Source organism: Janthinobacterium sp. SUN073 (genome assembly GCF_030397665.1).
In the GTDB taxonomy this organism is placed as follows: Bacteria; Pseudomonadota; Gammaproteobacteria; order Burkholderiales; family Burkholderiaceae_D; genus Janthinobacterium.
In genome coordinates, this window is the sequence record NZ_JAPUBT010000001.1 from 1 (window position 1) to 55,638 (window position 55,638).

Genomic DNA, 55,638 nt, shown 5'->3' on the forward strand with positions numbered 1-55,638 from the left:
CGCCATGCCCGGCGCCACCGAGTTGATGTCCACGGCGCCGGCCATGGCCGCCACGACGAACACCAGCATGATGCCGATCACGGTGCCGAACAGGCCGACATACGGCGCGCCTTCGATGGTGGTGGAGAGCCAGATCATGCGTTTCGACATGCGCTCGCTTTCGCGCACCATCACGCCATCCATGGCGGCGCGGATGGCGCCGATGGTGGCGTTGGAGACGGCGTTCAGGTCGTAGCCACGGTCGTGGCGGCGGCGCATTTCGTCGATGGCCACGTCATACAAACGCCACAGCGAGGAATCGGTCTTCACGGAAGCGCTCAGCTTGCCGTTGCGCGCCAGGTGGTCGAGCGGCGCGCCCGCCGCTTCGTGGAAGGATTGCATGAATTGCGCATTCGCGCGCGCGATGGCGCCATAGCTGCGGCCCTTGCCGATCATGATGATCCACGACAAGACCATCATCAGGCCCAACAGACCCACGACGATCCAGGCGTCGAGCGGCATGGCGGCGATGATGAAGCCGAAATGGCTTTTGCCGGCCTGCTGTTCATCTGGGCCAAACACGGCCAGGCGCGATTCGGAACCTTGCGAAACGGCATCGGCCAGCAGCAGCGCATCGGGACGGGCCGTGCGCGACAGGCGCAGCTCGTCGATGGCGCCCGTGAAGTTGGCCAGGGTGGCGGCGCCGGTGGCGACCGGCGGCGCATCGGCGCCCACCGAGGCGGCAGTCGTCAACGCCGGCAAGGTGGTGGCCAGCGAGACGGCAGGACGGCCGCCCACATACAGGGCCACGTTGTTCTTGTCGGCCTTGACCGCCAGGTGCGACCATTGCGCCGCCTGGATCGGCTGGCCGGGCTTGCTGCGCTGGCCATTCACCTGCACGAAGGGCACGCCCTGATCGATACCGATCAGCAATTCATTGGCGCCGTCGCGGCGTGCATACAGCACTTGCTGCGCGCCCAGGCTGTCCGGGCGGACCCAGGCCGAGAAGGTAAATGGCGCAGCGGCGGCCAGCGCCAGCGAAGGCGAGGCGGGCAGCATCAGGGGCGCCGTGCCCAGGCGGGCGCCGGCACCGATGACGGAACCGTCCAGCGCCGGCACGGCCGTCTGGGCATGGTTGCCGTAGGCGGTGCTGTCGCGCGAGGGCACGCCCGGCTCGGCGAAGTGGTACACCAGGCTGTAGTCGGGATCGAAGATGCGCTGGCCGTTGCCGGACGCGGGCGCCTTCGGATTGCCGTAGTACATCCACAATTTTTGCGGCGTACCGGCCGTCAGGGCCGGCACGTCGACCCAGATCAGGGCGATGCCCAAGAGCGGGTTGAATTGCTCGATCTGGTGGTTCAGTACCGTCTTGTCGTCGCCCGCCAAGAAGCGCAGGTCGGCGCCGCTGTCGCTGACGCCTTCAAAGTTGAAATTACCCGAATGCAAGCGCAGCAGCACGGGAATGCGGCCGGGATCGCCGCCCACGGCGCCAGCCTTCGGGCCGGCGTCGACGGTGACGGGTTTGCGGTAAGCCCAGTCGGGCTGCCACCAGGCGTGCGCCAGGCCGGGAACGAGCGTGCCCAGGATCGTGAGCAGAAAAAGAAAACGTTGCATGACAGTGATTCTCCGAAGAAAAGTCTAAAAAAGTGCAGTGCTGGTGAGCTGGGCCGTCAGTAGCTGGCCGACAGGTTGAAATTGATGCGGCGCACGTGTTTGTGCGTGCGCGGGCCATCGCGCAGCGGGTAAGCAAAGTCGATGCGGCCATTCAGGTAGCGCAGCAACTGGAAGCTGCTGCCCACGCCCACGGACGCCAGGCCGAACAGGTCTTTCTGCTCGATCATCGGATCGCGCAGGCGCAGGCGCGCGCCATCGGCAAACGCGTACAGGCGCCAGTTTTCCAGGCGGCTGAAATACGTCAGCTGGGGCGTGCGCCATTCGACGCTGCCGGACACGCCGTAGTCGCCCGTCGCTTCGGCCGACAGATAGCCGCGCACGGAATTGGCACCGCCAGCGGCCATCTGCTCGCCCGACACCAGCGCCGCATCGGCCAGCTGGCCCGCCAGCTTGCCGTACAGCTGCGCGCCGCTGCCCAGGGTGTACGTGGCGTTGGCGTCGCCCTTCAGGACGAGGAAGCTGGGCGAGGCCTTGTAACGCTTGTTGTCGTAGGCCGCGCTGTCGCTGCCATAGCCGAACGAGGCGCGCGTGCCGGCCACCAGCGACAGGCCCAGGCCATAGGTCGCCGTCTCCGTCTGCGCAAAGCCGTTATACGACACGCTCAGGGGCACATACTTGAGCGGAATGCTGCTGCCCGCGCCATTGAGCTTGAGCGCTTCCTGGTTATCCTTGAAATCGATACCGGCAGAAAAACTGTGCCACCAGATGCCGCTGTTGGGCACTGTGTAGTTGACTTTCATGCCCAGCGCATGGCCCTTGCCCAGCACGCTGGTACCGCCCGTGCTGGCCACGTTGCTGTTCGACTGGTAGCCGGTCGCTTCCACGCTCCAGCCCTGCGTGCCGATCGGTGCCACATACGAGGCGGACCAGACCTTGGTCTGGTTCAGGTCGCCCGGCGTGCCGAAAAAGCTGAGGGTGGCGCTATGGCCCAGCTGCCACAGGTTGTCGTGGCCCAGCGACATGCTGGTACGCAGCTTCTTCGTATCGGCGCTGTAATCGTTGTTCAGGCCGACGCTGGCGCGCCACGGGCTGCTGTCGTCCACTTTCAAGTCCACGTCCATGGTGCCGGGCAGGCTGCCCTGCTTGACCAGCGGCATCACCTGGCGCTTGGGTCCGCGGTTCAGGGCCGTCAGTTCCACTTGCGCCTGGGTAAAGTCGGGCACCTTGCCTTCCGTCAGGGCCGGCACTTGCTGGCGCACGTCGAGCGGCGAGTTGTATTGCGCACCGACCACGCGCAAACGCCCCACCTTGGTTTCGCTGACCTGCAGCACCACCACGCCCTGCTCCACCTGCTGCTCGGGCAAGTCGACGTAGACGGACTGGTAGCCGCGCGCCTGATAGGCGGCGACCAAGGCGTCGCGCGCCCCTTCCACGTCCTTCAGAGTGCGGCCCGGCCCCAGGAACGGCGTGACCGCCTCTTCGATGGCGCGCGCATCGAGCACGGTATTGCCGCGCACCAGGTATTCCTCGATCGTCACCTGCCGTTCCGGCGCGGCCACAGGAGCGGCCGACGGGACGGCGTCCTGGGCGCGCGCCATGCCCGGCAACGCCAGCATGGCCAGGCACAGCAGGCTCAAGGCGGTCGCGGGCGCCTGCGGCGCGCCGTTACCTCGTTTCTTCATCTCACGCATCTTCCATTCACCTCAAAATCAAACGGTTGCCCCGTATTGCGGCGCTGGGCCGGCGTATCTCGCAACGGCTATCTGTTACCGTACTGCCCTACCTAGACGAGCAAGGTGTGTTCCGCCTGTCATATGTCATCAAATGTTCATAAATCTCCGGGCCAGGGCTGCCCGATACTGAGTTGACCGGGTTTTGCTTCAGGATGGATGGGATGGGATGGGATGGGATACTGGCGCCGCAGGACGCACGGCAGTTGATGAGCGCGCACAGTCGCCAGCGAGAATGGAGGAATGTTGCTCGCGCAGGCGAGCCTTGGCGCAGCTGGGTAGACTTGCCGGTGCAGCACATCGACGGCGACCGGCAAGCCGTATTGATGTCTGCGGCATGAAGAATGACGTAGCGTACAGGCAAAAAAATAGCCCACTCGAAAGTGGGCTATTTTTTTTCATCTGGAGGCGAGGACGGGAATCGAACCCGTCTAAACGGCTTTGCAGGCCGCTGCATAACCTCTTTGCTACCTCGCCAGAGGAACTGCTTGGATGCGCCTTGCGGCCCACCTTGAAAACTGGAGCGGGAGAAGAGTCTCGAACTCTCGACCTCAACCTTGGCAAGGTTGCGCTCTACCAACTGAGCTACTCCCGCATTGGAGCTTGTTTACCGCTTAATCACGCCGCATGACTGCTTTGAGGCGGATAAAAAAAGGAAGCCAGCTTAGCTTCCCTTTAGAATTCTGGAGCGGGAGAAGAGTCTCGAACTCTCGACCTCAACCTTGGCAAGGTTGCGCTCTACCAACTGAGCTACTCCCGCATTGGAGCTTCTATTTTCTGCTACAACCATCTTACTGTACTGCCTCCAGCTTTCGCTGGAGCGGGAGAAGAGTCTCGAACTCTCGACCTCAACCTTGGCAAGGTTGCGCTCTACCAACTGAGCTACTCCCGCATACGAACCGCTATTTTACTGCTTTTTGCTACCGTTTACCAGAGCTGCTTTACTGCTGATCCAGTATTCACTGGAGCGGGAGAAGAGTCTCGAACTCTCGACCTCAACCTTGGCAAGGTTGCGCTCTACCAACTGAGCTACTCCCGCAGTGGACAACATTGTATCAGAAGCTCTACTACATCGCCAGTACTACTTTTTACTGCATCTGCTGTTTTTACCTATGACACGATCCAGAAAACTGGAGCGGGAGAAGAGGCTCGAACTCTCGACCTCAACCTTGGCAAGGTTGCGCTCTACCAACTGAGCTACTCCCGCGTCATCAACAACAGGCCAGCATTATAGATGGATTACAGGGGCTGTCAACGGGCAATATCTGGTGTTTTGCAAAATATTTGGGGTCAGACCCGTCGGGTCTGACCCCAGCTCCTGCGTTTGGGCTGAATACTTCAATGCAAGTTGCCGGCCTTTTCCTTGATCAAGGGCCATGCCAAGCGCAAATAATAGAACATCGACCACACCGTCAGCACGCAGGCGATCCACAGCAGGCGTTCGCCCCACACGTGCGTATCGATCGCGCCAAAGATCACTTCGTGGTACAGCAACAAGGGAATGGCCGTCATTTGCGCGGCCGTCTTGATCTTGCCGATCGAACTGACGGCCACCGATTTCGATGCGCCGATCTGCGCCATCCATTCGCGCAAGGCGGAAATGGTGATTTCGCGGCCGATGATGATGAAGGCCAGCACGGCATTGACACGGTCCAGCTGTACCAGCACCAGCAAGGCGCCCGCCACCATCAGCTTGTCAGCGACCGGGTCGAGGAAGGCGCCGAAGGCCGAGGTCTGGTTCCAGCGCCGCGCGAGGAAACCATCGAACCAGTCGGTGACGGCGGCAACAATGAAGACCAGAGTGGCAACCAGGTTCTGGTCGCCATGCAACAGCATCGACGGCGGCAGGTAAAACACGCCGACGACAAGCGGGATCAGGGCCACGCGCAGCCAGGTCAAAAGAATGGGAATATTAAAAGGCATAAGGAAGCAATCGGCCGACGGGTAAATTGAACATGAAGAAAGCGTGAAGAAGCGCCACCTAAGTAACCCCCAATAAATTATTGTGATTTCTGACTTCCATAACCGGCGCTCTGCAAGGTGGCCGACGAGGCTTACCCGCTGCTAGCAGTGCTCGCACTGCGTCGCAGTGGGCGCCTTGCATAGCATCCGGTTCTGTTCGTCATAAATTCACAATAATTTCCTGAGGATTACTTAGTCTACATGGCCCCAGGGTATTAGCCTAGTCCGGTTGCCGCGGCACCGGACCAGGCCATCCAGTCATTAGTGCAACTGCTTGTAAATCTCTTCTGCCAGTTGAGTGGAAATCCCCTCCACCGACATCAGATCTTCGACACTGGCATCGACCACGCCGCGCAAACCGCCAAAGCGCGACAGCAGTTTCTGGCGGCGCTTGGCGCCGATGCCTTCTATCTCTTCCAGGCGCGAGGTCTGGCGCGTCTTGGCGCGCTTGGCGCGCATGCCGGTGATGGCGAAGCGGTGCGCCTCGTCGCGGATCTGCGCGATCAGCATCAGCGCCGCCGATTCCTTGCCCAGTTCCTGCGCCGCGCGGCCGTCGACGAACAGCAGGGTTTCCAGGCCCACCTTGCGCCCTTCTCCCTTGGCCACGCCGACAATCAAGCTGATATCGAGTCCCAGCTCGGCAAACACCTGGCGCGCCATCTCAATCTGCCCCTTGCCGCCGTCGATCAGCACCACGTCAGGCATCACGCCATCGCCATTCGCCACCTTTTCATAGCGGCGCATCAGGACCTGGCGCATGGCCGCGTAATCGTCGCCGGGCGTGATGTCGTTGATGTTGTAGCGCCGGTATTCGCCGTTCTGCATGGCGTGGTGGTGAAATACCACGCACGAGGCCTGCGTCGCTTCGCCCTGCGTGTGGCTGATGTCGAAACACTCCACGCGCAGGCTGTCGAGGTCTTCCGCCTCCAGGCGCAGCGCTTCGGCCAGCGCGCGCGTGCGCGACTGCTGCGAACCCTGCTCGGACAACAATCTGGCCAGCGAAATCTCGGCGCCCTTCTGCGCCATCTCCAGCCACTGGCGGCGCTGCCCCTGCGGCTGAAAGATCAGGTTGATGCGGTGGCCGCACTGCTCCATCAGCGCCACCATCAGGGCCGGCTGGTCGAATTCGATATTCAGGATCAGGGTGCCGGGGATGAATTTTTCCGTGTAGTGCTGCGCCAGGAAGGCGGCCAGCACCTCCACCTCGATGGGCTCTTCGGCAATCGCCGCCGCATCGCTGAGCTGGCTGGGGAAGTAGGCACGGTCGCCCAGGTGGCGCCCGCCGCGCACCATGGCCAGGTTGACGCAGGCGCGCCCGCCCTGCACCAGCACGGCGAGGATGTCGACATCGGCGTCGCCCGTCGTTTCCATGCTTTGCTGGTGCAGCACGCGCGACAGCGAGGCGATCTGGTTGCGCACCACCACCGCCTGCTCGAATTTCAGTTCGGCGGCAAAGGCGTGCATCTTCTTTTCCAGGTCCGCCATCACTTCGCTCTGGCGCCCGCGCAGGAAACGCGCCGCGTTTTCCACGTCGTTTTTATAGTCTTCCTTGCTGATCAGGTCCACGCACGGCGCGCTGCAGCGGCCGATCTGGTGCAGCAGGCAGGGCCGCGTGCGGTTGGCGTAGACGCTGTCCTCGCAGGTGCGGATGAGGAACACCTTTTGCAGGATCTGCATCGATTCCTTGACGGCCCAGGAACTGGGGAACGGCCCGAAATACTGGCTTTTCTTGTCCACCGCACCCCGGTAATACACCATGCGCGGCGCGTCGCCGTTCGTGATTTTCAGGTAGGGGTAGGACTTGTCGTCGCGGAACAGGATGTTGTAGCGCGGTTGCAGCGCCTTGATCAGGTTGTTTTCCAGGATCAAGGCTTCCGCTTCGCTGTGCGTGACGGTGGTTTCCAGGCGCGCGATGCGCTCGACCATCATGGCGATGCGAGGGCTGGCCAGGTTTTTCTGGAAATAGCTGGAAACGCGCTTTTTCAGGTCGCGCGCCTTGCCAACGTACAACACCTTGTCGGCGGCGTCGAAATAGCGGTACACGCCGGGCAAATTCGGCAGCTTGGCGACGGTGGCCAGCACTTGCGCGCGGGGGTCGGGTGGCGTTTCCGCCAAGGATGGCTCTGGGCTTGCTTCGGTCATTGCTGGCTCATTCTTGCGCTGCTTGCTCGACGATCACGAACGCGACCGCGTATTCTTCTTCATCGCTGATGGTCACTTGCGCGCTCAGCCGGTTTGCTGCCATGAAGTCCGCCAGCACGCCGCTGCAGACGATCATCGGTTTGCCGCTGGGATGATTCAGCATCTGCGCGGCAGGCCACGTCATCGGCATGCGCAAGCCCAGGCCGATAGCCTTGGAGAACGCCTCCTTGGCCGCGAAGCGGGTGGCGAGAAAGCGCACGCCGCGCACGGCGTTTTTCGCACTGCGGGCGCGGAATTTCTCCATCTCCTGCGGCCCCAGTATTTTCTGCGCGAAACGCTCGCCATGGCGCGCCAGCGCCGCCTCGATGCGGGGGATCTTGCAAATGTCGGTGCCGATGCCGTAGATCATGGGCTAGTCCTATCCCTTATGCTTTGCTGCCCAGGCGCGCAGCCACCATGATGGCCTTCATTTCGCGCACGGCGTTTTCCCAGCCGACGAACACGGCATGCGCGACGATGGCATGGCCGATGTTCAGTTCTGTAATGTCGGAAATGGCGGCGATCGCCTGCACATTGGTGTAATGCAAACCGTGGCCCGCATTGACCTTCAAGCCCCGGCCCACGCCGAACAGCACGCCCGCCTTGATGCGCTCCAGCTCGGCCAGTTGCTCGGCGCCTTGCGTATCGGCGTAGCGGCCCGTGTGCAGCTCGATCACGGGTGCGCCGAGTTCGGCGGCGGCGGCGATCTGTTGCTCGTCGGCGTCGATGAACAGGCTGACGCGGATGCCCTCGCCTTGCAGCTGCTGGACGGCCGCCTGCACTTCCTTGAAATAGCGCACCACGTCCAGGCCACCTTCGGTGGTCACTTCCGTGCGTTTTTCCGGCACCAGGCAGACGTCCGCCGGCTTGATGCGGCAGGCGAAGTCGATCATCTCGGCCGTCACGGCCGCTTCCAGGTTCATGCGCGTGAGCAATTGCGGCGCGATGGCGATCACGTCCGCATCCTTGATGTGGCGGCGGTCTTCGCGTAAATGCAGGGTGATGGCGTCGGCGCCCGCCTGTTCGGCCAGCAGGGCCGCGCGGATCGGGTCCGGATAAGCGGTGCCGCGCGCATTGCGCAAGGTGGCCACGTGGTCGATATTGACGCCCAGGTCGATGACGGGGCCGGAAGGCTGCAAAAAGCTCATAAAGTGGTATCCATAGTGTGCCGCAGTCACCCAATAACTACAGCTGCATTAAATCGATCAGTATCTGGCGCGTGTTCAAGGTGGCGCCCCCCAGTTGATGGGCCAGCAAAAAGCGCATCAGCAGCTTGCTTTGCGCCTGCGTGGCCACATCGAGATAATCTTCGCGCTCCATGTCGAGCAGGGTCTTGCCCGTGATCTTCGGCCAGGCATCGCTGGCGCGCGCCGGGCGCGGTCCCCGTTCCGGGTCGACCACGTACACCTGCCCCGCCTCGACGGCCTGGCGCGTGCCGGTGCAGCGCGTCAGGTCGGCCGCCACGCCCGTTTCCTTGAGCAGCGCGCGCTCGAACTTGCGCAGCACGATGGGCGGCGGTTCATTGTGCGCCAGCTGATTCAAGGTGGCAACGTAGTGGTCGAACAGGACAGGATGCGGGTCGTCGCGCGCCAGCAGTTTGACCAACAATTCGTTCAGATAGAAGCCGCACAGCAGGGCCGTCTTTTCCAGCGGCAACATGCCGCCCACCCATTCGGCGCCCGTCAAGATGCGCAGTTCGGATTTGCCCGTCCAGCCCGCTTGCAGTGGTTGAAACGTCTGCAGCACGCCGCGCAACTGCGAATGGGGCCGCTTGGCGCCCTTGGCGACGAGCGCGATGCGGCCGTACTCGCGCGTAAACACGTCGACGATGAGGCTGGTTTCTTTATGCGGGTAGCTGTGCAACACGAAGGCGGGCTGGCCCGTGATGCGGCCGTCGCGCGCGGGCGGACGGCTGCGCCTTGGAGGCGGTGCGGAAGGTGCGGCCGGCGGCGCAATGGCCACCGGCGCGGGAACAGATGCGGAGACAGCAGATGAAGCTGGCGCGATGTCAGGCTGCGCTGGCGTGGTGGTGCTCATGCGTGTAGCGTCGCCCCCGGGTTGCGGATTACTCGTAGCCGTAGGCGCGCAAGCCCGCCTCGTTGTCGGCCCAGCCCGACTTGACCTTGACCCAGATTTCCAGGTACACGGGACCGCCGAACAGCTTTTCCATATCCAGGCGGGCCTGGGTGGAGACTTCCTTCAGGCGCGCGCCCTTGTTGCCGATGATCATGGATTTATGTGTATCGCGCTCGACCAGGATGGCGGCGAACACGCGGCGCAGATCGCCTTCCTGCTCGAATTTCTCGATCAGCACGGTGCTCGTGTACGGCAGTTCGTCGCCCACGAAGCGGAAGAGTTTTTCGCGCACGATTTCCGAGGCGAGGAATTTTTCGCTGCGGTCCGTGATGTCGTCCGGGCCAAAGATGGGCTGGTTTTCCGGCAGGAAACGCTTGATTTCGTTCTGCAAGCCTTCCAGCTGGAAATGCAGCTTGGCGGAGACGGGCACGATGGCGGCAAAGTCGCGCATGGCGGCGATCTTTTGCGCAAACGGCAGCAAGACAGCCTTGTCCTTGACGCGGTCGGATTTGTTGATGACGAGGATGCATGGCACTTCCTTCGGCAGCAAATCCATCACTTGCTGGTCGGCCGGGCCGAAGGTGCCCGCCTCGATCACGTACAGGATGACGTCCGAGGAAATCAGGGTGTTGGTGACGGTCTTGTTCAGCGTCTTGTTCAGCGCGTTCGAGTGGCGCGTCTGGAAGCCAGGCGTGTCGACGTAGATGAACTGCGCATCCGGCACCGTCTGGATACCCGTGATGCGGTGGCGCGTGGTTTGCGCCTTGCGCGAAGTGATGCTGACCTTCGCGCCGATCAGCACGTTCATCAGGGTCGATTTGCCCACATTGGGGCGGCCCACGATGGCGATATAGCCACAGCGGAAGTTGTCGGGCATTTTGGTGGCTGTCATGCTAGTGTCGATTCTGTTTAGTGTGAGCGGCGATCGCCGGGGCTGCAGGAGCTTGCGCGTCGTCGCTCTGGATGGTGGCAATGCCGGCCAGCTTGAGCTGGGCGGCGCGCGGTTTCGGCTTGCGGCTGGCGGCAGGCGACTTCAACAGCGCCTGCTCGGCCACGTCCAGCGCCAGTTTGGCGGCGGCTTGCTCACCGGCGCGGCGGCTTCCGCCACGGCCGTAGACCTGGATATTCAATTTCGGTACCAGGCATTCGATCTCGAATTCCTGGCTGTGGGCGGCGCCATGGGTGGCCACCACGTTGTACTGTGGCAGCGAAATTTTCTTGCTTTGCAAAAACTCCTGCAGCAGGGTCTTGGCATCCTTGCCCAGGGTTTGCGGATCGACCGAGTCGAGGATGGGAATGTAGAAGGCGCGGATCACCGTGCTGGCCGCATCGAAGCCCGTATCGAGGAAGATGGCGCCCAGCAAGGCTTCCAGGGTATCGGCGAGGATCGAGGGACGGCGGAAACCGCCCGACTTCAACTCGCCTTCGCCCAGGCGCAGGAATTGCGACAACTCCAGCTTTTGCGCGATTTCATACAGCGACTGCTGTTTCACCAAATTCGCGCGCAAGCGCGACAAATCGCCCTCGTCGATGGTCTTGAAGCGTTCATACAGGATGGAAGCGACCACGCAGTTGAGAATGGAGTCGCCCAGGAATTCCAGCCGCTCATTATGCAAACTGCTGTGGCTACGATGCGTCAAGGCTTGCTGCAACAGGCCAGCATCCTGGAACGTATAGCCTAAACGGGTTTGCAATAGCTGAAGATTCATTGTTGTTTCTGTATCATCTGAGTAATTCGGCTGGCCGCCGCGCGGGGAGTCGGCGCGGCAGCCATAGGAGCGGCCTAGTGGATGCCGCCCACGCGTTTCGGGTTGCTGAAGTTCATCCACACCAGGAAAGCCTTGCCGACGATGTTCTCGTTCGGCACGAAGCCCCAGTAGCGGCTGTCCGCGCTATTGTCGCGGTTATCGCCCATCATGAAGTAATTGCCTTGTGGCACCACACACGTAAAACCATCTTCGTTGTAGTTGCACGCATCCTTGTGCGGGAAATCCTTCACTTCGCGCAAGTTCAACGTAGGAGCAGGCTCATCGTTGAGGATGCGGTGGCTCACGCCCGTCAGATTTTCTTCCAGTTGCTTGTGGTACACCGTGCTTTCGTCATCGAGGTAGTCGTCCAGCGGGGTGTACTGCACTTCCTTGCCGTTGACCGTCAAGCGCTTGTTTTCATAGGTGATTTTATCACCGGGTACGCCGATCACGCGCTTGATGTAGTCTTGCGACATATCTTTCGGGTACTTGAACACCATCACGTCGCCGCGCTGCGGATCGTTGACTTCAATGATACGCTTGTTGACGATCGGCAAACGAATGCCATAGGTGAACTTGTTAACCAGAATCAGATCGCCCACCAGCAAGGTCGGCACCATCGAGCTCGACGGGATCTTGAATGGCTCGTACAGGAACGAGCGCAGGCAGAACACCAGGGCGATGACGGGGAAGAAACTACCCGAATACTCGACCCAGGTCGGCTGGCGCAACAGCGCTGCCTCGATGGTCGCGCGGCTGCCGCCCGCATCGGACTTGATGCCCTCGGCGGCCAGCTTGGACTGGCGCGCGTCGAACTCGGCCAGGGCAAGGTCGGCCGCCTTGCGGCGTTGCTTGGACAGATAAAATACATCCAGGCACCAGACCAGGCCCGTCAACACCATCAGCACGAACAGGATTAAAGCGAAGTTTCCTAAAATCACTTGCAGGTTCATTGATCAACCATCCACTTGTAAAATTGCCAGGAATGCCTCTTGCGGGATCTCCACGGAACCCACTTGCTTCATGCGCTTCTTACCCGCTTTTTGTTTTTCCAGCAATTTTTTCTTGCGGCTGATGTCGCCGCCATAGCACTTGGCCAGCACGTTCTTGCGCAAGGCTTTCACGTTCTCGCGCGAAATGATGTTGGCGCCGATGGTCGCCTGGATGGCCACGTCGAACATCTGGCGCGGGATCAGTTCACGCATCTTGGCGGCCACCTGGCGGCCACGGTACTGGCTGTTCGAACGGTGGACGATGATGGCCAGCGCATCGACTTTTTCGCTGTTGATCAGCATGTCGACCTTGACCACGTCGGCCGCGCGGTATTCCTTGAACTCGTAATCCATCGAGGCATAGCCGCGCGACGTCGATTTCAGGCGATCGAAGAAGTCCAGCACGATCTCGGCCATCGGCATTTCGTAGACCAGCTTGACCTGGCGGCCGTGGTAGCTCATGTCCATCTGAATGCCGCGCTTGCCGATACACAGGGTAATCACGGAGCCCACATATTCCTGTGGCATGTACAGATTGACCGTGACGATAGGCTCGCGCACTTCCTCGATGCGCGACGGATCGGGCATCTTCGATGGATTGTCGACGTTGATCATGGTGCCGTCGCGCTGGATCACTTCGTACACCACGGTGGGCGCCGTGGTGATCAGGTCCATGTCGAATTCGCGTTCAAGGCGCTCCTGCACGATTTCCATGTGCAGCAAGCCCAGGAAGCCGCAGCGGAAGCCGAAGCCCAGCGCCTGCGACACTTCCGGCTCGTACATCAGGGCCGCGTCGTTCAGTTTCAGCTTTTCCAGCGAGTCGCGCAGCGCGTCGTACTGGTTCGCTTCGACCGGGAACAGGCCGGCGAACACTTGCGGCTGCACTTCCTTGAAGCCCGGCAATGGCGCGGCGGCAGGACGGCTGACCAGGGTGACGGTATCGCCCACTTTCGCCGCTTTCAATTCCTTGATGCCGGCGATGATGAAGCCCACCTGGCCTGCCGACAATTGCGGCAACGATTGCGAACGGGGCGAAAATACGCCGATATCTTCCACCAGCTGCACCGAATCGGTGGCCATCAGGCGGATCTTGTCTTTCGGTTTCAGGGTACCGTTGACCACGCGCACCAGCATGACCACGCCCACATAGGCGTCATACCAGGAGTCGACGATCAGCGCCTGCAGCGGCGCATCGGGGTCGCCTTTCGGTGGCGGCACCTTGACGATCAGTTGCTCGAGCACGTCCAGCACGCCGAGGCCCGTCTTGGCCGAGCAATGCACGGCGTCGGCCGCGTCGATACCGATCACGTCTTCGATCTCGGCAATGGCGTTCGGAGGGTCCGCGTTCGGCAAGTCGATCTTGTTCAGGACGGGCACCACTTCCACGCCCAGATCCAGCGCCGTGTAGCAGTTGGCGACCGTTTGCGCTTCCACGCCTTGCGACGCGTCAACCACCAGCAGCGCACCTTCGCACGCCGACAGCGAGCGCGACACCTCATAGCTGAAGTCGACGTGGCCTGGCGTATCGATCAGGTTCAGGTTGTAGATCTGGCCATTGCGCGCCTTGTAGTGCAGGGCCGCCGTTTGCGCCTTGATGGTAATGCCGCGCTCGCGCTCCAGATCCATCGAATCGAGCACCTGCGCCTCCATCTCGCGGTCGGACAAGCCGCCGCACAATTGAATGATGCGGTCAGCCAGGGTCGATTTACCGTGGTCAATATGGGCGATGATGGAGAAGTTGCGTATGTTATTCATTAACTAATATATGTGCGAGTGACAACACTGCTTTAACAGGAATCAAGGGGATCATGTCCGGGCCAAACAGGGCCAAAACCAGGCGCCCCACTCATGATGAAAAAAGCGCTCCGAGCAGGACATCTGCATGCCCAGGCGAGCGCTTTTGAAGCGACAGAAGCTGCTGCCTCGGACAGTAGCTTTTTCGACCTCCCCATTTTACCGGATTTCAGAGCGGAAAGCCCGTCTTTCAGAGGCCGGCAGCGGGCAAGCCGACATTTTCAGCTGTTTCCAGCAGCGGAATGCTGCAATGCAGTGTCAATATTGGCATTTAAGCTACGCCAGACAGCGCCGGACGGCGGCCTCGTCCAGAAAATAATGGCATAGCTCGGGTTGGGCCAGGTCGCCAAACAGCACCGGCACCAGCTCATCGAAGCGGGCTAGCAAGCTCGCATCGGGCGACGCATCGATATCGATCACGTCCACCGTAAACGGCTTGTCAGGCGGCTGCAGCAGGAGCAAGGCATCGAGCATATCCTGGCATAAATGGCAATAACTGCGGGAATAGAGGGTGAAGTGCATATTTTAGTGGCGGAGCAAAAGAAGGCTGGGGTCAGACGGGGACGCCTAGACCCGACGGGGGAATTCAAGCCAGTGGCTTGAATTCCGATCCCGCAGGGACTGCCCCCCCCCCAATTTTACTTCGCCGACGGACGCAGCGAAACGAATAGCGCCACATCGCCACGGCGCACCAGCACGGCCGACGACTTCTTCGGATCGAGCTTGGCCACCAGGGCATTGAACTGTTTGGCATCTTTCACAGCAACGTTGTTCAATTGCAAGATCACATCGCCAGGCTGCAGGCCGGCCAAGGCCGCCACGCCATCGGCGTCGTCGACCAGCACACCCGCGTCGATCTTCAGCTCCTGCTTCTTCGCGGCCGGCACGTCGCTGACCTTCAGGCCCAGTGCATTGACGGCTTGCGCTTCCGGTTCCCTGGCGCCCTTCTTGGCCGTTTTCTCGGCTTCCAGTTCGACGACGGTGACAGCAATATCCTGCTGCGCGCCCTTGCGCCAGACGGTGACCGTGGCCTTGCCGTTGACGGCGGCGCCGCCCACCAGGCGCGGCAGGTCGGACGAACGCTCGATGGGCGCGCCATTGAATTTCAGGATGATGTCGCCCGGCTTGATGCCCGCCTTGTCGGCCGGGCCGCCCTCTTCCACCATCGACACTTGCGCGCCCTTGGCGTTGGGCAAGCCCAACGATTGCGCCACATCCTTGCTCACTTCGCCGATCTGCACGCCGATACGGCCGCGCACCACTTTACCCGTCTTTTTCAGCTGCTCGCCCACGCGCATGGCTTCATCGATGGGCACGGCAAATGAAATGCCATTGTAGGCGCCGGACAAGGTGGCGATCTGCGAATTGATGCCGATCACCTCGCCGCGCATATTGATCAGGGGACCGCCCGAGTTGCCAGGGTTGACCGCCACGTCGCTCTGAATCAGCGGCAAGTAGTCGCCCGTGTCGCGGGATTTGGCGGAAATGATGCCGGCCGTCACCGTGTTTTCCAGGTTGAATGGCGAGCCGATGGCGATCACCCACTCGCCCACGCGGATCTTGTTCGAGTCACCGATGGTCAGGCGCGGCAGGTTGGCGCCCTCGATTTTCAGCAGGGCCACGTCGGTGCGCGCATCGGCGCCGATGACCTTGGCCTTGAATTCGCGCTTGTCCGTCAGGGTCACGTAGACTTCGTCGGCGCCGTCGACCACGTGGGCATTGCTCAGCACGTAACCATCGGCCGAGATAATGAAACCGGAACCGACACCGCGCTGCACTTCCTGCTCCTGCGGCACGGCGCGACGACCGCCGCGCGGTGCCTGCTGACGCGGCGTCGGCATGGCGCCTCCAAAGAAGCGGCGCAGGAATTCCTGCATTTCCTGCTCATCCTGCCCGCCCGCGCCGGGCGCAGCCATCTTCAGGCGCTCGGTGGTGCGGATATTCACCACGGCCGGGCCGACGGCGTCGACCAGGTCCGAGAAATCAGGCAGTTTCACTGCCGGCACGGCGGCCTGCGCCTGTGGCGCCAGACCCAGCATGGTCGGGGCGAAAAAGACGCCAGCCGTACCGAACAATAAGGCGGAAAGCGTCTTCACTGAAAACGACTTGCTGGCGACACACATGTTTTTTTTCATGGAAAGGATCTTTTCGAGTATATAAACGGATCAAAACGCGGATCGGCGATTGCCTGCGTGCATGATTGGGCGTCATGACGGAATCCCGGGGGCAACTACACCTGGTAGTGCGCATGGCAGCAACAATATATCGCAAAAGCAAGATATTGCCTGCACACAGTGTCAATCGTAGCGAAGTCCAGTGTCAAGAGGGCCTGGAGCAGGTGAAGGGTCAAGACCCGCCTGACATAAGATGCCGCTAGCGTTGCGCCAGCGGTCCCGCTTCCAGCGGCTCGGCAGCGACGGGCGGCACGATGGGCAACAAGGGTTCCGCGTGGACAGCCGGCACATCAGGCGCCGCCTCGGCGGCCAGGCGGCTCGTCAGGCGCGCGTCGAATTGGGCGCTCAGTGCGTGGCCGCACTGCTCCGAGCGCAGCACGTCGCCGATCAGGCGATAGGCATCCCAGGCTTGCCGCCCATCATCCGTGTCGAGGGCGGCAAAAGCCAGTTCGAGTTCGCTCGCCGCCAGCTCGCCATCGGCCAGGGCGGAAATCGTCTCGTGCAATCGTGTATGCGTATCCATGATGGGTCCTGCCATTTCAAGAGGGTCGGTGCGAAACCGGGCACAGCCATGCCAACCTCATACTCCCCAGATTACCAGCGCTTGTCAATCGGCATATCCAACAACGGTTTCAATTTCTCTGCGATCACTTCGCGCGCGCGAAAAATACGGCTGCGCACGGTGCCGATGGGGCACGCCATGATCTCCGAGATCTCCTCATAGCTGAGGCCCTCGATCTCGCGCAGCACGATGGCCGTGCGCAGCTCGATGGGCAGCACCTCCATGGCCGCGTTGACTGTGGCGGCAATCTGCTTGCTGGCCAGCACCGATTCGGGCGTATTGTTGTCACGCAATTTATTGCCGTCATCGAAGGACTCCGCCTGCTCGGCGTCGGCATCGCTGGACGTGGCGGCGCGCCGCCCCTGCGTGACGAGATAATTCTTGGCCGTATTGATGCCGATGCGATACAACCAGGTATAAAAGGCGGCATCGCCGCGAAAATGGCGCAGCGCCCGGTATGCCTTGATAAAGGTTTCCTGCACCACATCTTCGGCCTCCGCCGGGTCATGCACAAGTCGCGACACCAGGCGCATCAAGCGGCGCTGATATTTCGATACCAGCACATCGAATGCCCGTTTGTCGCCAGCCTGCACCCGCTCGACCAGCAACTGATCATACTCGCGCTCTGTCCTCACGCCCGATGTCCCTGTTCGCATGCAGCGTGGGCGCCTGTATGGATATAGAGTTGGCCCGCTGCAAGAAGTTCAGTGTTCGCCCCACTTTTATTCTTCCCCACTGCGCGCCGCGATGGCCCGGCACGCCACGGCCAGCGGGCGGAAGGCGGCGCAAGCGCTGCCACGCTGCGCCAGCACCTGCGTGCGCCGCCCCGCGGCATCGGCCAGGCACAGCACCAGCAGCGATGGCCACAGGGTCGAGCCCGGCAACAGGCGCAGCACAGGCGGCACCAACGGCCCCGCGCCGGACGGCGCCCCGCCATGCTCCAGATATACCGCCAGCCGCAACTGGCCGACCGGCGAAATATCAAGCACCTGCGGCTTTCTGCGCTGGCGCAGCAAAGCCAGCAAAAACACGCCGCCAGCCGCACTCGATAGTGCACCGGGCCAGCCCAGCGCATAGCCGCCCACCAGCTGGCCGGGGCCGGGGCCAGAGCCAGACAGGGCCGCAACGTGCCACGCGCCGCTCAAAGGCCAGGCGGCCAGCACCGCGCACAGCCCCAGCACCGCTTGCAGCAGGCGCAAACAGACAGGCGTGCGAATGACAGCCGCTACCGCGATCGACATAGTGCCAACTCAAAGGGAAAAACATCAGGCGCGCCAGCACCATGCCGGGCAAATTCAGGCACCAACGAACGTTGGCACCGAATCAGCGCTCACTACGGTTTGACCGTAGTGAGCGCTTGAAAGTTCCTGCTTATTTCGCTTTACCGAAAATCAGCGTGCCATTCGTTCCGCCGAAGCCGAACGAATTCTTCACTGCATAATCGATCTTCATATCCCGCGCCGTGTTGGCACAGAAATCGAGATCGCAAGCGGGATCCTGGTTGAAGATGTTGATGGTCGGTGGCGACACCTGATGGTGCAATGCCAGGACCGTAAACACCGCTTCCAGACCGCCCGCACCGCCCAGCAAATGGCCCGTCATCGACTTCGTCGAGTTGACGACCATATGCTTGGCATGCTCGCCGAAGGTGCGTTTGATGCCCATCACTTCCGCCACGTCGCCTTGCGGGGTCGACGTGCCGTGCGCGTTCAGGTACTGAATCTGATCCGGGTTCAAGCCTGCGTTGTTGAGGGCCGCGATCACCGATTTGCTGCCGCCGCTACCATCTTCCAGCGGCGAGGTCATGTGATAAGCATCTGCGCTCATCCCGAAACCATGCACTTCGGCATAGATCTTGGCACCACGGGCCACCGCGTGCTCGTACTCTTCCAGCACCATGACGCCAGCACCCTCGCCCAGCACGAAGCCGTCGCGGTCGGTATCCCATGGACGCGATGCCGTTGCCGGATCGTCGTTGCGGGTCGACAAGGCACGTGCCGAGGCGAAACCGCCCAGGCCCAGCGGCGACACGGTCGATTCAGCACCGCCGGCAATCATGACGTCGGCATCGCCGTACTCGATCATGCGCGCGGCAGCGCCGATGCTGTGCAAACCGGTGGTACACGCCGTCACGATCGCCAGGTTCGGACCCTTCAGACCATATTTGATCGAAAGATTGCCAGAAATCATGTTAATGATCGAGGCAGGCACGAAAAATGGCGAGATACGGCGCGGACCGCGCTTTTCGTACTCGGATTTGGTTTCCTCGATCAGCGGCAAGCCACCGATACCGGAACCGATGATCACGCCGATGCGCTCGGCGTTTTCCTCGGTCACTTCCAGACCGGAGTCCTGCATCGCCTGGATGCCTGCAGCCATGCCGTAATGGATAAAGGTATCCATGTGGCGGGCTTCCTTACCGGAGATGTACTCTTCGATATTGAAACCTTTGACTTCACCGGCAAAATGCGTGGTGAAGGGCAATGCATCAAACTTGGTAATCGTGGCAATGCCGGATTTACCTTCGGTAATTGCGCTCCACGCCTCGGCAATAGTATTGCCGACAGGTGAAACACAGCCCAGGCCGGTTACAACAACACGACGGTTTTTAGAACGGCTCAAGCGATTCTCCTGAAGTCGGTCAAACAGGCTTAGGCCTTGACGTGTGCGGTGGCGTAGTCGATCGCCTGTTGCACGGTGGTGATTTTTTCAGCTTGTTCGTCAGGGATTTCCATTTCGAATTCGTCTTCCAGGGCCATGACCAGTTCCACGGTGTCCAGGGAATCGGCGCCGAGATCGTCGACGAAGGAGGATTCGATTTTGATGTCTGCTTCTGCAACGCCCAGTTGCTCAGCGACGATTTTCTTAACGCGTTGTTCGATATCCGACATGTTATGGCTCCAAAGTGTGTGTTACGGAAAGTGCGCGCATTTTATCAGGTTTGCGCGTCCGAATACTAATTTCGGTGTCTGCTGCTAATTCGACCGAAGCTGCTGCTAAAAGATGCGATTATAGACAAAAACGACCGTTGAATCATGCCACAAACGCCCGCCCTGTCTACCTTTCACATCAATTCATGTACATTCCGCCGTTCACGTGCAGGGTCGTGCCCGTGATATACGCCGCTTGCGGCGAGGCCAGAAAGGCCACCGCCGCTGCCACGTCTTCCGGCTTGCCCAGGCGGGACAGGGGAATTTGCGTCAACAGGGCCGCGTGCTGCTCTTCGCTCAGGGCCTTGGTCATATCGGTATCGATGAAGCCGGGGGCGATGCAGTTCACGGTAATGTTGCGGCTGCCGATTTCGCGCGCCAGGGCACGGCTCATGCCTTCCACGCCGGCCTTGGCCGCCGCGTAATTCATTTGCCCCGGATTGCCCGACGAAGCCACCACCGACGTGATATTGATGATACGCCCAGCCTTGGCTTTCATCATGCCGCGCAATACGGCGCGCGACAGGCGGCCGACGGCCGACAGGTTGGTGGAAATCACGCTATCCCACTCGTCGTCCTTCATGCGCATGGCCAGCTGGTCTTGCGTGATGCCCGCATTGTTGACGAGGATCGACAGGCTGCCGTAGGTTTTCTGCACCTCATCGACGACGGCCGCGCAGCGCGCCGCATCGGTCACGTTCAGCACCAGGCCCTTGCCCGCCACGCCTGCGGCGGCCAGGTAATCGGTGATGGCTTGCGCGCCGCTTTCCGAGGTGGCGGTGCCGACCACGGTGGCGCCCTGCTTGCCCAGTTCGGTGGCGATGGCGCGGCCGATGCCGCGCGAGGCGCCCGTGACCAGCACGACTTGATTTGCTAAATTCATGAGTATCCTTTAAAGCAAGTGCGACAGGCAGGCTGCCGCAATCTGATGTTTATTTGAGCTGCGTCAAAATGCGTTCCAGCGAGGCCTGGTCGACGATGGCGTCGCCCACCAGCACGGGATCGATGCGCTTGGCCAGGCCCATCAGGACCTTGCCCGGACCGCATTCGATCACTTGCGTGATACCGTCGGCCGCCACTTTCTGCATCGTTTCCACCCAGCGCACGGGGCTCGCCGCCTGGCGCACCAGCGCATCCTTGATGCCGTCGACATCGTTGACGATGGCCACGTCGACGTTGTTGATCAGCGCGATCTGCGGCGCGGCGAACGTCAGGCCGCCCATGTACTCGCGCAAGCGGTCCGATGCCGGCTTCAGCAGCGACGAGTGGAATGGCGCCGAGACGGGCAGCTTCATGGCGCGCTTGGCGCCCTTGGCCTTGGCCAGTTCGCAGGCGCGCTCGACGGCCGCCGTATGGCCGGCGATGACCACTTGCGCAGGTGCATTGAAATTGACAGGCTCGACCACCAGGGCCGGGTTTTCCGCCGTCGCTTCCGCACAGGCGGCGCGCACGTCGTCGTCCGACAGGCCCAGCACGACAGCCATCGTGCCCTGCCCCACGGGCACGGCTTCCTGCATCGCTTGCGCGCGGAAACGCACGAGCGGCACGGCATCCTTGAACGAGATGACGCCGGCGGCGACCAGCGCCGAGTATTCGCCGAGACTATGGCCGGCCACGACGTTCGGCACGGGGCCGCCGGCCGCCAGCCAGGCGCGGTAAAAGGCCACGGCCGCCGTCAGCATCACGGGTTGCGTGTTGGTGGTGAGATCCAGTTCTTCCTTCGGACCTTCGGCGATCAGCTTGCCCAGGTCAAATTGCAGGGCGTCCGACGCTTCGGCCACGGTTTGCGCCACCACGGGGTTGCCGGCGAAACCGTCGAGCATCGCAATCGCTTGCGAGCCTTGGCCTGGGAAAACAAATGCAAATTGTGTCATGTCGACTCCGTTTTTTTAATAGTGTTGCGGGATTACATGCGCGCCAGCACGGCGCCCCAGGTAAAGCCGCCGCCAACGCCTTCCATCATGACGTTGTCGCCCTTCTTGACGCGGCCGTCGCGCACGGCGATGTCGAGCGCCAGCGGGATCGACGCGGCCGAGGTGTTGCCATGCTGGTCGACGGTGACGACCATCTTTTCCAAAGGCAGGCCGAGTTTCTTGGCCGTGCTGTTCATGATGCGGATGTTCGCCTGGTGCGGGATCAGCCAGTCGATCTGGTCCGAAGTCATGTTGGCGTGCGCCAATGCTTCGTGCGCAACCTTTTCCAGCACGGAGACGGCCAGCTTGAACACGGCCGGGCCATCCATGTACAGGAAGGCACTGCCGGCCAGCGCGCCGCCAGCCAGACTGCCCGGTACGCTCAAGATGTTCGAATGGCGGCCGTCCGCGTGCAGCTTGGTGGCCAGGATGCCCGGCTCGGTGGAGGCCGTCATGACGATGGCGCCGGCGCCATCACCGAACAGCACGCAAGTGCCGCGGTCGTCGAAATTGAGGATGCGCGAAAACACTTCGGCGCCGATCACCAGCACGTTTTTATGCATGCCCGACTGGATGAAGCTGTCGGCCGTGGCCACCGCATACACGAAGCCGCTGCAGACGGCTTGCACGTCGACGGCGGCGCAGTTGTTCGTGATGCCCAGCTTGCTCTGCACGATGCAGGCGGTGCTGGGGAAGCTGCCGAAGAAATCGGGGGTCGAGCTGGCGACGATGATCAGGTCCAGGTCGTTGCCGCTCAGGCCCGCCATCTCCAGGGCTTTTTTGGCCGCTTCCACACCCAGGTCCGAGGAGTTTTGCATTGGTGCCGCGTAATGGCGCGCCGAGATACCGCTGCGCGAGAAGATCCACTCATCCGAGGTCTCGATGCCCTTGGCGGCGAGCTGTTCGGTCAAATCCTGGTTGGTGACGCGCTTCTCCGGCAAGTAGCTGCCGGTGCCGATAATTTTGCTGTAAGTTTTGCTAAAAACAGTCATGCAAGTACCCGTCCACTAAATGGTAGAGCTTGTTGAAGTAGGTTCGTCCGGTACTGGCGTGCGCGGCATCAGCTCGGCGATCAGGCTGGCCAGCTGTGCTTGCACGTCATTTTTTGCCGCGTCAAAGGCGCGGCGCAAGGCCCATTCAAACGAATAGGCATCGGCGCTGCCATGGCTCTTGAAGACGAGGCCACGCAAGCCCAGCAGGCTGGCGCCGTTGTAACGCGATGGATTCAGGCGGTTGCCGATGGCTTTCAGGGCGCCGCGGGCGATCAGCGCTCCCAGCATGGTGATCGGGTTGCGCTTGAATTCGGTGGTGAGCACATCCTTCATGAGGCGCGCCAGACCTTCGATGGCTTTCAGGGTGACATTGCCGACAAAACCGTCGCAGACGACGATATCGGTCGTGCCCTTGAAGATATCGTTGCCTTCCACGTTGCCGTAGAAGTTCAGCGCGCCACGCTCGTGGTCGGCCTGCAACAGCTTCGAGGTGAGTTTCACCACTTCATTGCCCTTGATATCTTCCGTACCCACGTTCAGCAAGCCGATCGTCGGGCGTGCTATGCCTTCCATGGCGGACACCAGCACGGAACCCATGATGGCGAACTGGTGCAAGTGATGCGGCTCGCAATCGACGTTGGCACCCAGGTCCAGCATGTAGGTCGGGCCGTTCTTTTGATTCGGCAAGATGCTGCAGATGGCCGGGCGGTCGACGCCGGACATGGTTTTCAAGACATAGCGCGACACGGCCATCAGGGCTGCCGTATTACCGGCGGAAACGGAGGCTTGCGCCGCGCCGCTCTTGACCTGTTCGATGGCCACGCGCATGGAGGAATCCTTCTTGCGGCGCAGGGCCACTTCCAGGGGATCGTCCATGGTAACTTGTTCGGAGGCATGCAATACCGACAGGCGCGGATGCGTGTCGGCTTTATGTTTTTTCAGTTCGGCACGGATCACGTCTTCCAATCCAACAAGGATCAGTTCGGCTTCAGGCTCATGTTTTACGAAGGAAATTGCTGCAGGGATAGTGACTGAGGGACCATGATCTCCGCCCATGCAGTCGATAGAAATTTTGATTGTCATTTGTGTTGATTCAATACCGCTGCGGGCGTGCGGCAAGATGTGAATCGGACTGGAGCATATGCAGGGCGCAGCATGTCATGCACAGACCTGGACAGCGTGATTCAAAATGACGGGTGCGCAAGATGAATTGCAGCCGATAAAAAAGAAGAAGCGGCGCCACGCCGAATAACCACGCAACACCGCTTTCATCTTACCCAACAAAAACGTCGATTACTCGTCGTTTTTGGTCTTCAACACTTTACGGCCACGATAGAAGCCGTTAGGGCTGATATGGTGACGCAGGTGTGTTTCGCCGGTAACTGGCTCGACGCTCAATTGCGGCGCGACCAGGAAGTCGTGCGAACGGTGCATGCCGCGCTTGGAAGGGGTTTTCTTGTTCTGTTGAACTGCCATGATGACTCCTAATACATAAGTTCTAAAATTTTAGCACAATCGATTGGCAAATACATGCGAATCGAGTATCCCAGCGGCAAAGACTACCCGAAAATAGTCCGGACCGACATCGTTTATTACAATTACATTTCACTACACTTGCCATACTCGATTACTACACGCGTTTGACACGTTCTTTGATGGGGAAAACCCCTTTACCGCTTTATTCTGGCTTCAAGTCCTTCAGTGCCGCAAACGGCGACTGCTTTTCAGTCTTGAGAGCATCGAGCTGCGCCGTATCGGGGCAGACGTCGTGTTTGGGTACCTGCGGCAGGGCCAGCAAGGCTTCATCTTCGATCAGGGCCGCGGCATCCATGCTGCGACTGCCGACGATCACGTCGATCGATTCATCGTTGATGATTTCTTCGATCTCGTCCGCCTGCTCGTCATCCTTGCCCAGCATCAGAGTGGTCGTCGAATCAATTGCGTAAGCATACGGAGTCAGGCAGCGCTGGCAAACCAGCTGAACGGTGCCGTTGACCGACAAGGTCAGTTGCGGGTAGCCCAGTTTGCTGGTGCCGCCGACGATCTTCCAGGCGATGTCGCCGGAAGCATCTGCACAATCCTTGGTCAACCGGGTCATTTCAGCGACAGGAGTTACACCCTCGCGGCTCCCGCTGATACGACAAAAATCAAAGGCGTCGATCACAAAAGCATTCATTGGTAGAAAATTTCCCCGGAAAACCTGCGATAATAACAGGGTTTTGAGCACCGAGTCAAAGGCTAAGCATCTTTTTTGACGCAATCTTTGCCATAAACATGACAACTTCATCAACACCGTCATGCCGCATGGAGCCTCAGTTATGGGCTCCGCGCCCTGGAACCACGTGAAATTCCACTGACATCGACCAGCGCGGCCATGCCGGCCGCCATCCACTACCGAATGATACCAACTTCCGCCCCATTGCGCTTGATTCTTGCATCGAGTTCGACCTACCGCAAGGAATTGCTGCAACGCCTGCGCCTGCCTTTCGAGGTGGCCGTGCCCGATCTCGACGAAAGCCCCCTGCCAGGCGAAAGCCCCAGCGCCACGGCCCTGCGCCTGGCCCAGGCCAAGGCGCAGGCCGTGCTCGACCGCTACCCTGGCAGCCTCGTCATCGGCTCCGACCAGGTCGCCACTCTGGACGGCGCGCAGATCGGCAAGCCGGGCAACCATGACTACGCCCTGCAGCAGCTGCAAACCATGCGCGGGCGCCAGACCGTGTTCCATACGGCCCTGTGTCTGCTCGACGGTCGCCAGAATCCGCCCGTGGCGCAAGTGGAAGACATCCAGACCCGCGTCACCGTGCGCGATTTGCCCGATGCCGAGCTGGACGCCTACCTGCGCATCGAGCAACCATATGATTGCGCCGGCAGCGCCAAGAACGAGGGCCTGGGCATCGCCCTGCTCGAACGCATCGCCACCACCGACCCCACCGCCCTCACCGGCTTGCCGCTGATCGCCCTGACGGGCATGCTGCGCAAGGCGGGCGTGGCGTTTTTTAAAATTTAAAATACCCCTAACGGCAACATCTGGGGTCAGACCCGACGGGTCTGACCCCGGCAGTTTGACGTTGGGGTACTAACATGACTGACTAAAACCCATGACCGGCACCCTGTACCTGATCCCCAACCACCTCGGCCTGTCCGATGGCGCCATCGACCCGCTCTCCCACATCATTCCAGAGCAGGTGCGGCAGATCACCTCGCAGCTCGATTATTTCGTTGCGGAAAACGCCAAGACGGCGCGCGCCTTCCTGAAATTGATCGGCAACCAGCATCCGCTGGCCAAGCCGCTGCAGGAAATCACGATTTCCGAACTCAACGTCAATACCCCGGCGCAAGCGCTGGCCGGCTTGCTGGCGCCCTTGCTGGCGGGACGCGATGCGGGTCTCGTCTCGGAAGCGGGCGTGCCCGCCGTGGCCGACCCCGGCGCCGACCTCGTGCGCCTGGCGCATCAGCACGGCATTAAAGTGCGCCCGCTGGTGGGCCCGTCGTCGATCCTGCTGGCCGTGATGGCCAGCGGCTTGAATGGCCAGAGCTTTGCCTTCAACGGCTACCTGCCCACCGATGCGGCCCTGCGCGCCAAGCGCATCAAGGAACTGGAAAGCCGGTCACGCAATGAAAAGCAGACCCAGCTGTTTATCGAAACGCCGTACCGCAACGCCGCCATGCTCGAAGCGCTGGTGGCGCAATGCGCGCCTTCCACCCTGATCTGCGTCGCCACCGACCTGAGCCTGGACACGGAAAGCGTGCAAACGTGGAATGGCGCGCAGTGGAAGAAACAATTGGCCGCCGGCAAGGCCCCGGACTTCCACAAGAAACCGACCGTGTTCTTGTTGTTGGGACAGTAAACGACAAACGCCACGAACATATTTGTCGTGGCGTTTACTTTGCTCAACTACGATAGTTACGACACCTGACAAAACCGTAGCGAGCGGAAGGGAGAGGTGGCTAAGAAGCGCAACCGTACTTTAGTACGGTGAGCATCGCAGGCCGCCTATACCGACGCGCAGTAGGTTTGGTCAGGGGTCCTCAGACTCGGCGGGTACCCGTGTTTTTCTGTCCGCCCTTGCCCGTTTCCAATACGAACTTCGCGCCATCGTCGCGCCCCAGCACCTTGACCAGGTACGGCATGACTTCGCGCAACATCGGCTCCAGCGTGTACGGCGGGTTCAAAATGAACATGCCGCTGCTGTGCAAGCCGAAGCCGTCCGGCGACGGCGTGTTGACCGTCAGGGTCACGTGCAGCCAGTCCGAGCTGGGCAGTTGTTTGAGCTTGTCGGCGAACTGGCGCGATTCCATGCGCTGCAGCACCGGGTACCAGACGGCGTAGATGCCCGACGGAAAGCGCACGAGGGCGTCGGCCAGCGTGTCCTTGACCTTGCGGTAATCCATCTTGTCTTCATATGGCGGGTCGATCAGCACCAGCGCGCGGCGCGATGGCGGCGGCAGCAGAGCTTTCAGGCTCTGGAAGCCGTCGGCCTTGGTGATGAGCACGCGCTTGCCGCGCACGGTCGGACGCTCGCCCTGGGCCAGCGCATGCGCCTCGACCTTGCGGAAGTTATCAGCCAGAATTTTTGCATCGGCAGGATGCAGCTCGAACAGGCGCAGACGGTCTTGCTCGCGGCTCACCTTGTCGGCGCAGTACGGCGAACCCGGGTAGTAGCGCATCTTGCCGCTCGGATTCATTTCCTTGATCAACTTCATGTACTCGGCCAGCGAGGCCGGCAAGTCCGTGCGGTCCCACAGGGGCGCGATGCCCGTTTCGTATTCCGCGTTTTTCGCGGCATAACCACCGTCGAGCGCATACACGCCCGCGCCGGAGTGGGTATCGATATAACTATAGGCGGTATCTTTTTGATTCAGATATTGCAACAACTGAATCTGCACATAATGCTTCAACACATCGGCGTGATTACCCGCGTGAAAGGCGTGGCGGTAACTCAACATAAGCTGGCTAATTCCATAATAAAAATAAACAAAGGCGGGAGCGCTGACACCGGGCAGGGCATGAAAACAGACTGGAGGGGGTCAGGCTGCGGGGCCAGGAAACAGCATGGACCAGCGTAATCAGCGCGCAATTATCAGCATTATCCACCAGAAAGGGGGATCGCATCAAAAAACACCGATAAACAAGCTCATGCATTCTCAGGACCGCGGGAGCCGGGCGCGGTAGAATACGCGCATCGGGCGCCACGCGCCCATCCGCCCCACTATATAGATACGAGCATGCACAGCCTGACCCTCACGACCGATAACCGCGCCGACGTCGCGGCAGCCCTGGCCGGCCCGCACTGGACCGTGGCCTGCCTGTGCGCGCTGTGGTGCGGCACCTGCGGCAGCTACCGCGCCACGTTCGAGGAACTGGCCGCGCGCCACCCGGACACCGTCTTCGTCTGGATCGACATCGAAGACCAGGCCGACGTGGTGGGCGACCTCGACATCGACAACTTCCCCACGCTGTTGATACAGCGCGAGGACCATGTCGCCTTCTTCGGCACGGTGCTGCCCGACGGCGGCCTGGCGCACCGCATGGTGCAGGCGCAGCAGGCGCTCAGCGGGGACGAACTGGCGGCACTGGCCAGCAGCACGCAGGAGCGGCGCGACTGGCAGCGCGACTGCAATCTGCGCAACATGCTGGCCGCCACCCTGGCCTGAGCCACCTCAAGCGAGGCGCAGCGGCAGGCTGCGCAGCCGTTTTCCCGTCAAACTGAACACGGCGTTGGCCACGGCCGGCGCAATCGGCGGCGTACCGGGCTCACCCACGCCTTCAGGGTGTTCCGCGCTGGCGATGATGATGGTTTCCACCTCGGGCGTCTGGCCCATGCGCAACACGGGATAGTCGTGGAAATTGCTCTGCTCGACTTTGCCATCCTTGAAGGTGATCTCGCCGCCCAGCGCCGCCGACAGGCCGAACAGCACGGCCGACTCCATCTGCTGGGCAATGATGTTCGGATTGACGGCGATGCCACAATCGATGGCGCACACCACGCGCTGCACGCGGATCTCGCCGTTTTCCACGGAGACCTGCGCCACTTGCGCGACGATACTGCCGAACGACTGGTGCAAGGCCACGCCGTGCGCATGGCCGGGCGGAGGACTGCCCGCCCTGGCGACTGCCGCATCGAGCACGGCCAGGTGGCGCGGATGTTTCAATAGCATGGCGCGGCGGAAAGCGATGCCGTCCTGCCCGGCCGCATGCGCCAGCTCATCGATAAAACTTTCCTTGAAGAAGGCATTGTGCGAATGCCCCACGGAGCGCCAGTAGCCGATGGGAACGGGGCTGTCGGCGATCACGTGGGCGATGCGCTGGTTGGCGATTTCATACGGCATGTCGAATTCGCCTTCGGCCGTGGTCTTGTCCGGCCCCGCGCCAGGCAAGCCGAAGTTGCGCTGCAAAAACTGATGCGTGATGGAACCACTGACGGATTTATTATCCCAGGATGCGATGCGGCCGTGCTCGTCGAGGCGTGCCGCAAAGCGGGCCAGCGCGGCGGGACGGTACATATCGTGCTGCGTGTCCTGCTCGCGCGTCCACACCAGCTGCACCGGTGCGCCATCGCACTGCAGCGCGATGGCCACGGCTTGCGCGACCATATCCACTTCCAGGCGGCGGCCGAAACCGCCACCGAGCAGCAGCACCTCGATCGTCACATCCTTCGCGTCGACGCCAGCCACTTTCGCCGCCACGTCGACGGCGATGCCGGGTGCCTGCGTCGAGACCCACAGCATCACCTTGCCATTTTTCACCTGCGCGGTGCAGTTGACGGGTTCCATGGCGGCGTGCGCGAGGAACGGCGCGCGGTACTCGGCGGTAACCTGCCGCAAACCCTGCGCGACCGTGCCTTCGACCTCGCCGCTGGAATAATAGGTAAAACCCGCGTCGCCATCGAGCAGGCGGGAGAATTCGGCAAAGACGCTCTCGCTGGACAAACCTGCCTGCGGCCCCGCCGTCCACTGCACGGCCAGCGCCGCGGCCGCCGTCTTCGCGCGCCAGTACGTGTCGGCCACCACGGCCACGCAGGACACGCCGCGCTTGCCCAGTACCGGCGTCAGGTCCGCCACCTTTTTCACGCCAGGCATGGCCAGGATGGGCGCCGCATCGAACGACCCCAGGGTCTCGCCCAGGCGCGGCGGCAGCTGCAGGGCCGCGTACAGCATGCCGGGCGGGCGCGCATCGATGCCGAAGCGCGCGCTGCCATTGACTTTCGACGGCGTGTCGCGGCGCGGCGCCGGCTGGCCGATCAGCTTGAAATCCTTGGGCAGTTTCAGCACGGGCGTGCCCGGATCGATGGCGGCGGCGCGCTGCGCCAGGCTGGCGTAGCTGGCGCGCCGGCCATCCGGGTGCAGCACGTCACCCTCCTGCGTGCGGCATTGCGCGGCCGGCACCTGCCACTGCGCGGCGGCGGCGGCCACCAGCATGGCGCGCGCGGACGCCCCCGCCTCGCGCATGGGCCCCCAGCCATCCTTCACGCTGGACGAGCCGCCCGTGACGATCACGCCCAGTTCGCGCGCCGCCTTGGCCACCGTCCATTGCGCCAGCGCCTTGACGCGGCCATGGTCGTCAGGGTGGAACGGCAGGCTATCCTTGAGCATGGCCACATTGCCGAAGATTTTATCCATCGGCGCCTGGATCAATTTGACGCTGGCCAGGGGTACGTCGAGCTCCTCGGCCACCAGCATCGGCAAGGCCGTATGCACGCCCTGCCCCATCTCGCTGCGCGGCATGGCCAGGAGGACACTGCCGTCGGCTTGAATAGCCAGCCAACCGTTCAGCGCCACGGCGCCATCCTGGAGCGGCAGCGGCACGCTGCCGTGCAGGCGCTGGCGCGGCGGCAGCACGCCCCAGCCCAGCACCAGGGCGCCCACGCCGGCCACGCCGAGGCCAAGGCCACCGAGCAGGAAACGGCGACGCGACGTGTTTTTTTCTCCGGCCATGGGATACCCTTTAATTAGTTAGTGGACGATCCAGCGGGTCGAGCCAGCGCTCCAGCATATCCTGCGCCAGCACCGGGCGGCTATAAAAATAACCTTGCGCCAGCTTGCAGCCATGGCGCAGCAGGAAAGCGGCCTGCTCTTCCGTCTCCACGCCCTCGGCGATCACCGACAAGTGCATGCTCTTGCCCAGCTGGATGATGGCAATCGCGATCGCTTCATCATTGACGTCCGTCGAGATATCCTTGATGAAGGAGCGGTCGATCTTCAAGGTCTGCACGGGCAGCTGCTTCAGGTAGGCAAGCGAGGAGTAACCGGTGCCGAAGTCGTCGATGGCCAGCCCCACGCCGATGGCGTGCAGATCGTTGATGAAACCGAGCGCGTCGCCCGTGTTCATGATGACCGATTCCGTCACTTCCAGCTGCAGGCGCTGCGGCTCCAGGCCCGTTTCCTTCAAAATATCGGCCACCATGCCGGCGATGCTGCCCCGCTCGAACTGTTTCACGGACAGGTTGACGGCCATCTTCGGTACGCGCAAGCCCTGCGCCTGCCAGCGCATCATCTGGCGGCACGCTTCGTCGAGCACCCATTTGCCCAGCTGGTTGATGAAACCGCTGTCCTCGGCCAGCGGGATGAAGCGCACTGGCGGCACCAGGCCCAGTTCCGGGTGGTTCCAGCGCACCAGCGCCTCGACGCCGACCAGGCGGCCCGTGTCGATTTCCACCTGCGGCTGGTAATTCAGGAACATCTCGTTCTTTTCCAGCGAGCGGCGCAGGAAGGTTTCCAGGCGCAGGCGCTCGACACCTTCGCCCGTCATCGACGGCGCATAGAAGCGGTAGCCGTTGCGCCCGCGCGCCTTGGCCTGGTACATGGCCACGTCGGCATTGCGGATCAGCATGTTCAAGTCCAGCGCGTCATCCGGATACAGGCTGATGCCCACGCTGCACGTGACGAACAATTCATGGTCGGCCACCGTAAACGGCTGCTCGAACATGGTCATCAGCTTCTCCGCCACCTGCGTGGCGCCGTACTCGCCATCGACGCGCTCGAGCAGCACGATGAATTCGTCGCCGCCCAGGCGCGCCAGGGTGTCGCCCTCGCGCAGGCGGGCCGCCAGCTGGCTGGCCACCTTTTGCAGCAATTCATCGCCGATATGGTGGCCCAGCGTATCGTTGACATTCTTGAAGCGGTCCAGGTCGATGAACAGGATGGCCAGCTGCTCCTGGTCGCGCGCGGCGCGCAGCAGGGCGTGCTGCAGGCGGTCGTGGAACAGCAGGCGGTTCGGCAGCGCCGTCAGCGGATCGTGGTGCGCCATGTGGTCGAGCTTTTCCTGCGATTCCTTGAGCAGGGTGATATCGCTGAACACGCCCACATAATGCGTGGTGACGCCATGCGTGTCGCGCACGGCGCTGATGGTCAGCCACTCCAGGTAGATGTCGCCGTTCTTTCGCTGGTGCCAGATCTCGCCGCGCCAGAAACCGCTGGCCTTCAGCTCGTGCCACATGGCGTCGTAAAACGCCGCGTCGTGGCGCTGCGAACGCGTCAGCGACGAGTGCCGTCCCAGCGCCTCGGCTTCATGGTAACCCGTAATCTGCGTGAAGGCCGGGTTGACGGCGACGATGATGCCGGCGGGATCGACCACCATCACGCCATCGGCGATATGTTCCAGCACGGTGGCCGACAGGCGCAGCTTTTCCTCGGCTTCCTTGCGCGAGGTGATGTCGGCATACACCCAGATGCTGCCGTCGTTGGGGTGCAGCGGATCGAGCGCGCAACCGCTGACCAGGGCCCAGAACTGGCTGCCGTCCTGGCGCAGGTAGTGGCGCTCCTCGCTGAAGTCGCCGCCAGCCGCCAGGGCCGGATACTGGCGCTCGCCCGCCGCCTCGAACTCGAAGTGCGAGGGGAAGACGATGGCGGTCGAACAGCCCGTCATTTCGCCGTGAGCGTAGCCGAACAGCTCCTCGCAGCGGCGGTTGACGGAAATGATGCGGCGGTGGCGCACGAACATCACGCCGAACATCACATTGTCGAGGATGGCGCTCTGCTCCGTCAGCAGCGCCTCGATGCGCATCTCGTGGTGCTTGCGCTGGCTGATGTCGGCAATGATGCCATCGACCCAGACGACGCCCTGCTCACCCGCCTGCGGCTGGCCATTCTCGGCTACCCAGCGCTCGATGCCGAAGGCGTCGATGATGCGGTATTCCAGCGCATACGGTCGCACCTCATGCACCGCCTGGCGCACGGCGCGGCGGTGCTCGCGGCGGTCTTCCGGGCAGATCAGGTCGGCCCAGGCGTGCGTGCTGCCGCGCATGAACTGGCGCGCCGAATAGCCGGCGATGTCTTCGATGGCATCGCTGACGAAATCGATGGGGCCATCGGGCCGGTAGCGGAAGACGGCGCCCGGCACTTGCGTGACGATGGTGCGGAAACGCTCTTCGCGCTGTCCCACATCCTCGAACAGCTGGCGGATGGCCGCGCGCATTTGCTCGAGCTGGGCCGTCAGGCGACCCAGCTCGTCATTGCTGTGCGAGGCCAGCGGCGTGTCAAAATCGCCGTGCGACAGGCGGTCGGAAAAGCGCGTCAGGCGGCGCAGGGGTTTCAACAGGCGGCGGTTCAGGAACAGCACGATCAGCGCCATCGACACGGCCAGCTGTGCGCCCAACACGAAAATATACGATCTCTGCTTTTCGCGCAGCTCCTGCTGGCTGCGCGCATCGTCCATCTCGACGACGACGTGGCCGATGCGCTCGCCGCGCACGAGAATGTCGCGCTCGGCGCGGTACAGATTGCCCACGGGCCGCTGCGGCGCCTGCAGGCGGATGAATTCCGTGTCGCCCTGCCCCAGCACCTTCACCAGCAGCACGGCGCGGTCGCGCATCACCGACTCGACCAGCGAATGGGCCGATTCCGCATTCATGTTCCACAGCGATTCCTGCATGCCCAGCGCCAGGATGTCGGCATTGCGCTGCAAGGCTTCGTTCAGGCTGGTGCGCGCCGACTGGCGTTCATGCACGCCGACCAGCAGATAGCTGCCGAAGATGGCGGGCACGACCAGGCCGCCAAACACCACCAGCAGCAAGGCGCCATAGATCGACGAGCCGTACAGCACACGCAGGCTGGCGCGCAGGCGCTGATAGGGCGAATTAAACATGCGGCAACAGGGCAACAGGGATCAGGCAGGCGGTCATGGAACTTTACAGGGGATCCGGGTGATAAGGCGGGAAGAAACTTTTTCAAGAGCAATTATGCATGGAAAAAGCGGGGGAAGTCACCAATAAACACGCGCCAACGGCAACCTCATGCCATATACACTGGGCTGAAAAACCACACGCGGACCGGCGCGCCGGGCCAGCGCCAGCAGAAAAACGCGCAGCTTGCTATCATCGCGCCACTTTACCTCGAGGAACCATCATGACCTTCTCCATCTACTCCGCTTCCATCCCCGTCTTTAAACAGATCCTGGGCAGCCTGGCCGCCATCCTGGACAAGGCGGAAACGCACGCACAAGACAAGAAAATCGACCCGAACGCCCTGCTGCAATTCCGTTTGTTCCCGGACATGCTGCCCTTCGTGCGCCAGATCCAGATCGCCACCGACTTCGCCAAGGGCTGCGGCGCGCGCCTGGCCGGCGTGGCCGTGCCACCGTATGAAGACAGCGAACAGAGCTTTGCGGAACTGAAAGCGCGCATCGTGAAAACCATCGCCTTCCTGGAAAGCCTGCCGCAAGCGGACATCGACGGCAGCGAAACGCGCGCCATCACCACCGGCAGCGGCGAAAAGACCAAGCACTTCACGGGCCAGACGTATCTGTTCCACTACGCGCTGCCGCACTTCTTCTTCCACGCGACGACGGCGTACGACATCCTGCGCCACAATGGTATCGAAGTCGGCAAGAAGGATTTTATCGGTAGCTATTAATCGCTAGCGTCAACAGTACCGGGGTCAGATCCTCAATGCCGTCCACACAAAAGTCATCGCTGACATGTGAGGGGGTCTGACCCCAGCAGTTGCAGTTGGGTTAAATCAAGTATTCCGGCGCGGATACCCTTGAGAAAGAATCCGCACCCACACCACTTCCTTCTCTTCATCCGTCATCGACACCCAGTGGGCCACTTCCACCACGCTACGGCCGCAGCCACGGCAGATTTCGTCGAAGGTGGTCGAGCAGACCGCCACGCAGGGCGTATCGGGACGGGGCGGCAATTCCTTGTCAGCCATCAGGATACCTTCGGCAAGCCGAGCTTTTCCCAGCCTTCGGTGCCCAGCGCTTCCAGCGTGGCGATATTCTTGTCAAAGATGTCCGACGCTTCCGGGAACGCCTCGACGGCGCGCGCTATGCTGTCTTCGCGCAGCAGGTGCAAGGTCGGATAGGGCGAGCGGTTGGTGTAGTTGCTGATGTCGTCCTCGAACGTCTCGGCAAATTGGTAGTTCGGATGGAAGCTGGCCACTTGCAGTTCGCCAGCCAGGTGCATGTCTTCCACGGCCGCGTCGGCCACATCGAGAAACTCGTTGTAGTCGAGGAAATCGGTCAAGGTGTACGGATGAATCAGCAAGGTCGTGTCGATCTGCTCGGGGTCCGTGTCGGCCAGGGTTTGCAGCTCGTCCATCAGCATCGCCAGCAAATCTTCCGGATTGCCCGATTCGCACACCACATAGCGGATCTGCTTCTTGACGTGCACGGCCTTGGCGAACGGGCACAGGTTCAGGCCGATCACGGCCTTTTCCAGCCAGGCAACGGTATTGGCGATGATGACGGCGTTGTCGTCGTCGTGGCGCGGCGGGGTGTTCATATGCATGACTCTCTATCAATATGGCGGCCGGCAGCCCAATGGCCGGCCAAAGCCAAATTGTACGCACTCTTTGCGCAGTCTCATACTGAACGGCTGCCAGGCTTGCGCCATCGTCCTCGCCATGTATGCTATAACAGCGGCCGAATCACGCATCGGGCAAATTAAATTTGCAATAATGACAGCATCTACGAATGGAAACCCAGCCGTTTCCCACTTATTGCCGCGTATTTCCTGTCATCATGCTGACATAATTCTTGACTCCAGCATGTGGATATACGTACACTCGCAGCTTGATCATGGGTCTGTCCGATGTTTCTCCGACGACAACAATGGAACACTATGCACGAAAACTCCTTTAAATCTACCGTCCTGGCGGCGTTGGCCCTGGCGCTTGCGCCCGCCCTCAGCCAGGCGTACGAAGCCGGTGTTGAGAGCGATAACGCGCCAGTCGCCGCCGCCACCGCACCGGCCCTGATCCCGATGACCGCCCAGGTCACGGCGAAACTCCCCACCCTCGATAACCGCCTGCAAAAGACCGACCGTCTGCTGAAAAACCTCAGCGACAATTCCGATCCGCTGCGCGAAGCCGACGTCTGGGGCCGCATCCGCAGCGGCTATGCAATTCCCGATATCAACAACCAGCTGGTGGCCAACCACGTCAACTGGTACGCCACCCGCCCCGACTACATCGCCCGCACCACGGCGCGCGCCTCGCGCTACATCTTCCACGTGGTACAGGAACTGGAAAAGCGCGGCATGCCGACGGAGCTGGCCTTGCTGCCGTTCATCGAGTCCGCCTTCAACCCGCAGGCCTTCTCCAGCGCCAATGCGGCCGGCATGTGGCAATTCGTGCCTGCCACGGGACGCGATTTCAACCTCAAGCAAAACATGTTCAAGGACGAGCGCCGCGGTGTGCTGGCCTCGACCGACGCGGCCCTGACGTATCTGCAGCGCCTGTATGACATGTTTGGCGACTGGCAACTGGCACTGGCCGCCTACAACTGGGGCGAAGGCTCGGTGCAGCGCGCCATCAAGAAAAACCAGGCGCTGGGCAAACCGACCGACTTCGAAAGCCTGGCCGACCTGATGCCGGCCGAAACACGCAACTACGTACCCAAGCTGCAAGCGGTGAAAAACATCATCGCCAATCCGGCCCAGTTCGGCCTGACCCTGCCCGTGGTCGACAACCAGCCGTACTTCACGGCCATCGACAAGACCAGCGACATCGACATCACCGTCGCCGCACAGCTGGCCGAACTGTCGATGGATGAATTCAAGGCCCTGAATCCGCAATTTAACCGCCCCGTCATCATCGGCGGCGAAAAGACCAAGATTCTGTTGCCGCAAGAAAACGCCGCCAAGTTCACCACCAACCTGGCGCAATGGGGCCATGCCTTGTCGAGCTGGACCACGCACAAGATCACCAATGCGCGCGAACGCATCGAAACCCTGGCGTCGAAATTCGGCACCACGGCCGACGTGCTGCGCCAGGCCAACAACATTCCCCAACGCACCAGCCTGCGCGCCGGCTCCACCATCCTCGTGCCGAAGACTTCGGCCACGATGAACAAGGACATCACCCAGGAAATCGCCGACAGCGCCACCATGCTGCTGGAAGCGGACCGTCCGGAACGGGCCGCCAAGGCACTGCGCCGCGCCGCCAAGGGCGGCAAGGTGCAAGCCGCGCCAATTTCCCTGGTGAAACCGCGCATCCAGCGCGGCGGCGGCAACAGTCGCGCCAAGGCCCGTCACTGATCGTCTGATCTGTATAGCGCTACCTCGCCGGCCGCCACAGCTTTGCTGTCGCGGCCGGTTGCACATCCGCCCACCCCACCCAGACAGGAGTCGTCATGGCTTTCTTGCAAGGCAAAAAAATCCTCATCACGGGCCTGTTGTCGAACCGCTCCATCGCCTACGGCATCGCCAAGGCTTGCCACCGCGAAGGCGCGACCCTCGCCTTCACCTATGTGGGCGAGCGCTTCAAGGAACGCATCACGGAATTTGCGGCCGAATTCGGCAGCGAACTGGTCTTCGACTGCGACGTGTCCAGCGATGAACAGATCAGCGCCGTCTTCAGCGACCTGGCGCAGCATTGGGAACATTTGGACGGCCTGGTGCACGCCATCGGCTTTGCGCCGCGCGAGGCGATCGCCGGCGACTTTCTCGACGGCCTGTCGCGCGACAGCTTCCGCATCGCGCACGATATTTCCGCCTACAGTTTTCCTGCCATGGCCAAGGCCGCGCTACCCCTGCTGCATCCGGGCGCCTCGGTCCTGACCCTGACTTACCTGGGCGCCGTGCGCGCCGTACCCTATTACAACACCATGGGCCTGGCCAAGGCTTCGCTGGAAGCGTCCGTGCGCTACCTGGCCGAATCGCTGGGCCCGCGCGGCATCCGCGCCAACGGCATTTCCGCCGGCCCCATCAAGACCCTGGCCGCCACCGGCATCAAGGATTTCAGTAAACTGCTGGGCTTTGTGGCGGAACACGCCCCGCTGCGCCGCAACGTCACCATCGAGGAAGTCGGCAACACGGCCGCCTTCCTGCTGTCCGACCTCGCGTCGGGTATCACGGGCGAGATTACTTACGTCGATGGCGGCTTTTCGCAAGTGATGGCCGTCAATCCCGAAGTAGAGTAATGCAGTGATGGTCGATATTTCTCGGTTGTCACTTGACAACCGAGAAATGTTGACATACATTGGAGACATCACATGGCGCGCTCCTCGCATCCCAAGAAAGAAATCGAAGCGGCGCTGCGCCACGCGGAAAGCCAGGGCTGGAGAGTGGAAGTGGGTGGTAGCCATGCCTGGGGCAAGATCTATTGCCCGTACAACGATGCCGGCTGCCGCTGCGGCGAATTCTGCATCGCCTGCATCTGGAGCACGCCGAAAAACCCGGGCAACCACGCGCGGGCGATACGGCGGGTGGTCGATAATTGTACTGTCAATAAACTGATGCACGACTGCATGCAACGCAAATCCAAGGGGTAGCCATCATGGATTACATCTTCACCCTCAAATACCGCCTGCCCGACCATGAAACCGACCTCGATGCGCTGGCCGAGCGCCTGGGCAGTGGCGGCTGCGACGATGCCCTGGCTGGCATCGGGCAAGCGGGACGCCTGGCGCTGGAATTCACGCGCGAGGCCAGCAATGCCAACGAAGCGCTGCTGAGCGCCCTGGCCGATGTGAAAGCCATCGTGCCCGAGGCCGAGCTGGTCGAGGCCGCGCCCGACTTCGTGGGCCTGACCGACGTGGCGCAGGTACTGGGCCTGTCCCGGCAAAACCTGCACAAGTTGATGAACAAGCACCGCCACAGCTTCCCCGTGCCCGTGCATGAGGGCAGCGCCAGCATCTGGCATCTGGCCGACGTACTGGCATGGCTGCATGCCAAGGGAACATATCAACTGGAACCCGGCCTGGCCGAACTGGCGCAGGTCACCCGGCAAATCAACCTGGCCAGGGAAACGGCACAGGCACCCCAACTGCCCGCCGACATCGTGGCCATGCTCAATTAAATCAAGGAAAACTACGTATTTTTACTGATTTCACATAGGAAACATGTTCAAAACGTGGTAGGACTGTCGTTTCTTCCCATTTAGGCCGTGCAAAACGGCGGCAAATACGGTATAGTGTCGTTGTGCGCTGCAATATGTTCGCTTGAAGCGATGGCAACACCGCAGTAACATGCAATTACAAACTTAGCAGCTTCGCAAGCCTTAGCGCATCCACAGGATGCCGCTTATAAAGCCCTCCCGCCTTGTGTGTCGCACCTGACACCGTCCCGGCGCAAAGCTTTTGTGCCGAAATTTCTTTCTAGTTGAGTCATTTCGTTTTGGTTGGCGTTGCTATTTTGCGTTCTGCTTTTTGCAAGAACGCTGATTTTTACGAAAGAAAAGAATGACATTTGAATCCTTAGGCCTGCATCCGTCCATCATCGCCGCTCTGACCGAATCGGGCTACACCGCGCCAACCGCGGTACAGTCGCAAGCGATTCCAGCCGCGATCGAAGGCCGTGACCTGCTGGTCTCGTCGCAGACCGGTTCGGGCAAGACCGCAGCTTTCATGCTGCCGTCGCTGCACAAACTGGCCAGCGCCGAACAAAGCGCCGCCAGCAAGACGCCGAACCAGGAAATGCAAGCATCGCGCGCCCGCGGCGAGCGTCCACGCTTCAAGGCTGCCCAGCCAAAAATGCTGGTGCTGACGCCAACGCGCGAACTGGCCCTGCAAGTGACCACCAACACCGACAAGTACAGCACCGGCATCCGCCGCATCAAGGCTGTGTCGATCCTGGGTGGCATGCCTTACCCTAAACAGATGCAATTGCTGGCCAAGAATCCTGAGATTCTGGTCGCCACCCCTGGCCGTCTGATCGACCACATGGACTCGGGCAAGATCGACTTCTCGCAACTGGAAATCCTGGTGCTGGATGAAGCCGACCGCATGCTGGACATGGGTTTCATCGACGACATCGAAAAAATCGTGGACGCGACGCCAGAAGGCCGTCAAACCATGCTGTTCTCGGCAACGCTGGACGGCGTGGTTGGCAACATGGCCCGCCGCATCACGAAAAACCCGCTGGTCATCCAGATCGCCGGTTCGTCGAACAAGCATGAAAACATCACCCAGCGCGTCCACTTCGTCGACGATCTGTCGCACAAGAATCGCCTGCTGGACCACCTGCTGCGCGACGAAACCCTGGACCAGGCTGTTGTGTTTACCGCCACCAAGCGCGACGCCGACACCATCGCCGACCGTCTGAACATCGCCGGTTTCTCCGCTGCCGCCTTGCACGGCGACATGCATCAGGGCGCGCGTAACCGCACCCTGGACGGCATGCGCCGTGGCCAGGTCAAAGTACTGGTCGCCACCGACGTTGCCGCCCGCGGTATCGACGTACCGACGATCACCCACGTGTTCAACTACGATCTGCCGAAGTTCCCGGAAGACTACGTCCACCGCATCGGTCGTACCGGCCGCGCTGGCCGCAATGGCCTGGCCATCTCGCTGGTGAACCACGCTGAAGGCATGAACGTCAAGCGCATCGAACGCTTCACCAAGCAATTGATCCCGGTCAATGTCATCGAAGGTTTCGAGCCTAAGAAAACGGCGTCGGCACCACGTTCGAGCGCCCGTCCAGGCGGCTGGAAACCAGGCGACAACCGTGGCGGCGCGAAGCCGGCGCAACGCACGTTCAGCAAGCCAGGCGCACCACGCAAAGATGGCGCACCTAGCACCGGCGGCGGCTACAAGGGTTCCAACCCGCGCAGCACCGACGGCGCACGCCGCAGCTACGGCGACCGTTAATCACGGCACCATGCCGCCAGCAGGCGGCAGGCAATAAAAAAACGGCCACCAGATCGCTCTGGTGGCCGTTTTTTTATGTCCGCCGCATTTATTTCTTCGACACCTTCTGGCGCGACAGCTTGCGCAGCTTGGCTTGCTCGAAGCGCACCTGCTGCTCCGGCGTTTCCAGCACCAGCGGCGGCACGGCCACGGGCTTGCGGTTGGCATCCACGGCCACCATCGTGAAATAGCAGCTGTTAGCGTGGCGCACCAGGCGCTGCTGGATGTTTTCCGTCACCACGCGGATGCCCACTTCCATCGAGGTCGTGCCCGTGTAATTGATCGAGGCGAGGAACGTCACCAGTTCACCCACGTGGATAGGCTGCAAGAACATCACCTGGTCCACCGACAAGGTCACCACATAGCTGCCCGAATAGCGGCTGGCGCAGGCGTAGGCGACGCTGTCGAGGTATTTCAGGATGGTGCCGCCGTGCACGTTGCCGGAAAAGTTGGCCATATCGGGCGTCATCAGGACCGTCATCGTCAGTTCGTGGGCCGACCAGTTCATCGCGCTGTCCAAAGTGTTCTCCAAGGGGGAAATAAGAAAAAGAGTGGGGATGTGAAAACCGGCCCCAGGGGCCGGTGCAGACCTTACAGGCCCAGGGTATCGATATCGGCCAGCGAGTCGCGGCCCTTGTCGGAAATGTCGTGGCCCTCGCCTTCCGCGCGCGCCACGATGTGGGCTTTCTTGCCCAGGAAATAGGCCACGTCCGATTCCAGCCTGGTCAGCGGATCGGCGGCGACGGCGCGCAGCCCCATGATGCAGCGGCGCAGGAACAGCAGCTGTTGTGCTTTCTCGGTGATGGACAAACGGCCATCGCGTGCATAGCTGAGCAGCTTCAGGCCGGACAGGCGCTTGGCATTGCGGGCAACGCAAGCACTGGGGCGCTCGGTCTTGATGCCGCGTGCAACTTGCTCCAGCGCGTCATATTCATCGGTTGTTAATTTCTCGTTCTTCATTACTTTTCCATAAAAGGCCAGGTGTTCGGCCCCCATGGTACGCGCCCCGCTGCGCAACGGCAACAGGCAACGTAATTCAGTCGCCGCCCACCCCATGGATGGCGTACTGAAAATGCGCGTGAAGTGCGCTTATTTGTAGCTGCGCAGCAGCAGCCATGCCAGGCCGCAGCCAGCCACGGCGCCCGCCAGGGCCAGCGCTGCGAGGTTTTTGCTGCTGATCACAGGGCGCCGGCCCAGGTAGATTTTGTTATGCAAGGAATTGCCCATGATGGTCTCCTGTACAAGAATTTTTATGATGTCTCATTATAAGAACAGAATCGTGACGGCCACATGACACACAGCAGTTAGCGCTTGATTTGTATCCACTCAGCAATGTTTATTGGCATTTTTGTTGTTTAATTGGCGTGATGGCCCCGCCGCCCGCGCAATCCATTTCCGACCAGAAATAAACAGCGCGCGGCAGTGGCCTCGCCGCTCAGGTGCGCGCTGGTGCGCTCAGGCGTGCGACGACTTGCTCTCAGCCCATCTTGACGGGTGGCGGCGGTGGCGCCGGTTCCTCGACGGGCACGGGGTCCGTGTGCGGCGGCTTTTCCGGCGGCGGCGTCAGCGGATCGCCTTCGGGCGGCGGCGGGATATCCGGTTCAGGCGTGCTGTGCGCACGCAGCGGGGCACGACGGGATGGCAGTTGCATGGCGACCTCCTTTGCCCCACTCTAGCCGATGACAGGAAAGACTGGCGCCCGCGAGCCGCGCCATGGGCCGGGTAAAACGTCGATTTTTTTTACACAAGCACAAGCCTGTTTTTATAAGCTCTTGAATTCAAAGACAAATATTACATGGTACGAATTCTGCTTCAAGGGCGTATGAGGTTATCTGAGGCAGCCGCCACAGTGACCTGGTCCGATCCACCCTCACGCTGAAGGAAATGCCATGAAAACGCTGTCCTCATTCCTGCGTCTCGCTCTCTCCGCGGCCACCATCGGCGCCGCGCTGATCAGCGCTCCCGCACTCGCTGGTCCTTTGTTTACCGTCAATGAAGGTTCCGTCCCCGGCACCGCAGCCAATCTGGTGGTGGCCGACCGCATCAGCTTTGAATATCACGCGCGCGTCGAACAAACCATCGTTGGCGGTTTAGGCGGCGGCAACGATCCCTTCACTCAAACAGGCTTTCTGAGCAAGGCCGCTTTCGGCAGTCCCACTGGTGGCAGCGTTCCATCGCAACTGAACGCCCTCAACGGCTATGGCATTTATGGCCTGTTCACCATCACCGGCCAGTCCGATTCTCTGGCTGGCGGGATCCACGCCAGCTTTCAAACCCTGACCATGACCTTGTACATCGACCCCAACCAGGACACGTCACTGTCGGTCAGTAACGTCGCCGGCTCGCCGGTGAATGTGGGTGGCGTCTCCGGGGATGACTATGCGATCGTGACCTACACGCTCGACGTGGGCGAAGCACACATTTTCGCCGGCCTGGCCCAGGGCGACTTCAAGGCCTTGCTTAACGCCACATTGACGCCGCAAGGACAGTTGTTCTTCGTCAACCCCAACCCGTTTTTCCCGCTGGAGTCCCTCAGCGGGAATACGAACAGCTTCATCGGCGGCAGCCTGACCAACAGTTTCATCGCGATGGCCGACGGTGGCGGCCTGGAGTTATTCCAGGCCGCTGTACCTGAACCAGGCACCATCGCCCTGCTCGGTATCGGCCTGTTTGGCCTGGGCATGACTGCGCGCCGCCAGCAAGGCGGGCAGCGCCAGGCTTGACATGCGATCATCCCATCTGAAAGCCGCTGATGTCCTCAGCGGCTTTTTTTGCGGCAACCGGCAAACGCATGCCGTTCACACAGGCGTCCTCCCGTTGACCGGCGCCACCAGCAAGTCGTGCAGCGGCCGGCGCAAGGAGCGCGCCTGGGCCGCCGGGCCGGCGCCGATGCGGCCAAGGAACACGGCCCGATCAAACGCCACCGCACCCAGCACGGCCTGGCATTGCGCCGCCAGTTCCTGCGCCATCTCCAGCATGCCGTCGGTGCGCGAAAAGGCCCGCCGTTCACGCACATAACGGGCGAAGATCAGCGGCGTCAGTTCCGGCTGTAACTGCAGGCCCAGCTGCGTGGCCGTCAGCCAGAAGCGCTGCATGGCCCGGCCCGCCGCCACGTAATCGTCGATGTGACGCGGCGGCACCTCGGCCAGCAGCACGAAATGCGCGGCGCAATACAGTCCCGGCAGCAAGTCCATCTGCAGACGCGGGGCAATGGTGCCTCCCAGCCAGGTATTGAAAAAATCCACGCGGCGCCAGCTGTGCATGACCCAGCGCATCAGCCGCGCCGTCATCGGGTCGACACCGAGCGCCTGTTCCGGGATGCGGTCAGCGCTGAAGCGCGCACCCCACTCGATGACGTCACGGTGTACCTTGTGCGCTTCGGGCATGGTCAGGCGCAGCTTCGCATTGTTGAACATCAGGCGAGCGCAGGCCAGGCGCAGGCGCCAGCCTTCGAACCACTGCACGCTGTAGCCGGGCGGCAAGCTGGCCGCCAGCGCCGCCTTTTCGCTGGCGCGCAGGCGGCGCGTGCTGAGCCGTCGCCGCTGCACGCTGCGCTGCGGCAGGAAGGCCGCCAGCGGGTCGGGCAGCATGCCGGGGCTGTCGACAAAGCGCACGTCAAACGTGGGCAAGGTGTCGGGCAAGCCGCCGTGCCGGCGCGCTTCCAGGCGCAAGCCATGGCTGCTGGCCGCCAGCGCCATGCTTTCGAGCAGGGCGCCCAGCGACAGCTGGCTGGGATGGCCGTCGAGGTCGTACACGCAGTGGCTGCGCGTATCGAAGCCATGCACGACGACATGGCGCGGGTCCACGACTTCAAAACGCCACGGCTGCGTGTTGTCGCCGCTGGGTGCCCAGCGCGCCTGCTCGAGAATGTTTTCCAGCACAGAATCGATCTGCGCGATCAGCGGTGCTTGTGCCATCATGTCCCCTGCGCCGCGCGGCGCCGCTGGATGATGGCCATCGTCAGGCGTTGCAGCGGATGACGGTTGCCGCCGGGACGCCAGGTACGCACGAGCTTGTTGCGGTAGGCGTCGAAATGCATGCCGTGCGGCGCCGCCATCACCTTGCCGCGCTTCAAGAGTATTTTCAGCGCCTCGGTGGCGGCCGCGCCCGCGCACAACTGGCAACCCATGATGGTCGACGGTCCGCGCCGCTCCTTCAGGTTGATGGCCGACGGGTCGACCAGGTAGGGGCCGTGCAAGCCCGCCGGCGCCAGCCCGACGAGAAAGCGCAGGGCTTTTTCTTCCTCGGGCAAGTCGCCCCAGCCAAAATACTCTTCGAACGTCATGCCGCCGGGCATGAAGCTGAGCACGGCCGTGCCCATGCCCAACGGCGCGGCCGTGATGGCGGGGATGCCCAGGCGCGCGCACGTGGCGAAGGTGGCCTGGCGCGCGGGAAAGGCAAAGAAATCCAGGCCGTCCACATACAGGTCGACACCGGCAAAAAACTCCGCCAGGTTGCTGTCGTGTATGCCGTCAGGAAATTGTTTAATCTCAAGTTCGGGATTGATGTCCATCGCCATCTGCGCCAGCACGGCGACCTTGGGCTGGCCCAGGGTGGACATCATGGCGCCGGCCTGGCGGTTGAAGTTGGCGATATCGAAAGTGTCGAAATCGGCGATGTGAAAAGCGCCGATGCCCAGCCGCGCCAGGGTCAGCAAATGCACGCCACCCACGCCGCCCATGCCGGCAATGGCCACGCGCTTGCCGCGCAAGCTGTCCTGCTCCGCCTGCGTGACCCAGCCCAGGTTGCGGGCAAATGCCGCGTGATACGAAAAACCGTCTGTCATGCTCACCTCTCTGTGCGTCCCTTGCGGACGAAAAAGTTTGGACAGGTGAGCCAGGGATAAGTTCCCTGCATGACAGAAAAACCGCTTAGCGCGCCAGGCGTCGCGCCGCAGGCACGCTGCGCTGTAGCGCTGCCGCTGCCGGCGCCACTGCACCGACCTTGAACACGCTGACGATCTGCGCCAGACCGGCCGCCTGCTCGTTCATGGCCTGCGCCGCCGCCGACGCCTGCTCGACCAGGGCCGAGTTTTGCTGCGTCATGTTATCCATCTCGACGATGGCCTGATTGATCTGCTCGATGCCGGCGCTCTGCTCCGCGCTGGCCGAGGAAATTTCGGCCACGATATCGGTCACATGCTGTACGCTGGAAACGACTTTTTCCATCGTCTCGCCCGCCAGCGCCACGAGTTTTTCACCGGCGCCTACTTGCTCGGCGGAACTGTCGATCAATTGCTTGATTTCCTTGGCGGCGGCAGCCGAACGCTGCGCCAGATTGCGCACCTCGCTGGCGACGACGGCGAAGCCACGCCCCTGCTCGCCCGCGCGCGCCGCTTCCACGGCCGCATTCAAGGCCAGGATGTTCGTCTGGAAGGCGATGCCGTCGATGACGGCGATGATGTCGCCGATCTTTTTCGACGAGGCATTGATGGCACCCATGGTCTCGACCACCTGGCTCACCACGCCGCCCGCCTGGGTCGCTACTTGCGAGGCAGAAATGGCCAGCTGGTTGGCCTGGCGCGCATTGTCCGCATTCTGGCGTACCGTCGAGGTCATCTCTTCCATGGTCGAGGCCGTTTCTTCCAGCGATCCCGCCTGCTGTTCCGTGCGCGCCGACAGGTCGTGGTTGCCCGAGGCGATCTCGCCCGACGCCGTGGAAATGGCATCCGCATCGTTGCGCACCTGGCTCACCAGGTGCGCCAGGTTGTCGCGCATGGCCTTGATCGCCATCAGCAGGCTGTCCGTGTCGCCGGGGCGCGTGTCGATGTGCGTGGTGAGGTCGCCCTTGGCGATCTGCGCCACGATGGCGGCTGCATAGTCGGGTTCGCCGCCCAGCTGGGCCAGGATACGGCGCAGCATCAGGGCCGCCAGGCCGCCCACCACCAGCATCAGCGCGCCGCCGATGGCCAGCAGCACGCCGGCCTGGGCCCAGAACTCGTGGTTGATGTCATCGATGTAGGTGCCCGTGCCGATCAGCCAGTCCCAGGGCGCAAATTTCACCACCGCATACATCTTCGCCACGGGGTCTTTCACGCCGGGACGCGTGCCGTCCGCCTGCACCAGGCCGATGCGGCTGTTGGCCAGCGCTGCCCGGTAGCGGTCGCCCGCCTGCCGCATATTCTTTTGCGGCGTGCCGATGCGCGCGGGATTCGGATGCACGTACAGCAAGTCGGTACTGAAATCACGTACAAAGTAATACATCTCGTCCTTGACGAAGCTGCCGATGGCCAGCTTGGCCTGCTGCTGGGCCTGTTCACGCGTGAGCTTGCCCGACTGTTCCAGCGCATACGCCTTTTCCACCGATGCATTGGCCAACTCCACCAGCACCGTCAATTGCGCCACCCTTTCAGCCATCATGGTCTGGCGCAAGGAATACAGGGAGAATGAAGCGATGAGGACGATGCCGAGCAAGGTGCTGAAACACAATAGAAGAATGCGCGAACGGAGTGTCATGGGAGCCTGAGTAGAAATAAAGCATGGAATTATAAACAATTTCCTGATGGAAATCTTTTTGCAAACGCAAAGCGGGCGGCGCTACCAGGCTGACGCCCGGCAGGCACCGCCCGCTTTGTTACTGCTCGCTTGTTACTGGCGCATCACGCCAGCGCTTCCTTGGCCGCCTCTTCCGGCGTCAAGCCGTCGTAGAACTGGTCGGTAAACCACTCGACCTGCTCTTCGATGTGGTCTTGCGCCTGTGCCACGGTGGCGCCGCCGGCCACGAGGAAGCCTTCAACCTCGATACACCAGTTGATCAATTCCAGGGTTTCCGGATCGAGTTCTTCTTTCTTAGCCATCGTATGTCCTTGCTTGTTAAATTGCGATCACATTCCTCAGCTGCAGTTTAACAGCTTCGCCGCCCTGCCGCCCCTGCAATACAACAATGAAAATTACTTAGAAGCAACGTTTTTACGTTCCGGATACAGCACCACCTGCACGTAATTGTGCATGTCCAGGTAGCGCTGCGCCGCCTGTTTGACGGCTTGCGGCGTGATGGCGCGCACGCGCTGCTCGTAGCGCAGGATCTGCGCGGGATCGCGCCCCTGCGTCACCGAACCCATCAGTTGGTTCATCCAGTAATTATTTTCCCGCAAGGATTTCTGCTGGCGGGTGATCCAGTTCAGCTTGACCTTTTCCAGGTCGGCCACGGACGGCCCTTCCATCTTCATCTTGTTGATTTCGGCAAACGCGGCGGCGATCACCTTGTCCACGTTTTCCGGCCCCGTCGGCAAGTTCAGCGCCACCGAATAATGGCCATACGGATGCTGGCCCATGGACGTTTCGAAGCCGCCGCCATAGATCATGCTCATCTTTTCGCGCAGCACTTCGATGACTTTCAGGTTCAACACCTCGCCCAGCGCTTGCAAGGTCAGCTTTTGCTCGTCCGAATACGCCACGTCACCATTGAAGGTGATGGAAATCATGCTTTTGGGCTCGCTGCCCATGTAGATATCCTTCTTGACGATCCCTGCCACCGGGCGCATGCCCACGTCGCGGTAGGCGTGCGGCACCTCGGCCACGGGCAAGGTGCCCAGGTAGCTGGCGATCAGGGGCTTGATCTTCTCGAGCTCGAAGCTGCCCGTGAAGATGAAGGTCATGTCGCGCGCGCTGGAAAAGCGCTGGCGGAAGATGTCCAGCGAGCGCTCCAGGCCCACCTTGTCGAAATCGGCCGGGCGCGGCACGCCATCGACGCGCGGGTTGTCGCCAAACATGGCGTGCTGGATGGCATCGTAAAATACGGCTTCCGGTTGCGCCATGCTGTTTTTCGCCAGGTCCTGCTGCTTGCCGATGAAGGATTGGTACAGGCCCGCATCCTTGCGCACGTCATGGAAATACAGGGTCACCAGTTGCAGCATGGCTTCCACGTCGGCGCTGCTGGCCGAGCCGCCAAAGCCTTCGCTCAGTTCACCCAGCGAAGCGCCCACATTGACCGTCTTGCCGGCCAACACCTTTTGCAAGTCCAGCGGCGCCAGGTCCTTCAAGCCCATGCTGCCGACCACGGCGCTGGCATAGCGGGCGTTATAGATATCGGCGTCGCCAAACAGCGACTGGCCGCCGAAACGCGTCGAGCCCATCAATACCTGGTCATTCTTGAAGTCCGTCGGTTTCAGCAGCACGCGCACGCCATTGCCCAGGGTCAGTTCCGTCACGCCGATGGCGCTATTGAGCTTTTCAGCGACGATGCTGCCGCCGGCCGGTGGGCCGTCCATCAGCTTGCTGGCCAGCACTTTTTCCGTGCGCGGCTCAACCTTTTGCCGCTCGGCTTGCGCCACGGCGTCGAGCAATTGCTGCTGCGTCGGGACGCTGGCGCCCGGTTTCGGTTCGGCGCCCATGAAGACGACGAGTTTCTTTTGCTGGTCGGGAATCACCCTGGCCACCGTCTCGTTGATTTCCTGCAAGGTCACCTGTGGCAAGAGTTCCTGCGCGTACAGCAATTCATTGGCGATGCCGGGAATGGCTTCCTGCTCCAGGAAGTTACGCGAATACTCGGCCACGAAACCGGAGGAATCGGACTTGTCGCGTTCGCTATGCGCGCGCTCGTAATTGCGCAGCATGTTCTTGCGCGCGCGGTCCAGCTCATCCTGGCTGAAACCGAAGCGGCGCGCCCGTTCATCTTCCTGCACCAGCGCATCGACGGCCGGTTGCACGCCGCCCTTGCCCAGCAAGGCATACGCGCTGAACGATTCGTAGCCACGCACCAGCTTGCCCATGCTGCTGCCGCCCTGGATGAAGGGCGGGTTCGCCTGCTGCGTCAATTCCTGCATGCGCGCGCTGAGCATCTGGCCATACAGGTTTTCGATCATCTGGCGGCGGTAGTCGGCAATGGTGACGGGTTCCTGCGCGGCGCGGATCGGGTAGCGGATGAAGACGGTGTCGTCCGGCGCTTCCTTGTCCGTGATCACCAGCGCTTCCGTCTGCGAGCGCTGCGGCACTTCCGCATACAGTCGCGGCCGGGGTTTCGCGGGGTTTTTCAGTTTGCCGAAATGCTGCTGGATCAGCTTTTCAGCCTGGCTCGGCTCCACATCGCCGACCACCATCACGGCCATCAGGTCGGGCCGGTACCAATCCTTGTAGAAACGCTTGATGGCTTCCGGCTTGAACGTTTTCAAGACGGATTCCTTGCCGATCGGCATGCGCTGCGCATAGCGCGAACCGTTCAGCAGCTTCGGATACAGCACCTTGTTCATGCGGTCGCTGGCGCCCTTGCCCAGGCGCGCCTCTTCCAGCACGATGCCGCGCTCGCTGTTGATGTCGGCCGGATTGAATTTCAAGCCATGCGCCCAGTCTTCCAGCACGAGAAAACCCTTTTCCAGGTTTTCCTTCTTGTTCGTCGGAATCGGCAGCACGTACACGGTTTCATCGAAACTCGTGTAGGCGTTCAGGTCGGCGCCGAACTTCACGCCGATCGATTGCAAATAGGAAATGAGCTCATTGCGCTTGAAATGCGTGGAGCCATTGAAGGCCATGTGTTCCGTGAAATGCGCCAGGCCTTGCTGGTCGTCATCTTCCAGGATGGAGCCGGCTTTCACCACCAGACGCAATTCCACTTTCTGGGCGGGACGGGCATTTTTCTTGATGTAGTAGGTCAAGCCATTCGGCAATTTTCCTACGGTCACTTCTGGTGCCAGCGGCAGGGGATCGGTCAAACGGATTTCTGCCTGGGCCATGCAGGCGCACGCCAGCAAGACAGCGCCCGAGATCAGGCGTAATTTACTCAGCTTCATGTATTCTCAACGGTAAGATTCAGTAGGCATACCTTACACTGAAATCGTCTTTCCGCCATTAAAAACAGCTTAGGAAAAACCGCTTTCCCCAGGCAACTTTGCCGAATGACAAACTCAACAGTGCCCTGCCCCCTTTTTTTCAATTGTGCTAAAGTATTGCCGCCGGTCATGTGGACCGGCACAACGACGTCTTCGGGGCGGGGTGCGATTCCCCACCGGCGGTAAGACCGGCAACGGTCAAGCCCGCGAGCGCCTGTCAAACGTCGTTTGGCAGGGTCAGCAGATCTGGTGTGACTCCAGAGCCGACGGTATAGTCCGGATGAAAGAAGATGTGCAGTAGTGTAATGTCCCGTCGCTCCGGCGATGCGGCCAGTTGCGTCTATTCGCTTGCCCTGCAGCGTTTTTCGCCTATGCGAGGAGCGTTTCACCATGTTAGTCAACAGCTATACCCTGCTTTCCAACGACCTGGAAGGTCGCATTCAATCCGCCCTGGCCGCCATGCGCGCCGGCATTCCAGTCATCCTGCTCGACGATTTCGACCGTGAAAACGAAGCCGACCTGATCCTGTCTGCCGAGAAACTCACGCACGAAACCATGGCCCTGCTGATCCGCGAATGCAGCGGCATCGTCTGCCTGTGCCTGCCGACGGACGTCGTCAGCGCGCTGGAATTGCCGCCCATGTCGCCCGACAACGGCAGCCGCTACGGCACGCCGTTCACGGTCTCCATCGAGGCGCGCGACGGCGTCACGACGGGCGTATCGGCCGCCGACCGGGTCACCACCATCCGCGCCGCCATCGCGCCGAACGCCAAGCCGGCCGACCTGGTGCGCCCCGGCCACGTGTTCCCCCTGCGCGCCGCGCCCGGTGGCGTGCTGGAACGCCGTGGCCACACGGAAGGCTCGGTCGACCTGTCGCGCATGGCGGGCCTGAACCCGGCGGCCGTGCTGTGCGAACTGATGAACCCGGACGGCAGCATGATGCGCGGCGACGATATCGAACGCTTCGCCGAATTGCATGGCATGCCAATCCTGACCATCGAAGAACTGGTGGAATGGCGCAGCACGCGCGGACAGTAAGCCTGCTTCAGGCAGCGGCCACGGCCTTCGGCAAATGCACGTGCCGGTAGACGAGGCCCGCCGCCAGGCCATACGCGACGGCAATCGTCGCATAGGCCAGCGGCAAGCGCAGCGACCAGTCCTGCACCATGTGCAGGATGCTGCCGATCAGGGCCACGCCCACCAGCGCGCCGATCTGCCGGTTGGCATTCAGGGCCGCCGCCGCGCTGTTCGCATGCCGCTTGCCGGCCACCCGCATCACGGTGGCCGTCATGGCGGGAATGGCGATGCCGATGGCCACGTTCATGACGGCCGTGCCCAGCGCCAGCCAGCCATACGGCGTGCCCGGGCGCAAGCCCATCAGCAGCAAGGCCATCACGGCCCCCACCAGCAAGCCCGCCAGCATGGGCAAGCGCGTGCCATGGCGCGCCGCGATACCGCCTGCCATGAAGTTCCCCACCGTATAGGCTGCCATCATCGGCAGCAATCGCAAGCCCGACTGCAGTGCATCGGCGCCGCCCGACTGCTGCAGGAACAGGCTCAATAAAAACAGCTGGCCGAACACGCAGAAATTGATCAAGAAACCCACGCCATTGGCCGCGCCAAAGCTGCTGCTGTGAAACAGTTCACGCGGCAACAGCGGATGGCTGCCGCTGCGTTCGCGCCGCAGCAACTGCCAGGCTGACAGCAGCGTCAAGGCCCCCGCCGCCAGCACGCCGGGCGACAGCCAGCCCAGCACGGGGCCTTCGATCAAGACAAAACTTAAACCGGCCAGCGCCGCCACACCGAGCGCATGACTAAACATGGATAAATCGCGCGGCTGGCGCGCCGGCGCGGCCAGCAACAGCTGCGCCATGACGATGGCCAGCACGCCCAGCGGCACGTTCACCCAGAACACGCTGCGCCAGCCGAACTGGTGCACGAGAATGCCACCGATCAGGGGGCCGGAAGCGCCAGCCACGCCCACCAGCGCCGACCAGGCGCCCAGCATGCGCGTGCGTTCGCGCTCGTCGTCGAAGCTGTGCGTCAGCAGGCTGAGCGAACTGGGCATGAACAAGGCCGCGCCCGCGCCCTGCAGCAAGCGCGCCGCCGTCAAAAAATGCCCGTCTGGCGCGACACCGCACAACACCGAGCCGAGGATAAAGATGCCCAGGCCGCCCTGGTACACGGCTTTCGGCCCGTAGCGGTCGGCCAGCGCGCCGCCGGCCAGCAGCAGCGCGGCAAACGTCAAGGTGTAGCCGTCGACCACCCACACCAGGCCCGTCAGCGGGATACGCAAGTCCAGCGCGATATCGGACAGGGCCACGTTGACGGCCGTGACGTCGAGCATGGCCATGACGAAGCCGAAGGCCAGGGTCAGCAGGATCAAGCCGTTGCGGTGGCGCGGGGTGGTGACAGACATGCTATTTCCTTGCAGGGACAGGGGGCAGCCATTATGCGAGCGTTGCACGATGCAGTAAACAGGCATAAAATCGGCATCTTGATGCAAAAATGCATCACAAACATTCAACGAAAAGCACTCATGGACTGGGACAACGCGCGCATCTTTCTGGCCATCGGCCGGGCCGGCACCCTGCGCGGCGCGGCCGCCCTGCTGCGCATCGACCAGGCCACTTGCGGGCGCCGCCTGGCCGCGCTGGAAAGCTCGCTGGGCGCCACGCTGTTCCTGCGCACGCCGTCAGGCTACGTGCCCACGCCGGCCGGCGAACTGGCGCTGACGGCGGCCGAAGCGATGGAGCGGGCGGCCGACAAACTGCAACGCGAGATGCAGGGCGTCGACAACCGGTTAAGCGGCCTGGTCCGCGTGGCCACCACCGACACCATGGCCAGCCATTTCGTCATCCGCGCCATGCAGCAGCTGCACGCGGCCCACCCGGACATCCGCATCGTGCTCAACGTGGCGCCCGCGCTGGCCAGCCTGACGCGGCGCGAGGCGGACCTGGCCGTGCGCGGCGTGCGCCCCACCGACCCGGACCTGATCTCGCGCCACCTCGTCAAGCGCAGCCTGGGCCTGTATGCCTCAACCAGCTATCTGGCGCAACGGGGCGAGCCCGTGCGCGGCACGGCGCTGGCCGGGCACGACATCGTCATCTACCACCATTCCGTGACGCCCCGTCACGGGGAAAAAATCGCCGGCGAATCCGTCGCCAACGCCCGGGTCGCCATGGAAGTGAACTCGGCGGCGATGCTGCAGGAAGCCACGCGCGCGGGCCTGGGCGTGGCCGAGCTGGCCACCCACCTGGGCGACATCGACCCGCAACTGGTGCGCATCTGGCCCGAGCGGGCGGAAAGCTACGACGTGTGGCTGGTCATGCACGCGGACCTGAACCGTTCGGCACGCGTGCGGGCGGCGGCCGATGCCATCATTGCCAGCGTGGCCGGCCAATAGCGGGCCACGCGCGCACGGCTGCACGACTGGACAATCGCTCGTATCGAACGCATCCAATGTTAAGATGCCATGATGACCCTCTCCGTCTCCCTCATCATCAGCCTGCGCCGCCTGCACCGGGCCACCATGGCCTGGCTGGTCAGCTGGTGGCGCATGCTGCATTTCGCCACCCTCGTGTTTTCGCTGGCCCTGTCGCCGTCCAGCTACAACCGCGACAACCGCCCCATCCTCGCGCACCGTCTGGTGACGAACACGGCGCCCAATCTCGTGTGGTTCAGCGTGGCCTGCGCGCTGGTCAGCCTGGTGCTGATACGCATCGTCGTCGTCAGCGCGCAAAGCTATGGCCTGTCGCGCTATGCGCTGGAAATGGTGGTGCGCGTGCTGGTGCTGGAACTGATACCGCTGACGGCCGCCCTGTTCGTGGCCCTGCGCCTGACCCTGCCCGACGGCATTGCGTTCGCGCAAATGCGCTCTTCCGGCATGCTCGACACCATGCAGCGCCAGGGCGTCGACCTGCTGCGCCGCGAGTACTTTCCGCGCGTCATGTCGGGCATCTTCGCCGTGTGGATGCTGGCCATCGTCAGCTGCGTCACCTCGCTGATCCTCGCGTATGTCACCATCTACGGTTTTACGCCGTGGGCGCTGCAAGGCTACACGCGCGTCGTGGGGCAAATCTTCAATCCGGCCGTGGCCCTGATCCTGATGCTCAAAGTCATCTTCTTCAGCTTTGCCGTGGCCCTGATCCCGCTGGCCTCCTCATACTATCCGGAAGAGCCGCACGGCCGGCGCAACCGGCTATGGGCCGCGCACGGCCTGTCCGAAATGCTGCGCCTGTTTTCCGTCATCCTGCTGATCGAAGTGGCTTCGCTGATGGGCAATTACTACTGATGCCCCGCCGCCACCGCCAGCGATCCCCGAACCACCCATACGAGAGCCAGAATCCATGAGCCAGAGCCAGCCACCCAATCCCGACCAGGTCGACGTCACGGCGCCCGCCGGTCTCACGCAAGATTCCGTGCTGCCCGCCCCACCGCCCGTGCGCCACGCCGAACTGAAGGCGGCCATCCTGCTCGTCTTCATGTTCGTGCTGGTGGTCGGTTCCGTCGTCTACCTGATGTATGCGCGCGGCGCCTTCGAAGCCACGCAAACGCTGGTGCTGACGGCCGACGATTCGGACGGTGTGGGCGTGGGCGCCGACCTGACCTTTTCCGGCTTTCCCATCGGCCGCGTGCAGCGCATCGAACTGGCGCCGGACGGGCGCGCGCGCGTCATCATCGACGTGCCGCGCAAAGACGCGCACTGGCTGCGCAGCAGTTCCATCTTCACGCTGGAGCGTGGCATCGTCGGCGGCGCCAAGCTGCGCGCCTACAGCGGCATCCTGACGGACCCGCCGCTGCCCGACGACGCCACGCGCGACTTGCTGGTGGGCGATATGGCGGCGGAAATCCCCCGCCTGCTGGCCGCCGCGAAAGACTTGCTGAACAACCTGGGCAGCCTGACGGGCACCGATTCTCCGCTCGACGGTACCCTGCGCAATGTGCAGGCCGTGACCGGCAAGCTGAGCGGCCCGGGCGGCGCCATGGGCTTGCTGACGGGCGACGACAAACAGTCGCGCCTGCTGGTCGAGCGAGCCAACGCCTTATTGGTCACGGCGGACCAGCTGGCGCGCCGCACGGATGGCCTGGTGGCCAATGCCGACACGCGCGTGTTTGGCGACAAGGGCGTGATGACGGATGCGCAGGCCACCATCGTGCA

Annotated in this window: 53 protein-coding genes, 6 tRNA genes and 1 riboswitch (1 of these 60 only partly in view); of the genes, 14 read left to right on the plus strand and 45 right to left on the minus strand. The window is 61.9% G+C overall.

Annotated elements, in window-relative coordinates; translation table 11 throughout:
- The 30 genes from O0882_RS00005 to O0882_RS00150 form a co-directional block, all read right to left on the minus strand.
- On the minus strand, positions 1 to 1,593 hold a 1,593-nt coding region (locus tag O0882_RS00005), incomplete at its 3' end, for a MotA/TolQ/ExbB proton channel family protein (RefSeq protein WP_289944274.1).
- 56 nt (positions 1,594 to 1,649) lie between these two features.
- Positions 1,650 to 3,275, minus strand: coding sequence for a ShlB/FhaC/HecB family hemolysin secretion/activation protein (locus tag O0882_RS00010; protein WP_289944276.1), 1,626 nt, complete (start codon positions 3,273 to 3,275; stop codon positions 1,650 to 1,652).
- 451 nt (positions 3,276 to 3,726) lie between these two features.
- Positions 3,727 to 3,800 (minus strand) — tRNA-Cys (locus tag O0882_RS00015).
- A gap of 42 nt (positions 3,801 to 3,842) precedes the next feature.
- A tRNA-Gly gene (locus O0882_RS00020) sits at positions 3,843 to 3,918 on the minus strand.
- Between the two features lie 89 nt (positions 3,919 to 4,007).
- Positions 4,008 to 4,083: transfer RNA gene (locus O0882_RS00025), tRNA-Gly, on the minus strand.
- Positions 4,084 to 4,139: 56 nt separating this feature from the next.
- Positions 4,140 to 4,215: transfer RNA gene (locus O0882_RS00030), tRNA-Gly, on the minus strand.
- 71 nt (positions 4,216 to 4,286) lie between these two features.
- Positions 4,287 to 4,362: transfer RNA gene (locus O0882_RS00035), tRNA-Gly, on the minus strand.
- 92 nt (positions 4,363 to 4,454) lie between these two features.
- Positions 4,455 to 4,530 (minus strand) — tRNA-Gly (locus O0882_RS00040).
- Between the two features lie 131 nt (positions 4,531 to 4,661).
- Positions 4,662 to 5,246 carry a CDP-diacylglycerol--glycerol-3-phosphate 3-phosphatidyltransferase gene (gene pgsA / locus O0882_RS00045; protein WP_071322919.1) on the minus strand — a complete coding sequence of 195 codons (585 nt, stop codon included), beginning with the start codon at positions 5,244 to 5,246 and terminating at the stop codon, positions 4,662 to 4,664.
- A 300-nt stretch (positions 5,247 to 5,546) separates the two neighbouring features.
- Positions 5,547 to 7,427, minus strand: a complete 1,881-nt coding sequence (uvrC, locus tag O0882_RS00050) for an excinuclease ABC subunit UvrC (protein ID WP_289944279.1) — start codon at positions 7,425 to 7,427, stop codon at positions 5,547 to 5,549.
- 7 nt (positions 7,428 to 7,434) lie between these two features.
- Positions 7,435 to 7,836: a holo-ACP synthase gene (gene acpS, locus O0882_RS00055; protein WP_096236426.1), complete on the minus strand. Its 402-nt coding sequence runs from the start codon at positions 7,834 to 7,836 to the stop codon at positions 7,435 to 7,437.
- Between the two features lie 16 nt (positions 7,837 to 7,852).
- Complete coding sequence (gene pdxJ / locus O0882_RS00060) at positions 7,853 to 8,614, minus strand: pyridoxine 5'-phosphate synthase (protein ID WP_289944285.1); 762 nt, start codon at positions 8,612 to 8,614, stop codon at positions 7,853 to 7,855.
- Positions 8,615 to 8,651: 37 nt separating this feature from the next.
- Positions 8,652 to 9,503 carry a DNA repair protein RecO gene (gene recO, locus O0882_RS00065; protein WP_289944286.1) on the minus strand — a complete coding sequence of 284 codons (852 nt, stop codon included), beginning with the start codon at positions 9,501 to 9,503 and terminating at the stop codon, positions 8,652 to 8,654.
- Between the two features lie 28 nt (positions 9,504 to 9,531).
- Positions 9,532 to 10,434 (minus strand): GTPase Era, encoded by a 903-nt coding sequence (gene era / locus O0882_RS00070; RefSeq protein ID WP_034749612.1) that lies wholly within the window; start codon positions 10,432 to 10,434, stop codon positions 9,532 to 9,534.
- 1 nt (position 10,435) lies between these two features.
- Complete coding sequence (rnc, locus tag O0882_RS00075) at positions 10,436 to 11,251, minus strand: ribonuclease III (RefSeq protein WP_086140332.1); 816 nt, start codon at positions 11,249 to 11,251, stop codon at positions 10,436 to 10,438.
- Between the two features lie 74 nt (positions 11,252 to 11,325).
- Complete coding sequence (gene lepB / locus O0882_RS00080; protein ID WP_071076486.1) at positions 11,326 to 12,243, minus strand: signal peptidase I; 918 nt, start codon at positions 12,241 to 12,243, stop codon at positions 11,326 to 11,328.
- 3 nt (positions 12,244 to 12,246) lie between these two features.
- Positions 12,247 to 14,037 (minus strand): translation elongation factor 4, encoded by a 1,791-nt coding sequence (lepA, locus tag O0882_RS00085; RefSeq protein WP_071076485.1) that lies wholly within the window; start codon positions 14,035 to 14,037, stop codon positions 12,247 to 12,249.
- Between the two features lie 315 nt (positions 14,038 to 14,352).
- Positions 14,353 to 14,598, minus strand: coding sequence for a glutaredoxin family protein (locus O0882_RS00090; RefSeq protein WP_289944287.1), 246 nt, complete (start codon positions 14,596 to 14,598; stop codon positions 14,353 to 14,355).
- 116 nt (positions 14,599 to 14,714) lie between these two features.
- The gene (locus tag O0882_RS00095) at positions 14,715 to 16,211 is read right to left on the minus strand and encodes a DegQ family serine endoprotease (protein WP_289944288.1); all 1,497 of its coding nucleotides are present in this window, start codon (positions 16,209 to 16,211) and stop codon (positions 14,715 to 14,717) included.
- 238 nt (positions 16,212 to 16,449) lie between these two features.
- Positions 16,450 to 16,773, minus strand: coding sequence for a sigma-E factor negative regulatory protein (locus O0882_RS00100; protein WP_289944289.1), 324 nt, complete (start codon positions 16,771 to 16,773; stop codon positions 16,450 to 16,452).
- A gap of 71 nt (positions 16,774 to 16,844) precedes the next feature.
- The gene (rpoE, locus tag O0882_RS00105) at positions 16,845 to 17,468 is read right to left on the minus strand and encodes an RNA polymerase sigma factor RpoE (RefSeq protein WP_219136777.1); all 624 of its coding nucleotides are present in this window, start codon (positions 17,466 to 17,468) and stop codon (positions 16,845 to 16,847) included.
- A 66-nt stretch (positions 17,469 to 17,534) separates the two neighbouring features.
- Complete coding sequence (locus O0882_RS00110) at positions 17,535 to 18,053, minus strand: hypothetical protein (protein ID WP_289944293.1); 519 nt, start codon at positions 18,051 to 18,053, stop codon at positions 17,535 to 17,537.
- A 130-nt stretch (positions 18,054 to 18,183) separates the two neighbouring features.
- Positions 18,184 to 19,434, minus strand: a complete 1,251-nt coding sequence (fabF, locus tag O0882_RS00115; protein WP_099763134.1) for a beta-ketoacyl-ACP synthase II — start codon at positions 19,432 to 19,434, stop codon at positions 18,184 to 18,186.
- Positions 19,435 to 19,463: 29 nt separating this feature from the next.
- Positions 19,464 to 19,703 carry an acyl carrier protein gene (acpP, locus tag O0882_RS00120; protein WP_008449912.1) on the minus strand — a complete coding sequence of 80 codons (240 nt, stop codon included), beginning with the start codon at positions 19,701 to 19,703 and terminating at the stop codon, positions 19,464 to 19,466.
- Positions 19,704 to 19,881: 178 nt separating this feature from the next.
- Complete coding sequence (gene fabG, locus O0882_RS00125) at positions 19,882 to 20,625, minus strand: 3-oxoacyl-ACP reductase FabG (RefSeq protein WP_071076478.1); 744 nt, start codon at positions 20,623 to 20,625, stop codon at positions 19,882 to 19,884.
- Positions 20,626 to 20,674: 49 nt separating this feature from the next.
- Positions 20,675 to 21,616 (minus strand): ACP S-malonyltransferase, encoded by a 942-nt coding sequence (gene fabD / locus O0882_RS00130; protein ID WP_289944299.1) that lies wholly within the window; start codon positions 21,614 to 21,616, stop codon positions 20,675 to 20,677.
- A 32-nt stretch (positions 21,617 to 21,648) separates the two neighbouring features.
- On the minus strand, positions 21,649 to 22,647 hold the full coding sequence (locus O0882_RS00135) for a beta-ketoacyl-ACP synthase III (RefSeq protein ID WP_289944302.1): 999 nt from the start codon (positions 22,645 to 22,647) through the stop codon (positions 21,649 to 21,651).
- A 15-nt stretch (positions 22,648 to 22,662) separates the two neighbouring features.
- Positions 22,663 to 23,730 (minus strand): phosphate acyltransferase PlsX, encoded by a 1,068-nt coding sequence (gene plsX, locus O0882_RS00140; RefSeq protein WP_099763130.1) that lies wholly within the window; start codon positions 23,728 to 23,730, stop codon positions 22,663 to 22,665.
- Positions 23,731 to 23,940: 210 nt separating this feature from the next.
- Positions 23,941 to 24,123, minus strand: coding sequence for a 50S ribosomal protein L32 (rpmF, locus tag O0882_RS00145; protein ID WP_010399517.1), 183 nt, complete (start codon positions 24,121 to 24,123; stop codon positions 23,941 to 23,943).
- 202 nt (positions 24,124 to 24,325) lie between these two features.
- Positions 24,326 to 24,823, minus strand: a complete 498-nt coding sequence (locus O0882_RS00150; protein ID WP_071076474.1) for a YceD family protein — start codon at positions 24,821 to 24,823, stop codon at positions 24,326 to 24,328.
- Between the two features lie 222 nt (positions 24,824 to 25,045).
- On the opposite strand from O0882_RS00150, the gene O0882_RS00155 reads away from it, so the two are divergent.
- Complete coding sequence (locus O0882_RS00155) at positions 25,046 to 25,654, plus strand: Maf-like protein (RefSeq protein ID WP_289944307.1); 609 nt, start codon at positions 25,046 to 25,048, stop codon at positions 25,652 to 25,654.
- A 91-nt stretch (positions 25,655 to 25,745) separates the two neighbouring features.
- On the plus strand, positions 25,746 to 26,495 hold the full coding sequence (locus tag O0882_RS00160; RefSeq protein WP_289944309.1) for an SAM-dependent methyltransferase: 750 nt from the start codon (positions 25,746 to 25,748) through the stop codon (positions 26,493 to 26,495).
- 181 nt (positions 26,496 to 26,676) lie between these two features.
- On the opposite strand, the gene rlmJ is transcribed toward O0882_RS00160, so the two are convergent.
- Positions 26,677 to 27,594 (minus strand): 23S rRNA (adenine(2030)-N(6))-methyltransferase RlmJ, encoded by a 918-nt coding sequence (rlmJ, locus tag O0882_RS00165; protein ID WP_071076471.1) that lies wholly within the window; start codon positions 27,592 to 27,594, stop codon positions 26,677 to 26,679.
- A 279-nt stretch (positions 27,595 to 27,873) separates the two neighbouring features.
- Between rlmJ and O0882_RS00170 the strand changes: the two genes are divergently transcribed.
- On the plus strand, positions 27,874 to 28,302 hold the full coding sequence (locus tag O0882_RS00170) for a thioredoxin family protein (RefSeq protein ID WP_289944313.1): 429 nt from the start codon (positions 27,874 to 27,876) through the stop codon (positions 28,300 to 28,302).
- 6 nt (positions 28,303 to 28,308) lie between these two features.
- Here O0882_RS00170 and O0882_RS00175 read toward each other — a convergent pair whose 3' ends face one another.
- Positions 28,309 to 30,582, minus strand: coding sequence for a xanthine dehydrogenase family protein molybdopterin-binding subunit (locus O0882_RS00175; RefSeq protein ID WP_289944314.1), 2,274 nt, complete (start codon positions 30,580 to 30,582; stop codon positions 28,309 to 28,311).
- A 10-nt stretch (positions 30,583 to 30,592) separates the two neighbouring features.
- Positions 30,593 to 33,730 carry an EAL domain-containing protein gene (locus tag O0882_RS00180; protein WP_289944315.1) on the minus strand — a complete coding sequence of 1,046 codons (3,138 nt, stop codon included), beginning with the start codon at positions 33,728 to 33,730 and terminating at the stop codon, positions 30,593 to 30,595.
- A gap of 260 nt (positions 33,731 to 33,990) precedes the next feature.
- Between O0882_RS00180 and O0882_RS00185 the strand changes: the two genes are divergently transcribed.
- Positions 33,991 to 34,497 (plus strand): DUF1993 domain-containing protein, encoded by a 507-nt coding sequence (locus tag O0882_RS00185; RefSeq protein ID WP_034779265.1) that lies wholly within the window; start codon positions 33,991 to 33,993, stop codon positions 34,495 to 34,497.
- Between the two features lie 105 nt (positions 34,498 to 34,602).
- Here the strand turns inward: O0882_RS00185 and O0882_RS00190 are convergent, their stop codons facing one another.
- On the minus strand, positions 34,603 to 34,797 hold the full coding sequence (locus tag O0882_RS00190; protein WP_070255368.1) for a DUF1289 domain-containing protein: 195 nt from the start codon (positions 34,795 to 34,797) through the stop codon (positions 34,603 to 34,605).
- The gene (locus O0882_RS00195; protein ID WP_289946753.1) at positions 34,797 to 35,369 is read right to left on the minus strand and encodes a DUF1415 domain-containing protein; all 573 of its coding nucleotides are present in this window, start codon (positions 35,367 to 35,369) and stop codon (positions 34,797 to 34,799) included. Before O0882_RS00195 ends, O0882_RS00190 begins: the two co-directional genes overlap by 1 nt.
- Positions 35,370 to 35,708: 339 nt before the next feature.
- On the opposite strand from O0882_RS00195, the gene O0882_RS00200 reads away from it, so the two are divergent.
- From O0882_RS00200 to O0882_RS00220, 5 genes are all read left to right on the plus strand, one after another.
- Positions 35,709 to 37,124 (plus strand): transglycosylase SLT domain-containing protein, encoded by a 1,416-nt coding sequence (locus O0882_RS00200; protein ID WP_289944317.1) that lies wholly within the window; start codon positions 35,709 to 35,711, stop codon positions 37,122 to 37,124.
- 95 nt (positions 37,125 to 37,219) lie between these two features.
- Positions 37,220 to 38,008, plus strand: a complete 789-nt coding sequence (gene fabI, locus O0882_RS00205; RefSeq protein ID WP_289944319.1) for an enoyl-ACP reductase FabI — start codon at positions 37,220 to 37,222, stop codon at positions 38,006 to 38,008.
- Positions 38,009 to 38,080: 72 nt separating this feature from the next.
- Complete coding sequence (locus O0882_RS00210; protein ID WP_289944321.1) at positions 38,081 to 38,359, plus strand: hypothetical protein; 279 nt, start codon at positions 38,081 to 38,083, stop codon at positions 38,357 to 38,359.
- 5 nt (positions 38,360 to 38,364) lie between these two features.
- A complete protein-coding gene (locus O0882_RS00215) occupies positions 38,365 to 38,886 on the plus strand; it encodes an AlpA family phage regulatory protein (RefSeq protein ID WP_289944323.1) in 522 nt (173 codons plus the stop codon).
- 382 nt (positions 38,887 to 39,268) lie between these two features.
- Positions 39,269 to 40,675, plus strand: a complete 1,407-nt coding sequence (locus O0882_RS00220) for a DEAD/DEAH box helicase (protein WP_071076465.1) — start codon at positions 39,269 to 39,271, stop codon at positions 40,673 to 40,675.
- A gap of 88 nt (positions 40,676 to 40,763) precedes the next feature.
- Here O0882_RS00220 and O0882_RS00225 read toward each other — a convergent pair whose 3' ends face one another.
- The 4 genes from O0882_RS00225 to O0882_RS00240 all read right to left on the minus strand — a co-directional run bounded on the left by O0882_RS00225 (position 40,764) and on the right by O0882_RS00240 (position 42,365).
- Positions 40,764 to 41,222 carry an acyl-CoA thioesterase gene (locus O0882_RS00225; protein ID WP_096238581.1) on the minus strand — a complete coding sequence of 153 codons (459 nt, stop codon included), beginning with the start codon at positions 41,220 to 41,222 and terminating at the stop codon, positions 40,764 to 40,766.
- 83 nt (positions 41,223 to 41,305) lie between these two features.
- Entirely contained in the window at positions 41,306 to 41,674 is a 369-nt protein-coding gene (locus O0882_RS00230; protein ID WP_071076464.1) for a hypothetical protein, read from the minus strand.
- 129 nt (positions 41,675 to 41,803) lie between these two features.
- Entirely contained in the window at positions 41,804 to 41,941 is a 138-nt protein-coding gene (locus tag O0882_RS00235; RefSeq protein ID WP_289944331.1) for a hypothetical protein, read from the minus strand.
- A gap of 250 nt (positions 41,942 to 42,191) precedes the next feature.
- Positions 42,192 to 42,365, minus strand: coding sequence for a hypothetical protein (locus O0882_RS00240; RefSeq protein WP_289944333.1), 174 nt, complete (start codon positions 42,363 to 42,365; stop codon positions 42,192 to 42,194).
- A 238-nt stretch (positions 42,366 to 42,603) separates the two neighbouring features.
- Here O0882_RS00240 and pepA point away from each other — a divergent pair, with 238 nt between their 5' ends.
- Positions 42,604 to 43,437, plus strand: a complete 834-nt coding sequence (gene pepA, locus O0882_RS00245) for a flocculation-associated PEP-CTERM protein PepA (protein WP_289944336.1) — start codon at positions 42,604 to 42,606, stop codon at positions 43,435 to 43,437.
- 75 nt (positions 43,438 to 43,512) lie between these two features.
- On the opposite strand, the gene O0882_RS00250 is transcribed toward pepA, so the two are convergent.
- From O0882_RS00250 to O0882_RS00270, 5 genes are all read right to left on the minus strand, one after another.
- Positions 43,513 to 44,634, minus strand: a complete 1,122-nt coding sequence (locus O0882_RS00250; protein WP_354670234.1) for a nitroreductase family protein — start codon at positions 44,632 to 44,634, stop codon at positions 43,513 to 43,515.
- Positions 44,631 to 45,500, minus strand: a complete 870-nt coding sequence (locus O0882_RS00255) for a ThiF family adenylyltransferase (RefSeq protein ID WP_289944338.1) — start codon at positions 45,498 to 45,500, stop codon at positions 44,631 to 44,633. The genes O0882_RS00250 and O0882_RS00255 overlap by 4 nt, the downstream gene beginning before the upstream one ends.
- A gap of 85 nt (positions 45,501 to 45,585) precedes the next feature.
- Positions 45,586 to 47,169 (minus strand): methyl-accepting chemotaxis protein, encoded by a 1,584-nt coding sequence (locus O0882_RS00260; protein ID WP_289944340.1) that lies wholly within the window; start codon positions 47,167 to 47,169, stop codon positions 45,586 to 45,588.
- 143 nt (positions 47,170 to 47,312) lie between these two features.
- Positions 47,313 to 47,510, minus strand: a complete 198-nt coding sequence (locus tag O0882_RS00265) for a hypothetical protein (protein WP_010399555.1) — start codon at positions 47,508 to 47,510, stop codon at positions 47,313 to 47,315.
- Positions 47,511 to 47,603: 93 nt separating this feature from the next.
- Entirely contained in the window at positions 47,604 to 50,438 is a 2,835-nt protein-coding gene (locus O0882_RS00270; protein WP_289944342.1) for an insulinase family protein, read from the minus strand.
- A 184-nt stretch (positions 50,439 to 50,622) separates the two neighbouring features.
- A riboswitch (FMN riboswitch) is annotated at positions 50,623 to 50,773 on the plus strand.
- A 94-nt stretch (positions 50,774 to 50,867) separates the two neighbouring features.
- On the opposite strand from O0882_RS00270, the gene ribB reads away from it, so the two are divergent.
- Positions 50,868 to 51,515 carry a 3,4-dihydroxy-2-butanone-4-phosphate synthase gene (gene ribB / locus O0882_RS00275; protein WP_096236482.1) on the plus strand — a complete coding sequence of 216 codons (648 nt, stop codon included), beginning with the start codon at positions 50,868 to 50,870 and terminating at the stop codon, positions 51,513 to 51,515.
- Between the two features lie 7 nt (positions 51,516 to 51,522).
- Here the strand turns inward: ribB and O0882_RS00280 are convergent, their stop codons facing one another.
- Complete coding sequence (locus O0882_RS00280) at positions 51,523 to 52,896, minus strand: MFS transporter (protein ID WP_289944346.1); 1,374 nt, start codon at positions 52,894 to 52,896, stop codon at positions 51,523 to 51,525.
- A 120-nt stretch (positions 52,897 to 53,016) separates the two neighbouring features.
- On the opposite strand from O0882_RS00280, the gene O0882_RS00285 reads away from it, so the two are divergent.
- From O0882_RS00285 to O0882_RS00295, 3 genes are all read left to right on the plus strand, one after another.
- Entirely contained in the window at positions 53,017 to 53,883 is an 867-nt protein-coding gene (locus tag O0882_RS00285) for a LysR family transcriptional regulator (RefSeq protein WP_289944348.1), read from the plus strand.
- A gap of 72 nt (positions 53,884 to 53,955) precedes the next feature.
- Positions 53,956 to 54,771 carry an ABC transporter permease gene (locus tag O0882_RS00290; protein WP_100876629.1) on the plus strand — a complete coding sequence of 272 codons (816 nt, stop codon included), beginning with the start codon at positions 53,956 to 53,958 and terminating at the stop codon, positions 54,769 to 54,771.
- Positions 54,772 to 54,826: 55 nt separating this feature from the next.
- A protein-coding gene (locus tag O0882_RS00295) for an MlaD family protein (RefSeq protein ID WP_289944350.1) crosses the window boundary here: on the plus strand, positions 54,827 to 55,638 show its 5' portion. It continues 220 nt past the right edge of the window; the window shows 812 of its 1,032 coding nt (coding positions 1-812); it begins with the start codon at positions 54,827 to 54,829; its stop codon lies off the right edge, out of view.

What these genes read in the sequence shown, in the direction of transcription:
- O0882_RS00010 (WP_289944276.1), bottom strand. Translation starts at nt 3,275, where the DNA reads ATGAAGAAACGAGGTAACGGCGCGCCGCAGGCGCCCGCGACCGCCTTG.
- pgsA (WP_071322919.1), bottom strand. Translation starts at nt 5,246, where the DNA reads ATGCCTTTTAATATTCCCATTCTTTTGACCTGGCTGCGCGTGGCCCTG.
- uvrC (WP_289944279.1), bottom strand. Translation starts at nt 7,427, where the DNA reads ATGACCGAAGCAAGCCCAGAGCCATCCTTGGCGGAAACGCCACCCGAC.
- acpS (WP_096236426.1), bottom strand. Translation starts at nt 7,836, where the DNA reads ATGATCTACGGCATCGGCACCGACATTTGCAAGATCCCCCGCATCGAG.
- pdxJ (WP_289944285.1), bottom strand. Translation starts at nt 8,614, where the DNA reads ATGAGCTTTTTGCAGCCTTCCGGCCCCGTCATCGACCTGGGCGTCAAT.
- recO (WP_289944286.1), bottom strand. Translation starts at nt 9,503, where the DNA reads ATGAGCACCACCACGCCAGCGCAGCCTGACATCGCGCCAGCTTCATCT.
- era (WP_034749612.1), bottom strand. Translation starts at nt 10,434, where the DNA reads ATGACAGCCACCAAAATGCCCGACAACTTCCGCTGTGGCTATATCGCC.
- rnc (WP_086140332.1), bottom strand. Translation starts at nt 11,251, where the DNA reads ATGAATCTTCAGCTATTGCAAACCCGTTTAGGCTATACGTTCCAGGAT.
- lepB (WP_071076486.1), bottom strand. Translation starts at nt 12,243, where the DNA reads ATGAACCTGCAAGTGATTTTAGGAAACTTCGCTTTAATCCTGTTCGTG.
- lepA (WP_071076485.1), bottom strand. Translation starts at nt 14,037, where the DNA reads ATGAATAACATACGCAACTTCTCCATCATCGCCCATATTGACCACGGT.
- O0882_RS00090 (WP_289944287.1), bottom strand. Translation starts at nt 14,598, where the DNA reads ATGCACTTCACCCTCTATTCCCGCAGTTATTGCCATTTATGCCAGGAT.
- O0882_RS00095 (WP_289944288.1), bottom strand. Translation starts at nt 16,211, where the DNA reads ATGAAAAAAAACATGTGTGTCGCCAGCAAGTCGTTTTCAGTGAAGACG.
- O0882_RS00100 (WP_289944289.1), bottom strand. Translation starts at nt 16,773, where the DNA reads ATGGATACGCATACACGATTGCACGAGACGATTTCCGCCCTGGCCGAT.
- rpoE (WP_219136777.1), bottom strand. Translation starts at nt 17,468, where the DNA reads ATGCGAACAGGGACATCGGGCGTGAGGACAGAGCGCGAGTATGATCAG.
- O0882_RS00110 (WP_289944293.1), bottom strand. Translation starts at nt 18,053, where the DNA reads ATGTCGATCGCGGTAGCGGCTGTCATTCGCACGCCTGTCTGTTTGCGC.
- acpP (WP_008449912.1), bottom strand. Translation starts at nt 19,703, where the DNA reads ATGTCGGATATCGAACAACGCGTTAAGAAAATCGTCGCTGAGCAACTG.
- fabG (WP_071076478.1), bottom strand. Translation starts at nt 20,625, where the DNA reads ATGAATTTAGCAAATCAAGTCGTGCTGGTCACGGGCGCCTCGCGCGGC.
- fabD (WP_289944299.1), bottom strand. Translation starts at nt 21,616, where the DNA reads ATGACACAATTTGCATTTGTTTTCCCAGGCCAAGGCTCGCAAGCGATT.
- O0882_RS00135 (WP_289944302.1), bottom strand. Translation starts at nt 22,647, where the DNA reads ATGACTGTTTTTAGCAAAACTTACAGCAAAATTATCGGCACCGGCAGC.
- plsX (WP_099763130.1), bottom strand. Translation starts at nt 23,730, where the DNA reads ATGACAATCAAAATTTCTATCGACTGCATGGGCGGAGATCATGGTCCC.
- rpmF (WP_010399517.1), bottom strand. Translation starts at nt 24,123, where the DNA reads ATGGCAGTTCAACAGAACAAGAAAACCCCTTCCAAGCGCGGCATGCAC.
- O0882_RS00150 (WP_071076474.1), bottom strand. Translation starts at nt 24,823, where the DNA reads ATGAATGCTTTTGTGATCGACGCCTTTGATTTTTGTCGTATCAGCGGG.
- O0882_RS00155 (WP_289944307.1), top strand. Translation starts at nt 25,046, where the DNA reads ATGATACCAACTTCCGCCCCATTGCGCTTGATTCTTGCATCGAGTTCG.
- O0882_RS00160 (WP_289944309.1), top strand. Translation starts at nt 25,746, where the DNA reads ATGACCGGCACCCTGTACCTGATCCCCAACCACCTCGGCCTGTCCGAT.
- rlmJ (WP_071076471.1), bottom strand. Translation starts at nt 27,594, where the DNA reads ATGTTGAGTTACCGCCACGCCTTTCACGCGGGTAATCACGCCGATGTG.
- O0882_RS00170 (WP_289944313.1), top strand. Translation starts at nt 27,874, where the DNA reads ATGCACAGCCTGACCCTCACGACCGATAACCGCGCCGACGTCGCGGCA.
- O0882_RS00175 (WP_289944314.1), bottom strand. Translation starts at nt 30,582, where the DNA reads ATGGCCGGAGAAAAAAACACGTCGCGTCGCCGTTTCCTGCTCGGTGGC.
- O0882_RS00180 (WP_289944315.1), bottom strand. Translation starts at nt 33,730, where the DNA reads ATGTTTAATTCGCCCTATCAGCGCCTGCGCGCCAGCCTGCGTGTGCTG.
- O0882_RS00185 (WP_034779265.1), top strand. Translation starts at nt 33,991, where the DNA reads ATGACCTTCTCCATCTACTCCGCTTCCATCCCCGTCTTTAAACAGATC.
- O0882_RS00190 (WP_070255368.1), bottom strand. Translation starts at nt 34,797, where the DNA reads ATGGCTGACAAGGAATTGCCGCCCCGTCCCGATACGCCCTGCGTGGCG.
- O0882_RS00195 (WP_289946753.1), bottom strand. Translation starts at nt 35,369, where the DNA reads ATGAACACCCCGCCGCGCCACGACGACGACAACGCCGTCATCATCGCC.
- O0882_RS00200 (WP_289944317.1), top strand. Translation starts at nt 35,709, where the DNA reads ATGCACGAAAACTCCTTTAAATCTACCGTCCTGGCGGCGTTGGCCCTG.
- fabI (WP_289944319.1), top strand. Translation starts at nt 37,220, where the DNA reads ATGGCTTTCTTGCAAGGCAAAAAAATCCTCATCACGGGCCTGTTGTCG.
- O0882_RS00210 (WP_289944321.1), top strand. Translation starts at nt 38,081, where the DNA reads ATGGCGCGCTCCTCGCATCCCAAGAAAGAAATCGAAGCGGCGCTGCGC.
- O0882_RS00215 (WP_289944323.1), top strand. Translation starts at nt 38,365, where the DNA reads ATGGATTACATCTTCACCCTCAAATACCGCCTGCCCGACCATGAAACC.
- O0882_RS00220 (WP_071076465.1), top strand. Translation starts at nt 39,269, where the DNA reads ATGACATTTGAATCCTTAGGCCTGCATCCGTCCATCATCGCCGCTCTG.
- O0882_RS00225 (WP_096238581.1), bottom strand. Translation starts at nt 41,222, where the DNA reads ATGAACTGGTCGGCCCACGAACTGACGATGACGGTCCTGATGACGCCC.
- O0882_RS00230 (WP_071076464.1), bottom strand. Translation starts at nt 41,674, where the DNA reads ATGAAGAACGAGAAATTAACAACCGATGAATATGACGCGCTGGAGCAA.
- O0882_RS00235 (WP_289944331.1), bottom strand. Translation starts at nt 41,941, where the DNA reads ATGGGCAATTCCTTGCATAACAAAATCTACCTGGGCCGGCGCCCTGTG.
- O0882_RS00240 (WP_289944333.1), bottom strand. Translation starts at nt 42,365, where the DNA reads ATGCAACTGCCATCCCGTCGTGCCCCGCTGCGTGCGCACAGCACGCCT.
- pepA (WP_289944336.1), top strand. Translation starts at nt 42,604, where the DNA reads ATGAAAACGCTGTCCTCATTCCTGCGTCTCGCTCTCTCCGCGGCCACC.
- O0882_RS00250 (WP_354670234.1), bottom strand. Translation starts at nt 44,634, where the DNA reads ATGATGGCACAAGCACCGCTGATCGCGCAGATCGATTCTGTGCTGGAA.
- O0882_RS00255 (WP_289944338.1), bottom strand. Translation starts at nt 45,500, where the DNA reads ATGACAGACGGTTTTTCGTATCACGCGGCATTTGCCCGCAACCTGGGC.
- O0882_RS00260 (WP_289944340.1), bottom strand. Translation starts at nt 47,169, where the DNA reads ATGACACTCCGTTCGCGCATTCTTCTATTGTGTTTCAGCACCTTGCTC.
- O0882_RS00265 (WP_010399555.1), bottom strand. Translation starts at nt 47,510, where the DNA reads ATGGCTAAGAAAGAAGAACTCGATCCGGAAACCCTGGAATTGATCAAC.
- O0882_RS00270 (WP_289944342.1), bottom strand. Translation starts at nt 50,438, where the DNA reads ATGAAGCTGAGTAAATTACGCCTGATCTCGGGCGCTGTCTTGCTGGCG.
- ribB (WP_096236482.1), top strand. Translation starts at nt 50,868, where the DNA reads ATGTTAGTCAACAGCTATACCCTGCTTTCCAACGACCTGGAAGGTCGC.
- O0882_RS00280 (WP_289944346.1), bottom strand. Translation starts at nt 52,896, where the DNA reads ATGTCTGTCACCACCCCGCGCCACCGCAACGGCTTGATCCTGCTGACC.
- O0882_RS00285 (WP_289944348.1), top strand. Translation starts at nt 53,017, where the DNA reads ATGGACTGGGACAACGCGCGCATCTTTCTGGCCATCGGCCGGGCCGGC.
- O0882_RS00290 (WP_100876629.1), top strand. Translation starts at nt 53,956, where the DNA reads ATGACCCTCTCCGTCTCCCTCATCATCAGCCTGCGCCGCCTGCACCGG.